46 protein-coding genes (2 of these 46 cut by a window edge) are annotated in these 57671 nt (G+C 56.8%); 13 read left to right on the forward strand and 33 right to left on the reverse strand.

The genetic code is table 11. The features are described 5' to 3' along the window. The 3 genes in view from rnc to HMPREF1323_RS02640 are tightly spaced (at most 45 nt apart) and all read right to left on the reverse strand, a layout consistent with a single transcriptional unit that may run on beyond the window. On the reverse strand, positions 1 to 229 hold the beginning of the coding sequence (gene rnc, locus HMPREF1323_RS02630) for a ribonuclease III (RefSeq protein ID WP_009432610.1). It extends 569 nt beyond the left edge of the window; only the first 229 of its 798 coding nucleotides appear in the window; its start codon is at positions 227 to 229; its stop codon lies beyond the left edge, outside the window. A 45-nt stretch (positions 230 to 274) separates the two neighbouring features. Next, a complete protein-coding gene (gene fabF, locus HMPREF1323_RS02635; RefSeq protein ID WP_009432663.1) occupies positions 275 to 1531 on the reverse strand; it encodes a beta-ketoacyl-ACP synthase II in 1257 nt (418 codons plus the stop codon). A 32-nt stretch (positions 1532 to 1563) separates the two neighbouring features. Then, positions 1564 to 1800: an acyl carrier protein gene (locus HMPREF1323_RS02640; protein ID WP_009432584.1), complete on the reverse strand. Its 237-nt coding sequence runs from the start codon at positions 1798 to 1800 to the stop codon at positions 1564 to 1566. A gap of 164 nt (positions 1801 to 1964) precedes the next feature. On the opposite strand from HMPREF1323_RS02640, the gene purN reads away from it, so the two are divergent. Further along, the gene (purN, locus tag HMPREF1323_RS02645; RefSeq protein WP_009432553.1) at positions 1965 to 2534 is read left to right on the forward strand and encodes a phosphoribosylglycinamide formyltransferase; all 570 of its coding nucleotides are present in this window, start codon (positions 1965 to 1967) and stop codon (positions 2532 to 2534) included. 130 nt (positions 2535 to 2664) lie between these two features. On the opposite strand, the gene HMPREF1323_RS02650 is transcribed toward purN, so the two are convergent. After that, positions 2665 to 3828, reverse strand: coding sequence for a DUF3800 domain-containing protein (locus HMPREF1323_RS02650; RefSeq protein ID WP_009432648.1), 1164 nt, complete (start codon positions 3826 to 3828; stop codon positions 2665 to 2667). 522 nt (positions 3829 to 4350) lie between these two features. Between HMPREF1323_RS02650 and polA the strand changes: the two genes are divergently transcribed. The 11 genes from polA (at position 4351) to recG (ending at position 18949) form a co-directional block, all read left to right on the forward strand. Further along, positions 4351 to 7110: a DNA polymerase I gene (gene polA, locus HMPREF1323_RS02655; RefSeq protein WP_009432625.1), complete on the forward strand. Its 2760-nt coding sequence runs from the start codon at positions 4351 to 4353 to the stop codon at positions 7108 to 7110. A 39-nt stretch (positions 7111 to 7149) separates the two neighbouring features. Further along, positions 7150 to 7956, forward strand: coding sequence for a Cof-type HAD-IIB family hydrolase (locus tag HMPREF1323_RS02660; RefSeq protein ID WP_009432572.1), 807 nt, complete (start codon positions 7150 to 7152; stop codon positions 7954 to 7956). A 581-nt stretch (positions 7957 to 8537) separates the two neighbouring features. After that, the gene (gene purH, locus HMPREF1323_RS02665; protein ID WP_009432563.1) at positions 8538 to 10055 is read left to right on the forward strand and encodes a bifunctional phosphoribosylaminoimidazolecarboxamide formyltransferase/IMP cyclohydrolase; all 1518 of its coding nucleotides are present in this window, start codon (positions 8538 to 8540) and stop codon (positions 10053 to 10055) included. Positions 10056 to 10081: 26 nt separating this feature from the next. After that, on the forward strand, positions 10082 to 11101 hold the full coding sequence (locus tag HMPREF1323_RS02670) for a rod shape-determining protein (protein WP_009432586.1): 1020 nt from the start codon (positions 10082 to 10084) through the stop codon (positions 11099 to 11101). A 21-nt stretch (positions 11102 to 11122) separates the two neighbouring features. Further along, positions 11123 to 11992, forward strand: a complete 870-nt coding sequence (mreC, locus tag HMPREF1323_RS02675) for a rod shape-determining protein MreC (RefSeq protein ID WP_009432620.1) — start codon at positions 11123 to 11125, stop codon at positions 11990 to 11992. Then, complete coding sequence (locus tag HMPREF1323_RS02680; RefSeq protein WP_009432527.1) at positions 11985 to 12509, forward strand: hypothetical protein; 525 nt, start codon at positions 11985 to 11987, stop codon at positions 12507 to 12509. Before mreC ends, HMPREF1323_RS02680 begins: the two co-directional genes overlap by 8 nt. 9 nt (positions 12510 to 12518) lie before the next feature. Beyond that, complete coding sequence (mrdA, locus tag HMPREF1323_RS02685; RefSeq protein ID WP_009432611.1) at positions 12519 to 14378, forward strand: penicillin-binding protein 2; 1860 nt, start codon at positions 12519 to 12521, stop codon at positions 14376 to 14378. Between the two features lie 8 nt (positions 14379 to 14386). Next, positions 14387 to 15859 carry a rod shape-determining protein RodA gene (gene rodA / locus HMPREF1323_RS02690; protein ID WP_009432533.1) on the forward strand — a complete coding sequence of 491 codons (1473 nt, stop codon included), beginning with the start codon at positions 14387 to 14389 and terminating at the stop codon, positions 15857 to 15859. Between the two features lie 82 nt (positions 15860 to 15941). Next, complete coding sequence (gene xseB / locus HMPREF1323_RS02695; protein ID WP_009432559.1) at positions 15942 to 16157, forward strand: exodeoxyribonuclease VII small subunit; 216 nt, start codon at positions 15942 to 15944, stop codon at positions 16155 to 16157. Continuing rightward, positions 16157 to 16822 (forward strand): 2-C-methyl-D-erythritol 4-phosphate cytidylyltransferase, encoded by a 666-nt coding sequence (locus HMPREF1323_RS02700; RefSeq protein WP_009432577.1) that lies wholly within the window; start codon positions 16157 to 16159, stop codon positions 16820 to 16822. Before xseB ends, HMPREF1323_RS02700 begins: the two co-directional genes overlap by 1 nt. A gap of 27 nt (positions 16823 to 16849) precedes the next feature. Then, positions 16850 to 18949, forward strand: a complete 2100-nt coding sequence (recG, locus tag HMPREF1323_RS02705; RefSeq protein WP_009432538.1) for an ATP-dependent DNA helicase RecG — start codon at positions 16850 to 16852, stop codon at positions 18947 to 18949. Positions 18950 to 19191: 242 nt separating this feature from the next. Here the strand turns inward: recG and HMPREF1323_RS02710 are convergent, their stop codons facing one another. After that, positions 19192 to 20358, reverse strand: coding sequence for a PepSY-associated TM helix domain-containing protein (locus HMPREF1323_RS02710; RefSeq protein WP_044123955.1), 1167 nt, complete (start codon positions 20356 to 20358; stop codon positions 19192 to 19194). Between the two features lie 489 nt (positions 20359 to 20847). On the opposite strand from HMPREF1323_RS02710, the gene HMPREF1323_RS02715 reads away from it, so the two are divergent. Continuing rightward, positions 20848 to 22068, forward strand: coding sequence for an S-adenosylmethionine:tRNA ribosyltransferase-isomerase (locus HMPREF1323_RS02715; protein ID WP_009432569.1), 1221 nt, complete (start codon positions 20848 to 20850; stop codon positions 22066 to 22068). Positions 22069 to 22169: 101 nt separating this feature from the next. On the opposite strand, the gene HMPREF1323_RS02720 is transcribed toward HMPREF1323_RS02715, so the two are convergent. The 28 genes from HMPREF1323_RS02720 to HMPREF1323_RS02855 form a co-directional block, all read right to left on the reverse strand. Further along, positions 22170 to 24092 carry a SusD/RagB family nutrient-binding outer membrane lipoprotein gene (locus HMPREF1323_RS02720; RefSeq protein ID WP_009432655.1) on the reverse strand — a complete coding sequence of 641 codons (1923 nt, stop codon included), beginning with the start codon at positions 24090 to 24092 and terminating at the stop codon, positions 22170 to 22172. Between the two features lie 19 nt (positions 24093 to 24111). Continuing rightward, positions 24112 to 27312, reverse strand: coding sequence for a SusC/RagA family TonB-linked outer membrane protein (locus tag HMPREF1323_RS02725; protein ID WP_009432628.1), 3201 nt, complete (start codon positions 27310 to 27312; stop codon positions 24112 to 24114). Positions 27313 to 27790: 478 nt separating this feature from the next. Continuing rightward, positions 27791 to 29527, reverse strand: a complete 1737-nt coding sequence (locus HMPREF1323_RS02730) for a phosphoethanolamine transferase (RefSeq protein ID WP_009432591.1) — start codon at positions 29525 to 29527, stop codon at positions 27791 to 27793. Between the two features lie 55 nt (positions 29528 to 29582). After that, positions 29583 to 30056, reverse strand: coding sequence for a 23S rRNA (pseudouridine(1915)-N(3))-methyltransferase RlmH (gene rlmH / locus HMPREF1323_RS02735; RefSeq protein ID WP_009432629.1), 474 nt, complete (start codon positions 30054 to 30056; stop codon positions 29583 to 29585). A 140-nt stretch (positions 30057 to 30196) separates the two neighbouring features. After that, the gene (locus HMPREF1323_RS02740) at positions 30197 to 30607 is read right to left on the reverse strand and encodes a DUF3127 domain-containing protein (RefSeq protein ID WP_009432536.1); all 411 of its coding nucleotides are present in this window, start codon (positions 30605 to 30607) and stop codon (positions 30197 to 30199) included. A 33-nt stretch (positions 30608 to 30640) separates the two neighbouring features. Further along, complete coding sequence (gene trpS / locus HMPREF1323_RS02745) at positions 30641 to 31630, reverse strand: tryptophan--tRNA ligase (RefSeq protein WP_009432657.1); 990 nt, start codon at positions 31628 to 31630, stop codon at positions 30641 to 30643. Positions 31631 to 31755: 125 nt separating this feature from the next. Continuing rightward, positions 31756 to 32211 carry a hypothetical protein gene (locus HMPREF1323_RS02750; RefSeq protein WP_044123934.1) on the reverse strand — a complete coding sequence of 152 codons (456 nt, stop codon included), beginning with the start codon at positions 32209 to 32211 and terminating at the stop codon, positions 31756 to 31758. An 824-nt stretch (positions 32212 to 33035) separates the two neighbouring features. Then, on the reverse strand, positions 33036 to 34385 hold the full coding sequence (locus HMPREF1323_RS02755) for an alpha/beta hydrolase family protein (RefSeq protein WP_009432568.1): 1350 nt from the start codon (positions 34383 to 34385) through the stop codon (positions 33036 to 33038). A gap of 36 nt (positions 34386 to 34421) precedes the next feature. Further along, positions 34422 to 35273: a sodium Bile acid symporter family protein gene (locus HMPREF1323_RS02760; RefSeq protein ID WP_232203979.1), complete on the reverse strand. Its 852-nt coding sequence runs from the start codon at positions 35271 to 35273 to the stop codon at positions 34422 to 34424. 78 nt (positions 35274 to 35351) lie between these two features. After that, entirely contained in the window at positions 35352 to 35888 is a 537-nt protein-coding gene (locus HMPREF1323_RS02765) for an NUDIX domain-containing protein (protein ID WP_009432562.1), read from the reverse strand. A 95-nt stretch (positions 35889 to 35983) separates the two neighbouring features. Then, the gene (locus tag HMPREF1323_RS02770) at positions 35984 to 36946 is read right to left on the reverse strand and encodes an ROK family protein (protein WP_009432581.1); all 963 of its coding nucleotides are present in this window, start codon (positions 36944 to 36946) and stop codon (positions 35984 to 35986) included. Between the two features lie 627 nt (positions 36947 to 37573). Further along, complete coding sequence (gene lpxB, locus HMPREF1323_RS02775; RefSeq protein ID WP_009432571.1) at positions 37574 to 38704, reverse strand: lipid-A-disaccharide synthase; 1131 nt, start codon at positions 38702 to 38704, stop codon at positions 37574 to 37576. A 4-nt stretch (positions 38705 to 38708) separates the two neighbouring features. After that, complete coding sequence (surE, locus tag HMPREF1323_RS02780; RefSeq protein ID WP_009432661.1) at positions 38709 to 39467, reverse strand: 5'/3'-nucleotidase SurE; 759 nt, start codon at positions 39465 to 39467, stop codon at positions 38709 to 38711. Positions 39468 to 39485: 18 nt separating this feature from the next. Then, the gene (locus HMPREF1323_RS02785) at positions 39486 to 40016 is read right to left on the reverse strand and encodes a hypothetical protein (protein WP_044123936.1); all 531 of its coding nucleotides are present in this window, start codon (positions 40014 to 40016) and stop codon (positions 39486 to 39488) included. A 42-nt stretch (positions 40017 to 40058) separates the two neighbouring features. After that, positions 40059 to 41600 carry a glycine--tRNA ligase gene (locus HMPREF1323_RS02790; protein WP_009432649.1) on the reverse strand — a complete coding sequence of 514 codons (1542 nt, stop codon included), beginning with the start codon at positions 41598 to 41600 and terminating at the stop codon, positions 40059 to 40061. Between the two features lie 591 nt (positions 41601 to 42191). After that, positions 42192 to 42662, reverse strand: a complete 471-nt coding sequence (locus HMPREF1323_RS02795) for a hypothetical protein (RefSeq protein ID WP_009432622.1) — start codon at positions 42660 to 42662, stop codon at positions 42192 to 42194. An 82-nt stretch (positions 42663 to 42744) separates the two neighbouring features. Beyond that, positions 42745 to 43491 carry a DNA alkylation repair protein gene (locus HMPREF1323_RS02800; RefSeq protein WP_009432606.1) on the reverse strand — a complete coding sequence of 249 codons (747 nt, stop codon included), beginning with the start codon at positions 43489 to 43491 and terminating at the stop codon, positions 42745 to 42747. 32 nt (positions 43492 to 43523) lie between these two features. Then, positions 43524 to 43991: a MoaF-related domain-containing protein gene (locus HMPREF1323_RS02805; protein ID WP_009432670.1), complete on the reverse strand. Its 468-nt coding sequence runs from the start codon at positions 43989 to 43991 to the stop codon at positions 43524 to 43526. Between the two features lie 43 nt (positions 43992 to 44034). Continuing rightward, positions 44035 to 44466, reverse strand: a complete 432-nt coding sequence (locus tag HMPREF1323_RS02810) for a BT0820 family HAD-type phosphatase (protein WP_009432582.1) — start codon at positions 44464 to 44466, stop codon at positions 44035 to 44037. A 30-nt stretch (positions 44467 to 44496) separates the two neighbouring features. Next, on the reverse strand, positions 44497 to 45975 hold the full coding sequence (gene ftsZ / locus HMPREF1323_RS02815) for a cell division protein FtsZ (RefSeq protein ID WP_009432529.1): 1479 nt from the start codon (positions 45973 to 45975) through the stop codon (positions 44497 to 44499). Between the two features lie 27 nt (positions 45976 to 46002). Then, positions 46003 to 47493 carry a cell division protein FtsA gene (locus HMPREF1323_RS02820; RefSeq protein WP_009432596.1) on the reverse strand — a complete coding sequence of 497 codons (1491 nt, stop codon included), beginning with the start codon at positions 47491 to 47493 and terminating at the stop codon, positions 46003 to 46005. Beyond that, a complete protein-coding gene (locus HMPREF1323_RS02825; RefSeq protein ID WP_009432639.1) occupies positions 47490 to 48593 on the reverse strand; it encodes a hypothetical protein in 1104 nt (367 codons plus the stop codon). Before HMPREF1323_RS02825 ends, HMPREF1323_RS02820 begins: the two co-directional genes overlap by 4 nt. Beyond that, positions 48590 to 49972, reverse strand: coding sequence for a UDP-N-acetylmuramate--L-alanine ligase (gene murC, locus HMPREF1323_RS02830; RefSeq protein WP_009432539.1), 1383 nt, complete (start codon positions 49970 to 49972; stop codon positions 48590 to 48592). Before murC ends, HMPREF1323_RS02825 begins: the two co-directional genes overlap by 4 nt. A gap of 183 nt (positions 49973 to 50155) precedes the next feature. Continuing rightward, positions 50156 to 52639 carry a hypothetical protein gene (locus tag HMPREF1323_RS02835; RefSeq protein ID WP_009432672.1) on the reverse strand — a complete coding sequence of 828 codons (2484 nt, stop codon included), beginning with the start codon at positions 52637 to 52639 and terminating at the stop codon, positions 50156 to 50158. A 177-nt stretch (positions 52640 to 52816) separates the two neighbouring features. Further along, a complete protein-coding gene (locus HMPREF1323_RS02840) occupies positions 52817 to 53827 on the reverse strand; it encodes a DUF4852 domain-containing protein (RefSeq protein WP_009432588.1) in 1011 nt (336 codons plus the stop codon). A 63-nt stretch (positions 53828 to 53890) separates the two neighbouring features. Further along, positions 53891 to 54517 (reverse strand): HU family DNA-binding protein, encoded by a 627-nt coding sequence (locus HMPREF1323_RS02845; protein ID WP_044123938.1) that lies wholly within the window; start codon positions 54515 to 54517, stop codon positions 53891 to 53893. 408 nt (positions 54518 to 54925) lie between these two features. Further along, on the reverse strand, positions 54926 to 57502 hold the full coding sequence (gene glgP, locus HMPREF1323_RS02850) for an alpha-glucan family phosphorylase (RefSeq protein WP_009432676.1): 2577 nt from the start codon (positions 57500 to 57502) through the stop codon (positions 54926 to 54928). Between the two features lie 156 nt (positions 57503 to 57658). After that, on the reverse strand, positions 57659 to 57671 hold the end of the coding sequence (locus HMPREF1323_RS02855) for a CCA tRNA nucleotidyltransferase (RefSeq protein WP_009432544.1). It continues 1463 nt past the right edge of the window; the window shows 13 of its 1476 coding nt (coding positions 1464-1476); its start codon lies beyond the right edge, outside the window — the gene reads right to left on this strand; its stop codon occupies positions 57659 to 57661.

Here is a 57671-nt window from a genome sequence, read left to right on the forward strand (position 1 = left end):
GACTCATCGCCGTAGCCAGCACCGAGTCACCGAGGAACTCCAGACGCTCATTATTGAGCTTGAAGCCCTCCTTGTCGGTCTTACTTACCGAGCTATGCCGGAAAGCCAAGTCATAGAGCTCAGGGTCGCGTGGCTCGAAGCCGAGGAGCTCGACGAGTAGGAAGAGAGGCTCCTTGGGCTTGCGCCCAAAGAGCCTCATAAGTCCGTCTCGCACGATACGTATAATCATAGAGCTATAGAGGGAGTCTTGATAATACGTGGCTGTGGAGCCGTATTACTTCTCGTACTTCTTGAAGATGACACTCGCGTTGTGCCCACCGAAACCAAAGGTGTTCGACAGAGCAGCACGGACGGTACGACGCTGAGCCTGGTTGAAGGTGAAGTTCAGCTTGTAGTCGATCTCGGGATCTTCGTCGTCGGCAGCATGGTTGATCGTGGGGGGGACAATGTCCTCCTCTACGGCCTTGAGCGCGAAGACAGCCTCGATAGCACCAGCAGCACCGAGGAGGTGACCCGTCATAGACTTCGTAGAGCTGATATTCAGCTTATAGGCAGCGTCACCGAAGACTTCCTTAATAGCCTTGGACTCGGAGATATCCCCGACAGGCGTAGAAGTCCCGTGTACGTTGATGTAGTCAATATCTTCAGGGGAGAGCCCTGCATCCTCGAGTGCATTGGTCATCACCAGCTTAGCACCCAGCCCATCAGGGTGAGTAGCCGTGAGGTGGTAAGCATCAGCCGAGAGGCCGGTACCTACGAGCTCAGCGTAGATGTGTGCACCACGAGCGATGGCGTGCTCGAGCTCCTCGACGACGAGGCAAGCAGCACCTTCGGCCATGACGAAGCCATCACGCGAAGCGCTGAAGGGGCGCGAAGCACCCTGAGGATCGTCATTGCGAGTGGAGAGGGCATTCATCGCATTGAATCCACCGACACCAGCAGCGCAGATAGAGGCTTCGGCACCACCAGTGATGATGACATCGGCCTTACCAAGGCGAATGAGGTGGCAGGCATCGATCAGTGCGTTCGTAGACGAAGCACAAGCCGAGGCCGTGGAGTAGTTGGGCCCGTGGAAACCATACTTCATCGACACGTGACCTGCGGAGATATCCGAGATCATCTTGGGGATGAAGAAGGGGTTGAAGCGAGGGCCTGACTCTTCGTTGTAGCCGCGCACTTCTTCCTCGAAGGTCCCGAGACCACCGATACCGGAGGCGATGATGACCCCGACACGGTTCTTATTTACTGTCTCTACGTCAAGCTTGGAATCGGCGATACTCTCTTCGGCTGCCACCATGGCAAACTGAGCATAGCGATCTAAGCGGCGAGCCTCCTTCTTATCGATATACTTGCTGACGTCAAATTCCTTGACTTCGCAAGCAAACGTGGTCTTGAACTTTGAGGCATCGAAAAGGGTGATGGGGCCTGCCCCACTCTTCCCCGCTACGACAGCCTCCCACGTCTCGCGGGCCGTAGCCCCGAGAGGTGAGATAGCGCCTATTCCAGTGATGACGACTCTCTTGAGTTCCATCAGCAAATTCCTTTATCTCGACGAGAGGGCTATTAAGCCTTCTTGCTTTCGATGTAGTTGATAGCGTCGCCGACCGTCTTGATCGTCTGAGCGTCCTGATCGGGGATCTGGATGTCGAAAGCCTTTTCGAATTCCATGATGAGCTCTACGGTGTCGAGAGAGTCAGCACCGAGGTCGCTGGAGAAGTTTGCTTCAGGAGTTACTTCGCTAGCTTCGCAGTTGAGCTTTTCGACGATGATTTCGACTACCTTTTCGTTGATCTGTGACATGATTCTTTTCTTTACTTAGTTATGTATTCTTTCTTTACACTGCATTGATCTACCTTTGTACCGTATAATGAGCGGCACTCAGGGGAGTAGCTCGGAGTATTCCCGCGCGGCGCTTATCACACTGCACAGATACGCTCCATTTGTGCACAAAGATACAACTATTTATGAAACAAATAGCAATACTTGCTTCTGGCAATGGCTCAAACGCCGAAGCTATCGTCCATCATTTCCGCGCTACAGGCGAGGCGGAGGTGGCTATGATCATCACAAACAAGCCTCAGGCAGGGGTCATCCAGCGGGCTGAAAGACTGGGTGTACCTTGTCATTATTTTACAAACGCAGAGCTTCGTGAAGGCACGCGCCCGATAGCTCTGATGAAGGAGCACACCGTCGAGCTCATCATCTTGGCAGGCTATCTCTGCCTCATCACTCCTATATATATAATGGAGTACCCCGAGCGCATCATCAACATCCACCCTGCGCTCCTCCCCTCTTTCGGCGGTCAAGGCATGTACGGCGATCGTGTGCACGCTGCCGTCATCGCCTCGGGAGCGAAGGAGAGTGGTATCACCATCCACCTCGTCGACGAAGACTATGACCACGGGCGTCACCTCCTGCAAGCGACCTGTCCCGTACGCCCAGATGACACCATCGATACGCTCGCCGCACGCATCCACGAGCTGGAGCACCGCTTCTTCCCTACGACCATCGCCCAATACCTACGCTTCCTCTAAGGAAGCTCCCCCATACATCACTAAGCTGCCCCACAGCGAGTCACCGACGTGACCAGCTGTGGGGCAGCTCTTTTTCTACCTGTATCAGGGAGAGATACCTATCCACCCCAAGGTTGATTTGAAGAAGCAATCAGGCTGGACCTCCTATAATCTGGTTAATATCTTCAACAAAGTGAAACTCATCAAATAAATCCAACCCTCCATTAGTCCCGAGCTTTACGACCTCATGACATGTATGCAACCTTGAAAGCAGCGGGTTAACCATACTTTTACCTAGCGCAATAAAGTCACGTAGCTCCTGTTGAGTCGTTGGAAGTTTATAACCTCCCTTACTGCTAGAAATAATAACTTTCTCATCTCTCAACTTAGCTATCACCTTTCCTCTGAATACCTGGGTGGAAATTTTATCAAAGCCCCGAGAAGCCAATTGATTCTGCAGCTCTTTCGTTGGTATATAGTGCCTCGGTGACCGATTCATAAAACGGAATAGCAAGTAGTCTAATACAACCAACTGCCTTTGTACAAACTCATCATCCGATCTTTGATGTTTCTCCTTAAATGCGACTGCTTGACGATAGCTGATCGTTGCAATTGTCTGATTATAATCTATGTCTAGCGTTTCATCCGGGGGGGTGTATGTGCTAAAACTGCTCGGATATCTACTTAGCCTCAATATCTTGTTACCTAATATGGATTGATAGTTATATCCATCAGCTAGAGGAATCTTACTTGGTTCATAGCAGAAAGCCAGAGAGCCAGCAATAAAGTCAGCTAGTTGAATGAGCACATTACCCTTACTATCTTCTATACTAAAAGAACTCTCCCCAAAAAGGTCAGAAGGCATATTCTTCTCAGACATATACTTGCTGAAAGACTGGAGGAATTCATTCTCCCCAATGCTATCAGCAACAATGGTCAATCTGGGGAAAGCAAGTTTAAGCTCTTCGTATACTAGATTATTCAAAAACTTATAGAACGACTGCTTGTATCTCAACCCCGAGTTCTCGCCAATCTTCTGCTTATCACAGATAAACGCATAGATACTATAGGGTAGCTCTTGAAGAGCATCAAGTATTCTTTTTCTCCGATGATTCTTCTTACCAATCTTACTTGATTTCATTTCCCCTGTTTGAAAGTACATAGACCTAACACGTTCAACAGCAGACTCTAGAGAGGGTAAATCAGATTCCTTAACTATGATGGCACAGATTATAAAGTAGTGAGTACAGTCTGGGCTCTGAAAGTTAAATCCAAAAGCTCCCGTCTCATCAATAAATGCGTACATTCTTTCCATACATCTTGCTTTATGGGGGTGAGTAGTAAATCCTATTTCAGCCTATCTATATTAAGTAGTCAACAAGTTATTTGTGTGTTTACTCGGTTGGGTTATGCGAAGTTAATTATTTCTACCTGAATATTTACATGCCAAAGCTACCCCATATCCTTTATTGAAGTTGACTTACAAGGTCGCTGGCTACCTGTACCTTTAGCGCGATAGCTAGGTTATATTTAACAAGCTTCTCCCATACATCACTAAGCCGCCCCACAGCGAGTCACCGACGTGGCCTGCTGTGGGGCGGTTCTTTCTCTCTCGCGTGGCGCGCATACATATATAGTGTATATGCGGGGGCTAAGGGGGCGAGAAAGCACGCCTTCGGAAGGCGGGAAAAACGCCCGTTTTTCGCAGTACGGGCTAAGTAAGTACTTTTGTATACCTATATAATAGGTCCCTGTGAGCCGACTGCATCCCCCGCAGGCGCGCCCTCAGACAATCCATCATCTCTCCCACTCCACAAGCCCCTCACATCCCACCGATATGGCCCAGCGACTCTTCCTCCTCGATGCGTACGCCCTGATCTACCGCGCCTACTACGCCTTCATCAAAGCCCCACGCTTCGACAGCAAGGGGCGCAATACCAGTGCTGTCTTCGGCTTCGTCCTCATGTTGGAGGACCTCCTCTCGAAGGAGAATCCCGAGGAGATCGCCGTCGTCTTCGACCCCGCAGGTGGCACCTTCCGCCACCGCGAGTATCCCGCTTACAAGGCGCAGCGCGAAGAGACGCCCGAAGGGATCCGCATCGCCGTACCGCTCATCCGTGAGCTCCTCGCCGCCTACCGCATCCCCGCTGTCGAAGTCCCCGACTTCGAGGCGGACGACGTCATCGGTACGCTGAGCGATCTGGCGGCTCGTGCGGGTCACGAGGTACTGATGGTCACGCCCGACAAGGACTACGGGCAGCTCGTCACCGAGCACGTCCGCATGTACCGACCGATGCAGGGCGGGGGCTACGAGATCTGGGGCGAAGCCGAGATACGGGAGAAGTTCGGCCTCGACTCTCCCGCACAAGTCATCGACTACCTCGCACTCCTCGGGGACAAGGTAGACAACATCCCCGGCTGTAAGGGTATCGGTGAGAAGGGCGCACAGAAGCTCCTCAGCGAATATGGCACGGTGGAAAATCTCCTTGCCCACGCCTCTGAGATCAAGGGCGCTACGGGCAAGAAGCTCATCGAGGGTGCAGACGATATCCGCCTCTCCTACTATCTGGCGACCATCCGCCGTGACGTACCCATCAGCTATACCGCTGGCGACTACGTCCGCAGGGAGAAGGACGAAGAGGCGGTACGCCGACTCTTCGAGGAGCTGGAGTTCCGCACGCTCCTCTCTCGCGTCCTCGGCACGGCTCCCGCACCTACCCCAAAGAAGGTCGCTCTCCCACCCGATGACCTCTTCGCAGGACTCGAGGAGACAGAGGAAGCCGAGACGCCTGCCCCCACGGATGTACCACAGATGCGTATCGAGGTACTCACCCCGAGGACCCTCCCCGCCTTCGTCGAGCGCGCGGCAAAGGCTCAGGTCGTCACCTTCGACACCGAGACCACGGGCGCCGATGCGCTGACAGCAGAGCTGGTAGCCATCACCTTCGCCCTCGACAGAGAGACGACCTATTACCTCGACGTGCCCGCTGAGCGTGAGGCCGCTACGACACTCCTCGACCAGCTCCGCCCCATCTTCGATAGCACGACCTCGCTGAAGGTCGGGCAGAACCTCAAGTACGACCTCCACATCCTCCTCTCCTACGGCATCGAGACGGCTGGCGAGCACTTCGACACGATGATCGCGCACTACCTGCTCTACCCCGATATGCGCCACGGGCTGGACGAGCTGGCGGAGAAGTTCCTCAGCTATAAGATGATGCCCTTCGAGGAGATGATCGCCCCGCAGACGACGAAGCAGTTTGACCTGCGTCAGGTCGAGCCCGAGCGCCTGCAGTTCTACGCTGCGGAGGACACGCACATCACCCACCTCCTCTATGAGTACTTCGCAGAGCGCCTCGAGAAGGCAGGGCTTACCGAGCTCTTCCGCACCATCGAGATGCCACTGATGAAGGTACTCCTCGGCATGGAGCGCGAAGGAGTACGCCTTGATAAGGCCTGCCTCGCTCGCCAAGCGGGCGAGCTACAGGGTGAGCTGGAGCGCCTCGAGACGGAGATCAGCACGCTCATCGGCCACCCCATCAACGTCAATAGCAGCAAGCAGGTCGGCGAAGCCCTCTTCGACGAACTCCAGATCATGGAGAAGGCGAAGAAGACCAAGACGGGCGGCTACACCACCAGCGAAGAGGTTTTAGAAAAGCTCCGTGACAAGCACCCCGTTGTGGGCAAGATCCTCGACTACCGTGGTGTGAAGAAGCTCCTCAGCACCTACATCGAGGCGCTGCCCGACCTCGTCTACCCTGATGGGAAGATCCACACGTCCTTCAACCAGACCATCGCCGCCACCGGTCGCCTCTCCAGCAGCAACCCCAACATCCAGAATATCCCCATCCGTACGCCCGAGGGTCGTGCCATCCGCGAGGCCTTTGTCCCCGATGCGGGCTGCACCTTCCTCAGCGCCGACTACTCGCAGATCGAGCTGCGTCTGATGGCGCACTTCAGCGAAGATCCCGCCCTCATCGAGGCTTTCCGCTCAGGGCAAGATGTCCATCAGGCCACCGCAGCGAAGATCTACGGCCTCACGCCCGAGGAGGTCACACCCGATATGCGTCGCCGCGCGAAGACCGCGAACTTCGGTATCATCTACGGCATCTCCGCCTTCGGCCTTAGCGAGCGCCTCTCCATCCCCCGCAAGGAAGCCAAGGAGCTTATCGACGGCTACTTCGCCTCGTACCCCGGGGTGGCAAACTATATGTCACGCGTCGTCGAGGAAGCCAAGCATCGTGGCTATGTGACGACCCTCCTCGATCGTCGCCGTAGCCTCCCCGATATCAATAGCGCAAACGCTGTCGTACGTGGCTATGCCGAGCGCAATGCGATCAATGCGCCCCTCCAAGGCTCAGCTGCCGACCTCATCAAGATCGCGATGATCCGCCTCGATGCCGCTATCCGTGAGCGGGGTCTCAAGAGCCGTATGATCCTGCAGGTGCATGACGAACTGAACTTCAACGTCCCCACCGACGAGCTCGCCGAGATGACCGAGCTGGTCCGCAGCACGATGGAGTCCGTCTACCCCGACCTACGTGTACCCCTCGAGGTAAGCATCGGCCATGGCCCCACGTGGCTCGATGCGCACTAAGCCTCTCGCCCCCGATTTATATTCCACAAAGACTGAATAATGAAACTATTAGCACTTGATATTGACGGTACGCTGATCACCAAGGAGCACGTCCTCACCGAGGGCGTCCGCTCAGCTCTGCTCCGTGCCCAGAGAGACTACGACACCCGCATCATCCTCGCTTCGGGGCGCCCCACCCCAGCCCTCGGAGCCCTGGCCGAAGCTCTGCAGATAGCGGACTACGGCGGCTACCTCATGCCCTTCAACGGCGGGAAGATCCTCGAGGCGGGCTCCAAGCGCCTCCTGAGCGCCCAGCTCCTCGACACCGACCTCATCCCCCAGCTCTACCGCCTCGTGCAGGAGCATGGGGTGAACATCCTCACCTACACCGAGGAGCACATCCTCACCGAGCGCGAAGATGACCCCTACGCAGAGAAGGAAGTCGTCATCACGGGAATGCCTCTCAAGCGTGTACCCAGCTTCGTCGAGGCTGCTACGGAGAGCCTCCCGAAGTGCCTCGCCGTCGGTCCTCTGGAGAAGCTCATTCCACTCGAGGCCGCTGTCAAGGAGCAGCTCGGCACGCGTGTCGGCGCCTTCCGCTCAAGCGACTACTTCCTCGAGCTCGTCCCCCTTGGCGTGAATAAGGGCAGTGCACTCGCTCGCCTCCTCGACGTCCTCGGCATGACCCCACAGGACCTCATCGCGATCGGTGACAACTACAACGACCTCGAGATGATCGAGCTGGCCGGCACAGGCGTCGCCATGGGCAATGCGCCCGAGGATATCCAGCGCCGTGCGGACTTCGTCACCCGCTCCAATGCCGAGGACGGTGTGGCCTATGCCCTTGAGCAGCTCCTCTTCGTCTAAGCCCCCCATCCCCTTCAGCGCACGGGCTGCAGTACACCTTCGGTACTGCAGCCCGTGCGCTTCTATAGGACTTGCACCCACAAATCACTATAGGAAAAACCCTGATCCTCCGCGAGAAAAAGCTCCGAAGTCGTATTCCACTCCCTCGATCTACGTACGTAGACGATAGGACAAGGCACGTGGATTTTAGAGCGCTCGTACGTGGACAGATGATCCACGTACGTAGACCGAACTTTTCCCATAGATGAGCCAAAGAATCTCCCCTCAAGGGACGAAGTATAGGAGTAGTGCTCTGCGATAGTTCTCGCGCTGAACGAAGGCATCTATCCGTATAGATGTAAGCGACTTACCCGACGAGGAGAGCAGGAAAACAAGCGGGGGTAGTAGGGCCGAAGCAATAGTGCGATTCGGGGCATACTCACGGGCAAGATAGAAGCCCTCACAATACGCACGAGATAGGTACACTGCGGGAAAATCGTTATTTTTGTGTGGCTTAGTAGCTTAGCACGGATAGCCTCCGAGTGGAGGTGAGGTGCTGATCGCCGTATTTTACATCACACTTTGACTTAGCTTAGTAACTCATGGAGAAGGTCATACGTCGAGCACTTGTCTCGGTATACCACAAGGAAGGATTAGCAGAAATCTTAAAGCTCCTGCACGAGCAGGGCGTAGAGTTCGTCTCCACGGGGGGCACCAGCACCTTCATCGAAGGGCTCGGGTACCCTTGTGTTGCCGTCGAAGACCTGACTAAGTATCCCTCGATGCTCGGGGGGCGCGTCAAGACCCTTCACCCCGCTATCCAGGGCGGTATCCTCGCCCGCCGCGGACACGAGACCGACCAAAAGGAGGTCCTCGAATACGGCCTATCCCTCATCGACCTGGTGATCGTAGACCTCTATCCCTTCGAAGCTACGGTAGCCTCGGGCGCCAGCGAAGAAGATATCATCGAGAAGATCGATATCGGCGGTATCAGCCTCATCCGTGGGGCAGCGAAGAACTTCGAGGACGTCGTCATCATCCCTTCGCAGGCAGACTACGCTACGCTGCTTGAGATCCTCCGTGAGCGTGGTGCTCGCACGACCCTCGAGGAGCGTCGCCACTTTGCTCGCCGCGCCTTCGCTGTGAGCTCGCACTACGACTCAGCGATCTTCCGCTACTTCGACGGCGAGGAGCGCTCTGAGCTCCGCCTCACGGCAGACGAAGCTAAGCCCCTGCGCTACGGCGAGAATCCCCACCAGAAGGGCGTCTTCTACGGCGACCTCGACCGCTACTTCGAGCAGCTCCACGGCAAGGAGCTCTCCTACAACAACCTCCAGGATGTCGAGGCAGCTGTCTCACTCATCCAGGACTTCACTGAGCCCACCTTCGCCATCCTCAAGCACAACAACGCTTGTGGCTGCGCCTCTCGCCCCACCCTCCTCGAGGCTTGGACGGATGCGCTGGCAGGTGACCCCGTCTCCGCCTTCGGTGGCGTGCTCGTAGCCAACCGCCCCATCGACGTGGCGACGGCGCGTGAGATCGACAAGCTCTTCCTCGAAGTCCTTATCGCTCCCGACTTCGAAGCCGAGGCGCTCACCATCCTCGAAGGCAAGAAGAACCGCATCCTCCTGCGTCAGAAGGAAGCCATCGATGCCCGCTGGTCTTACCGCTCGATGCTCGGTGGTGTACTGGCTCAGGAGACCGACCGCGCAGTAGAGACTACGGCTGAGATGAAGTCCGTTACTAAGGTAGCACCCACGGCTGAGGAGCTTACAGATCTGGTCTTCGCGACCAAGCTCGTCAAGCACAGCAAGAGCAACGCTATCGTCCTCGGCAAGGGCGGTCAGCTCATCGCCTCGGGTGTCGGACAGACCTCACGTGTCGATGCGCTCAAGCAAGCCATCGAGAAGGCACGCCACTTCGGCTTCGACCTCAAGGGAGCTGTACTGGCGAGCGATGCCTTCTTCCCCTTCGACGACTGCGTCACCCTCGCTGCTGAAGCTGGTATCACCGCTATCGCTCAGCCTGGTGGCTCAGTACGTGACGCTGACAGCATCGCCGCTGCAGATCGCCTGGGCGTAGCCATGGTGATGACGGGGGTGCGTCACTTCAAGCACTAAGAATACGAATCGACTAATAGATAAGCATGGGACTATTTTCCTTTAGGCAGGAGCTGGCGATGGACCTGGGTACTGCCAATACCATTATCATCAAGGACGACAAGATCGTACTCGATGAGCCCTCAGTAGTAGCCTTCGACAACCGCACGGGTGAGATGATCGCCGTCGGGACCAAGGCCCGTGAGATGTACGAGAAGGGCAACGCCAACATCCGCACGATCCGCCCCCTGCGCGAAGGAGTCATCGCAGACTTCGACGCCGCTGAGCATATGATCCGCGGTATGATCCGCATGATCAGCCGCCGCCGTGGGTGGTTCACCCCCTCACTACGCATGGTCGTCTGTATCCCCTCAGGGAGCACGGAGGTAGAGATCCGTGCCGTACGCGACTCCAGCGAGCACGCTGGTGGCCGTGACGTCTACATGATCTACGAGCCTATGGCAGCAGCTATCGGCGTCGGCATCGACGTCCTCGCCCCCGAAGGCCATATGATCGTGGACATCGGTGGTGGTACGACGGAGATCGCTGTCATCTCGCTCGGTGGTATCGTCGAGGATCAGTCCATCGACACCGCTGGTGACGAGCTGACGCAGGACATCATGGATCACATGCGCGAGAAGCACCAGATCAAGGTCGGGGAGCGTACCGCTGAGCAGATCAAGATCCAGGTAGGTGCGGTCTATGCTGACCTCGATGAAGCTCCTGCAGACTTCACCGTCTGGGGTGCGAACATGATGGATACCATGCCCCGCAAGGTAGAGGTCAACTATCGCGAGATCGCCGAGTGCCTCGACAACTCGATCGGTAAGATCGAGAGCGCTATCCTCCGCACGCTCGAGGCTACGCCTCCCGAGCTCTACGCCGACATCGTCGCCAATGGTGTCGTCCTCACCGGTGGTGGTGCCCTCCTGCGTGGTCTCGACAAGCGCCTCTCCAAGCGCTTCGGTCTTGACTTCAAGATCGCTGAGAACCCTCTGCACTCTGTAGCTCTCGGTACGGGCATTGCGCTGAAGAACATCCACAACTTCAACTTCCTCTTCCGCTAAGCCCCGTAGCCTACTCCGCCCGTGGATAAGCTCTTAGAGTTCCTCCATAAGTATAGACACTGGTTCGTCTTCCTCATCTTGGAGACGATCGCTCTCGTCACGTACCTAAGTGGCTCCCTCTACTCGAGGAGCCTCGGCTGGTACGCGACGAGTGCCGTCTTTGGGCGGGTCAATGAGCTGATGACCGAGGGCTGGAGCTATGTAGGCCTGCGCCCTCGCAATGAGGAGCTGCTGAGGGAGAATGCGCGTCTACGTACGGCCTATACCCTCTTGGCTCGTCAGATGCAGGATGCCGAAGCCCACGGCCTGCTGCCTCGTCTGCACGCTACCGACAGCCTCCCCATCGATCCCTCGGCAGTCATCATCGCCCGAGTGGTCAATCGTGTGACGCACACCAGTGAGGTCTACTACACCATCAACAAGGGGCGCCGTGACGGCATCGAGACCGACATGGGCGTGATGAGTGCCTCGGGCGTCGTCGGCGCCGTGATGGCGGTCTCCGACCACTACGCGCTCGTCATCCCCGTCCTCAACCCGAAGATTCGCCTGGCATGTACCCTCCTCGGGCAGGAGGTCAGCGGCACCCTCGCAGCTCCCTCGAGCCCGAATGCCAATGAGGCGATCCTCAGCAACGTCCCCCCACACGCCCACCCCAAGGTCGGTGACACCATCACCACGAGCGGCTACTCCTACCTCTTCCCCGAGGGGATGATGGTCGGGACGATCGCCGACTCCGTCCCCGCTCGCCTCAAGGGCAGCGCTGGGACCTTCGCCAACTATCCTGTGCACCTCTCCACGGACTTCCAGGGTCTACGCTACGTCTACGTGATCCGTGAGAAGCCCACCCACGAGGTACGCGCCCTCGAAGACTCGATCAGACCCAATGAATAGCTCCACCTATCTGCGCTTCATCCTCTTCGCCCTCCTTCTGGTGGCCCTGCAGGTGTGGGTACTGAGTCCCATAGCCCTCTTCCGTGTGGCGACCCCTTACCTCTATCCCTTCGTGCTGCTACTCCTGCCGGTAGACACGAACCGCACCGTACTCGCGATCTCGGGCTTCGCCGTCGGGATGCTCATCGATATCTTCAGCCTCACGCCTGGCCTGCACGCCTCGGCCTTCACGCTGACAGCCTTCATGCGCCAGCCCATCCTCTCACTGCTCACGGACAAGAACACGATACCGCACGCCCTGCCCCTCTTCCCCACGCTGCGTGGAGGCTCGGTGATGCTCATCACGCTGCTCCTGCTCGTGCACCACGTCACGCTCTATATCCTCCAGGCCGCAGGGATGCGCATGGGGGCCCTACATATCATCATCAGCTTCGCCTCGGGCTATGCCTTCTCGTGGGTGCTGGCGGTGATGACCCTCTTCTTCTTCGGTACGGGAGAAGGGGCTCGCTCGAAGTGATGCTCTCCCATGGTCAACGACGAGCTCTTCCGTAGACGGTGGCTGATCATCGGCCTCACCTTCGCCATCGCCACCATCTTCATCATCCGCCTCTTCACCCTGCAGGTAGCCAGCAATGACTACAAGCGCCGGGCGGAGAATAATGCCTACTTCATCCTCTCGACCATCCCCTCGCGTGGCGTCATCTACGACCGCAAGGGGCAGCTCCTTGTGGCCAATCGTCCCATCTACGACCTGATGATCGTGAACCATGAGGCGAAGGGAAAGCTCGACACCACGCTACTTGCCAGTACGCTTGGCCTGCCTCGCGAAGAGATCGTCCAGAAGCTCACCGCCGTACGTGACCGCAGTATCAACCGCGGCTACAACCCCTACACCCCACAGGTCTTCCTCTCACAGCTCGAGCCCGAGGAAGTAGGACGCTTCGAGGAGCAGCTGTATAAGTTCCCAGGCTTCTCGGTGCGCTCCCGTACCGTCCGACAGTACAACTACCACAATGCCGCCCACCTCTTGGGCTACCTCTCCGAAGCCAGCCTTACCGACCTCGAGCGTGACAGCACGATCATGCGAGGGGACTTCGTCGGACGAAGCGGGGTAGAGCGCACCTACGAAGAGGTGCTGCGTGGTGTCAAGGGTGAGGAGATCTTCTACCGCGATGCCCGTGGCCGTATCCAAGGACGTCTGGATGGCGGTTCGCACGACCGCGCTCCCGTCCCAGGGCGTGACCTCACACTCTCCATCGATGCTGGCCTGCAAGAGCTGGGCGAGCGCATGATGCGCGGTAAGCGTGGCGCCATCGTCGCCATCGAGCCCGAGACGGGTGAGATCCTTGCCCTCGTCACGGCACCGAACTACGACCCCGAGCTCCTCGCAGGCAAGAGCAAGGGTGCCAACCACCGCATGCTTGAGGAGACCTTCGGTAAGCCCCTCCTCAACCGCGCGATCCAAGGGAACTACCCTCCAGGCTCGACCTTCAAGCCCTCACAGGGAGCTATCTTCCTCGAGGAAGGAGTCCTCACACCCTCCACAGCGCTTGCCTGTCATCACGGTTACCCACCACTGGGCAACCGGCCTAAGTGCCACAGCCACGGCTCGCCCACCTCACTCATCCCCGCACTCTCCACCTCATGTAATGCGTACTTCAGCTGGGGCCTGCACTTCATGCTCGACGACCGCCGCCATTACCCCTCGGCAGCCGTCGCTCTGGAGCACTGGAAGCAGCGTATGATCTCCCTCGGCTTCGGCTACCGCCTCGGTATCGACCTGCCGGGTGAGAAGCGCGGATATATCCCAAATAGCGGCGTCTACGATAAGTTCTACAAGGGCGCATGGAACGGCCACACCATCATCTCCATCGCCATCGGGCAGGGGGAAGTGCTCGCCACGCCCCTGCAGATAGCGAATCTCTCCGCCCTCATCGCTAACCGCGGCTACTACATCCGCCCGCACGTCGTGCACTCCATCGGCGGTATGCCTCTGGACTCAATGTACCGCAATCACCAGCCCACGGGTATCTCCCGTGAGACCTGGGAGTATATCGTCGCAGGGATGGCTGGTGCGGTCACGGGCGGTACGTGTCGTGCTGCGAACTTCGCTCCTGGTGAGATCGAGGTATGTGGTAAGACCGGTACGGCAGAGAATCCCCACGGTAAGGACCACTCGGCCTTCATCGGCTTCGCTCCTCGCTCCAAGCCACGCATCGCCGTCTCGGTCTATGTCGAGAACGGGGGCTTCGGGGCGCAGTTCGGTGTGCCTATCGGCCGTGTGATGATGGAGTACTACCTCCGCGACGGCAAGCTCTCGGGCAGTGGCGAGGCCATCGCCTCCTCGATGGAGCACCGCAGTATCTCCTACCTCAACGATATATAGCGCCCGCCATGCGACAGTCCTCCTCACAACCTTTCTATAAGTCCATCGACTGGGTGACGATCTTGATGTACCTCATCATGGTCTTCTTCGGCTGGCTCTCTATCTGTGGCGCCTCGTACAACTTCGAGACGGAGGCCCTGCTGAGCCCTGGTGGTCGCCCGATGATGCAGCTGCTGTGGATCGGCCTCGGGCTGGTCTTAGGCTTCGCTGTCATCTCGCTCGACACCGATATCTACGAGGTGGGAGCCCCGCTCTTCTATGGGGCGATGATGCTCCTCTTGATGGTGACGATCGTTATCGCACCAGATATCAAGGGCTCACGCTCGTGGCTCGTCTTAGGGCCCGTGCGCCTACAGCCGGCGGAGTTCGCGAAGGTCGCTACCGCCCTGACGCTGGCGTGGCTATGCAATCAGTATGACTTCAAGATCGAGTCGATACGCAGCTATCTGAAGATCTTCGCTATCATCTTCTTCCCCATTGGGCTCATCCTCCTGCAGCAGGAGACGGGCTCGGCGCTCGTCTTCCTCGCCCTCTTCCTTGCGCTCTTCCGCGAAGGCTTCTCAGGGCTCTTCATGGGGCTCAGTGCCTCGGCTGCGGTGTACTTCATCGGGGCGCTGGTCTTAGAGGACACGCTGTGGTGGAGTGCTACGGACGCAGACCTCTTCTTCGTCTCGAACGCTATCCTCGTCTTCACCGCCACCCTCTTCGCCGTCTATACCCAGGACTGGCGCAACCGCTGGCGCTACCTCCTCTACGCCGTAGGTGCCGTCCTCGGCGTGTATCTCATCGCAGGAGTGGTGAACTTCTTCGTCGCCTTCAACCTCGCCTATGTGGCTGTAGCCCTCGTCGTCATCGCCGTAGGCACACTCTTCTACCTCGCCCTGCGCGAATACCTCCTGCGCTACCTCTTGATGGCCATCTTCGCCATCGGCTCGCTCGGCTTCTTCTACTCGGTGAACTACGTCTTCAACGATATCCTCCAGCCCCACCAGCAGGTACGTATCAAGATCGCCCTCGGCATCGAGAGCGACCTCAAGGGGAAGGGCTACAATGTCGACCAGTCAAAGATCGCTATCGGCTCGGGTGGGCTCACCGGTAAGGGCTTCCTCAAGGGCACACAGACGAAGCTGAACTACGTACCCGAGCAGGAGACGGACTTCATCTTCTGCACCGTCGGAGAGGAGTCAGGCTTCGTGGGCTCGACGGCACTGCTCATCATGTACGCCGTCTTCATCCTGCGTATCGTGGCGCTTGCCGAGCGGCAGGTGACACGCTTCGGGCGGGTCTATGGCTACTGCGTGGCCTCGATCTTCCTCTTCCACCTCTTCATCAATGTGGGGATGGTGCTGGGCCTCGTCCCCGTCATCGGCATCCCCCTACCCTTCTTCAGCTACGGGGGCTCCTCGCTGTGGGGCTTCACGTTCCTGCTCTTCATCTTCCTCGGCATCGACTCCCGTCGCAAGCAGCACACCGCCCGCTAAGGCGAGCGTGTGCCCTACTCTGGATGCCGTAGACGCACGTATCCCCCGCCACCATCTCGTGGCACCAACACATAGACATACGATGAAAAAAGACTTGACCTATAAGGAAGCGGCAAGCCGTCTCGACGAGATCGTCCGCCGTATCGAGAGCGAGAGCCCCGATGTAGACGAGCTCACGGGCCTCGTGAAGGAGGCTGTCGAGCTCTCGAAGCACTGTCGCGAGAAGCTCACACAGGCCGACAAGCAGCTCACGAGCCTCATGGCACAGCTCAGCGAAGACCCTCAAGCCGAAGGCTAATGGCACATCGCTACGCTATCATCGTCGCTGGCGGGCGTGGCCTGCGTATGGGTGCTGATCTGCCGAAGCAGTTCCTCCCCCTGCGTGGTGAGCCCGTCCTGATGCACACACTACGGCAGTTCGCCCCCGAGGTTGAGGAACTCATCCTCGTGCTCCCCGACGAGCAGCAAGACCTCTGGCAAGAGCTTTGTGCCGAGCATCACTTCACCCTACCACACCGCATCACCACGGGTGGCGCCACGCGCTTCGACTCCGTACGCTCGGGGTTGAGCAAGCTCCCCGCTGAGGGCCTCGTCGCCGTCCACGATGGGGTGCGCCCGCTCGTGTCACGCACGCTGATTCGCCGCACCTTCGAGATAGCCGAAGAGACGGGTGCCGCTCTACCGGCCTGCCCCGTCACCGATAGCCTGCGCTTCCTCGGTGAGGACGACACGAACGAGGCGGTCGATAGAGCCCGCTACCGTGCGGTACAGACCCCGCAGACCTTCGACCTTGAGCGCCTACACCGCGCCTATGAGCAGCCTTTCAGCCCGCAGTTCACCGACGACGCTTCGGTCTACGAAGCTGCTGGCCTCGGTACTATCACCCTCGTCGAAGGCGAAGAGACGAATATCAAGCTCACCACACCGAGAGACCTCCTCTTGGCTGATCTCCTCCTGGACTAACCCCGCCCGAGAAGGGCAGGCGCTACGATGGCTAAGGACTTCCTCCTCACCCCACTGACCTACCTCCCAGGTGTCGGACCACGGAGAGCGAAAGCGCTCGCCGAGGAGCTGGACCTATATACCTACCTCGACCTCCTGCATTACTTCCCCACGAAGTACGTTGACCGCTCGCGCATCTACCAGATCCGTGAGCTCCGAGGCGAGATGCCCCACGTGGAGCTGAAGGGCTATATCCGTGACTTCAAGGAGGTGGGCGAGGGGCGTAAGAAGCGTCTCGTCGCGTACTTCACCGATGGCACAGGCACGATCGAGCTGGTATGGTTCCGCTCCATGCCCTACATCCGCCAGCGCTACATCCCGGGGCAGTGGTATCTCGTCTTCGGCAAGCCTGTCTTCTTCAACGGCGCCTATAGCATCAGCCACCCCGAGATCGATGAGGAGTCGAAGGCCGCACAGGTCAGCGGTGGCCTCATGCCCGTCTATCCCCTCACCGAGAAGCTCACCCGAGCTGGGCTGAATAGCCGCCAGATGCGCCAGCTCCTCTACGTGCTGAAGGAGGCCTGCGTCCCCCACATCACCGAGACGCTCACCCCCGAGATCATCGAGCGGGCACGCCTCATGTCCTACGCCGAGGCGATCGAGCAGATCCACTTCCCCGTGACAAAGGAGGGACTGGAGGCAGCACGCAGACGCTTGAAGTTCGACGAACTCTTCTTCATCCAGCTCCGTCTCCTCGGTATGAAGCGTGACCGCAAGGCCGCTTCTCCTGGGCTTCTCCTGCCACGTGTCGGCGATGCCATACGTGGGCTCTATGGGAGTCTGCCCTTTGACCTGACGGGTGCGCAGAAGCGTGTCATCCGTGAGATCCAAGCCGACGTCATCAGCGGCCGTCAGATGAATCGCCTCATCCAAGGGGATGTAGGGAGCGGGAAGACCCTCGTAGCGCTCTTCTCTATGCTGCTGAGCGTGGACAACGGCTATCAGGCGTGTATGATGGCACCCACCGAGATCCTCGCCCGTCAGCACTACGCTTCTCTCTGCGAATACCTCGCACCGCTGGGTATCGAGGTAGGCCTACTGATCGGGAGCACAAAGAAGAAGGAGCGCACACGCCTCCTCGCAGACCTCAGCACAGGCGCGCTGAAGATCATCGTCGGCACGCATGCCCTCTTAGAGCCCGTGGTACAGTTCGCCCATCTCGGGCTGGCAGTCATCGACGAGCAGCACCGCTTCGGTGTCGTGCAGCGCTCGGGGCTGTGGCAGAAGGGCGAGCAGATCCACCCGCACATCCTCATCATGAGCGCTACGCCTATCCCACGTACGCTCGCCATGACCCTCTATGGCGACCTGGATATCTCCGTAATCGACGAGCTCCCACCCGGGCGCAAGCCTATCGAGACCTACCACCAGAGTGAGAGCGAGATGTATCGGGTATATCAGTTCCTCGAGCGTCAGCTGGAGGAGGGCCGTCAGGCCTATGTCGTCTTCCCTATGATCGAGGAGAGCGAAGAGGAGTCGATGCGCACGCTCGACGAAGGCTTCCGCCGCTACAGCGAGCACTTCGCCCACCGCAAGATCGTGCGTGTACATGGTAAGATGAAGCCCGATGAGAAGGACGAAGCCATGCGTAGCTTCGTCTCGGGCGAAGCACAGATACTCCTGGCGACCACCGTCATCGAGGTCGGTGTGAACGTGCCCAACGCCTCGGTCATGGTCATCGAGGGTGCCAACCGCTTCGGGCTCTCCCAGCTCCATCAGCTCCGTGGGCGTGTCGGCCGTGGCGCCAGCCAGAGCTATTGCATCCTCGTCACGGGCAAGGACCTCGGCGAAGATGCCAAGCGCCGTATCGCTATCATGGTAGAGACGAACGATGGCTTCGTCATCGCTGAGGAGGATATGCGCCTGCGTGGCTTCGGGGAGATCGACGGCACACGCCAGAGCGGTCAGCAGCTGAGCCTACGTATCGCCAACCCTGCCCTCGATGGCGCCATGGTGCAGTACACCCGCACACTCGCCGAGGAGATCCTCAGCGAAGACCCCGACCTACAGCTCCCGAAGAACGAGATCCTGCGCCATCGCCTCCACGAGATCTACTACGAGCGCCCCTCCTGGAGCCAGATCTCCTAAGCCGCTCTTTCCCACAAGCTTTCTATCCTTCATACCTCCTCTATGAGTGATTCGTGCTCATAGGGGAAAAGTAAGCAGTACTGGTCAGTGATCCGACCAGTACTGGTCGACGCGCGAAGTAGTAGTGGTCACTATATGTTACCAGTACTGGTCCGATCGCTGACCAGTACTGGTTCGCATCAGCCCCTCCCGAGGTCCGCTAAGGATAGGCGCTACGAACGCCTCTCCTGGAGCCAGATCTCCTAAGCCTTACTACCGCTCTTCGCCTTACGCTTCTTCCCCCACTTACGCTGGTAGAAGATATAGTACCCCGTCAGCGGGAGCGATGCACCGAAGAGCGCGGCTAAGACGTAGCAGATACGTGTGAAGAGACCGCCCCAAGCTCCCGTGTGGACCGAGTAGATCCAGCCGCGGAGCTTCTTATCTCGCTTGGCCTCACGATAAGCCTTGTACTCGGTCACCTGCCCCGTCTTTTTGTCGAAGCGATAGCTATCCGCAGCACGGCTATTGCCCAGCCCTGCAAGGGGTACTTCGACCTCCCCATCCTTGACCGTGATCTCTGGATAGTCTGCTTCGGAGACCTCTCTGACATAGCTCACGACCTCTTCCCAATAGATATGGGAGGCTGGGAGCTTGGCCTGCTCGGCGCCCTCCTCACGGGGGACATCCTTACGCTTATCCTTCTTGGAGCCCTTATCACCCTTGCCCCCCTCGGCCATCTCGGCACCAAAGACCTTGTAGAAGCCCGTGCGATACCACTCGAAGGACCACGTAAGCCCCGTCATAGCCATCGCTAAGAGGAGTACGAAGACGTACACCCCACCGACCGAATGGAGATCATAGAAGAGGCGCTGACGCCCCTGACGTAGCGAGATCTTCAAGCGCTTCCCTATGCCCTTGAGCTTCTTCGGCCACCAGAGGAAGAGCCCCGTGAGGAGGATGAAGACGAAGAGGAGGGTACTTGTCCCGACGATGATGCGCCCCCAGAAGATACCCTCAGCCTCGGGCTTCATGCTATCGAGTAGCCAGCGATGCAGCTCACGCACCGTCGTGAAGAAGGCGAGGCGTCCACTCGGGCCGATGATCTTCCCCGTATAAGGATCGATGAGCACCCCTGCTCGGCGGGGCTTGGAGAGCCCTACGTTATAGGCACGATGAGGGGAGGTGGGTATGGTGATGCTCGTGATCTCTACACTATCAGGGGTCTTCTCTGCGACGCGCTCCAGAAGCAAGCTGAGCGGCAGAGGCTCTTGGTCGGGTACAGATGCCACGCTCTCGTGCTGGACGAGGGCGGTGATTTCCTTCTCGAAGACGAGTAGAGCCCCCGTGAGGCAGGTCGTCATAATGATAAGCCCGAAGGGTAGGGAGAGCCACAGATGGAGCTTCTTGAAGAGTTTGCGTACAGTCATAACTCGGTTATCTAAGTAAAAGGCTCCCTCCTCGGGGAGCTGGGGAACCTGATCGAATGCGCCTCGCTTATGCGCCTCACGTGCATATCGAGGAGAGAGAGCTATAGGCATAGCCTCTCCTTGAGGCCCAAAGATATACATTATACCTATTCCACCCCCTACTGATAGAGCCGAGCTGGAGGAAGCTGTACTGGAGGGTAAATCATCCTATATTGGTCGCTGAGTCAACCTATATAGGTCCGTGAAGCGATCTATATAGGTCGGCGTTATGACCTATATAGGTTGACTCAACGACCAATATAGGTTCGCATCACCCCCTCCCGATGTTCACTCAGGATAGGCACTATTTAGTACGGAGCAAGAAACCCTTTCTCCTACTCCTCATCACGGGATGGTGTGAGTATCTGACCCGCAGGCAGAGGCACTTGGGGCGCTTTTGCGTACTTTTGTGCCACCCACATCAGGGATACTTCCGCCTAAGAGAGTAAGATGAATATACGACCCCAAGAGATCCAGATAGCCGACTACGACTACCCCCTGCCCGACGAGCGCATCGCCAAGTACCCGCTTGCCGACCGCAGCAGCTCCAAGCTCCTCCGCTACCAAGCTGGCGAGATCGAGGAATTTACCTTCCGTGACCTACCCCGTCTCCTGCCCGAGGGTGCCGTACTCGTGCGCAACAACTCCAAGGTCATCCGTGCCCGCCTCCTCTTCCACAAGGACTCAGGAGCGCGCATCGAGATCTTCTGCCTCGACCCCGCCTCCCCCACCTCCTACGAGCTCTCCCTCGGGGAGCGCCACCGCTGCTCCTGGCACTGCCTCATCGGCAATGCAAAGCGCTTCAAGGAGGGCACGCAGCTCACCCGCCTCCTCCACCGCGAGGGACAGGGCGAAGTGACGCTGACGGCTGAGCGTGGCGAGGAGGGCGTCATCCACTTCTCTTGGGACAATGATGCCTATACCTTCGGCGAACTCTTAGAGCTGATGGGTATCCTCCCCATCCCGCCCTACCTCGGGCGCGAGACAGAGGAGCAGGATCTGACGACCTATCAGACGGTCTATGCCGAGACCGAAGGCTCGGTAGCAGCCCCCACAGCGGGCCTGCACTTCACCCCCGCAGTCTTCGAAGAGCTACGCGCTCAGGGGACAGAGGTGCTGGACGTCACGCTCCACGTAGGAGCTGGTACCTTCCGCCCCGTCAAGGCTGACCACATCGGCGATCACGAGATGCATGCGGAGCTGATCAGCGTCAGCCGCTCGACGCTCCTCGCCCTTCGTGAGCATATCGGGCAGATCATCGCCGTAGGTACGACGAGCGTCCGCACGCTGGAGAGCCTCTACCATCTGGCTATCGCCCTACGCCGTCAGCCCGACACGCCCCCGACTGCCCTGCACGTAGAGCAGTGGCTCCCCTATGAAGAAGGTGCAGACGAAGAGCTGACGACAGAGGAAGCCCTCGACACGCTCCTCAGCTATCTCGATGCGCAGGGAGAGGATAGCCTCGTCTTCCCCACGAGCATCATCATCGCCCCCAGCTACCGCTACCGCGTCATCCGCGGTATGGTGACGAACTTCCACCAGCCCCACAGCACGCTCCTGCTGCTCATCGCTGCCCTCATCGGTGACGACTGGCACCGCGTCTACGACTGGGCACTCACCCACGACTTCCGCTTCCTCAGCTACGGCGACAGCTCGCTGCTCCTGCCTTAGCGAAGCCAATACCTATATAAAGCAGAGCGCCTCCCGCCTGAGTCCTCGGACTCGTAGGCGGGAGGCGCTTGCCTTATAGATAAGGGGTGGAGGAAGCGAGCTTACTGCTTCTTCTTAGCCCAGTAGATGGGCGTGAAGACCTTATCCTCGCCACCGAGCGCCTTGATAGCAGACTCATAGCCGGGCTTATTGCCGTTGATGATGCTGCTGGGCAAGGGCAGACGCTGAGGATAGTAGTCGACAGACACCGTGGAGTAGGTAGAGGCGGTGAGCTGGGGCATGTTGTCCAGCGCCTTCTCTACCGCAGGCGTTTCGAAGAAGGGAAGACCCAGACGACGGTGGTCACTCCACGTCTCGAGAGGCAGCCAAGGCGTGTTGGCGATGAACTTCTGCGTGATGATCTTCGTCAGGTGGTCGTTCATAGCTGCCTTATAGAGGCGGCTCTTCATCTCAGGATAGCGGTAGGTGTAGTTCTCCGTCTGACCCGTGTAGCCATTCGTGCACTTCATCGTCACAGTAGCTGCGGGCTCCGTGGTGTGATCCCAAGCTACGGACGTCCCTACGCGGTTGTAGGTCTGCGAGGTGAGGTAGCTATCGACGGAGCCAGCACCCTGATAGGCGAAGCTCGCGCGGATACCCTTCTCATAGGCGTCCTTACCCGTCAGAGGCACCGTCCAGCCACGTACAGCAGCCTCAGCGATGAGGAAGTAAGTCTCCCATTCGCCGAAGAAGACACGCTTATTCGTGCTGTTGCGGTACTTCAGACCAAGGCGGGGCATCGTACCGACCTGCACGAGGTCGTTGATGGCATTGAGGTCACCCCAAGAGCCACCTACCCACGCATTCCACGTGTACTTAGCATTGATCGTCTTGAAGTCCTTCTCCTTGTCGGTAGCATCCTTCAGCTTGTACTCGGTCGTCGTAGCGGCCTTGCTCCACGAGGGATAGAAGCAGAAGTCGGGGTTCTCCGTATCACCAGCGATGATGAAGGTCTTATAGGCACGAGGGTCGATGATGCCTGGTAGGCCATCCATATAGAAGCCTGCCGAGGGGTCAGTCGTCGTCAGAGGGAAGTGCTTATCGTAGCGCACGCCGAGGTAGTCAGCAGGCTTGATATGGCTTGCATAGCGAGCGTCGGTGAGCTGCGTAGCAGAGCTGACACCACCCAGACCGAGGACGAGGTTGCTGTACGTAGGAGAGAGGATCTGGTGATTCCACTGACGGCTCATGACACCTGTCAGGTCGTCCCAGCCGTCCTTCTCCTGGACCTCGAAGCGATCGCTTGCCGAGGTGATACCTCCTGCAGCAGCAGCTTCCTCGAAGTGCGTCTTAGCCGTCGTAGCGTCGACCTCAGAGAGGCGCATCGCCAGACGCATACGCATCGAGTTGGCATACGCACGCCACTTAGCGGTGTTGTAGCCATAGGCACGGTCGAGCTTGTTCGTCTCGCCGTTGTCCGAGCCGGGAGCGGTAGCGAGGATATCAGCGGCCTCCTTCAGCTCGGTGAGCATATAGGCATAAGCCTCCTTAGCACCTACGTAGGTGGGGTTAGCACCCTGATAGCCGTCGATGGAGACGACACCGAAGTTGTCACAGAGCTCGGAGAGCATATAGACGCGCCAGATACGAGCTACCTGCTGGAGGCTCTTGTCATAGGTGCGTGCTGTGCCGTCCTTGATGCGCTTCTCGCACATAGCGATAGCATCGGTGAGGGGCTTGAGGCATTCCTCAGCCATACGGCTGTAGTAGTCGGAGCTCCAGCCGTCACTGAAGCCACCTACGGCAAGACCACCACCACGGTGCTGGTGGCCGCCCGTCTTCCAGTAGAGGACGAAGGCACGCTCCGCCACGTGGGGATTCTGCTGGGCAGCTATGATCGCGCGGTTGATGAGGTACTCGGGGAGCACCTGATCCTGCGAAGCGGCAGTGGGGTTGGTATTGACTTCGTCGAAGTCGCGGCACGAGGCGATACCCATCGTAGCGCACAGGCACAGACCCCAGAGGAGAATATTCTTCTTGTTCATGATATACATGGCTTAGCGACTAGAAGCCGAGGGTGATATTGAAGAGGAAGGAGCGGGTCGTGGGAGAAGAGGCGAACTCATACCCCGTAGCGTTGGAGCCCGTAGCGAAGACCGACTCAGGGTCGATGCCGTTCATATAGCTCTTGATCATCCATACATTGTTACAGGAGATACCGAGCTTAGCCTTCGTGATAGGCGTGTTCTTCAGCAGGCTCTTGGGGAGCGTATAGCTGAGGGCGATGTTACGCAGACGTACGCTCGTAGCGTCGTAGATATTCGCCTCGTTGATACCGAGGTTCCCGCTACGACCGACGATAGCACCCCAGTAGTCCTGAGGCGTGACTTCGGTGGTATTCTTCGTGTAGACCGTCTTACCAGCGACTTTGCTCTCGACGGCGCCGTCGACGACGAACTTATCACGAGCACCGTTGACGACGGTAGCAGCAGCGGCACCACCGGCCTGTAGGGCGTGGTTCGTACCAGAGAACATCTTACCGCCGAAGCGAGCATCAATGAGGAAGCTCAGGTCGAAGCCAGCGAAGGAGAAGCTGTTCGTCAGACCAGCCAAGAGGTCAGGCTGCTGGTCACCGAGCTTCTTCTCATCGCCAGCGATAGGCAGACCGTTCTCGTCGGTGATGATCTTACCATAGAGGTCGCTCGTCTTGTCCTCGACGCGCTTGTAGCTTGAGCCCCAGATCTCACCGTACTTACCGCCTTCGCGAGCGAGGATCTTTAGGTTGTCATACGTACCGAGGTTGTACTCCGTCACGGGGGACTCGATACCACCGCCATCGTAGAGCTTGATGATACGGTTCTCGTTGTGCGAGAGGTTCAGCTGGGCATTCCACTTCAGCCCTTCGCTGCGGATGATGTCAGCGGTGACCATGAACTCAATACCTTCGTTCTGGATGTTACCTGCGTTGATCATCTTAGCATCGTAGCCGCTGGCAGGGTCCATGCCGAGGCGGATGAGCTGGTTGGTAGCGTTGGTGCGATACCAAGCGAAGTCTACACCGAAGCGGCTATCGAAGAAGCGCATTTCCAGACCCAGCTCATAGGACTTGATGAGCTCACTGCGGACCTTGTCGTTGTAGAGGACGTTGTCGATGTTGGCCATCGTACCGCCGAGGGGGTCCTTCTCGATGCGGTAAGCGCTGTAGAGCTGGTAAGGCTCGAGGTCATTACCCACCTGAGCAGCCGAGGCACGCACCTTAGCGAAGGAGAGCCATGAGGGAGCATTCACATCCATCTTACGGAGCATGTCGGTGATGACCAGCGACGTGCTGATAGAGGGATAGAGGAAGGAGCGGTTAGCCTTCGCCAGCGAAGACGACCAGTCATTACGCAGCGTACCGTCGAGGAAGAAGTACCCGTCCCAGTTCAGCTGTGCCGTACCGTAGAGTGAGTTGATCTTCTTGTGGCTGTAGGACTCAGAGTTGTCGGGCTTGTCAGTACCGTTGGTCAGTGAGAAGAGGTTAGGCACGATGAGCTGGCTGACGCTGGCACGAAGGCCGTTGTGCTTGCGCTCCATGAGGTTACCCCCGACAGAGCCCGAGAGGCCGAGCTTACCGAAGACGTTGTCACGCTGTGCCGAGACGAGGAAGCTGTAGTTGTTCTCATAGAACTTGATCTGCTCCGTCTCATACTTACCCCCACCACCTGCTATAGGCGAGCCAGCGTAGGTCTTACGCTCGATGCGCGTAGAGTACTGGTCAGAGCCCACACGCAGCTCAGCATTGAGCCAGTCGGTGATCTTGTACTTCAGCGCTGCACTGATGAGGAAGCGGTCACGCGTATCGTTGTTGAGGTTGTACTTACTTGCCCAGTAGGGGTTCGTCTGATTACCTACACCATACCAGCGCATAGCACCCTGAGGCGTACGGGCTTCCTCGAAGTCGCGGATATCCATACTGCGGGGCAGTGAGTACATGGTATAGAAGGCATTGGAGGCATTAGCACCATTGAGCGGACGGTTCTGTACGAAGGAGCGGATGTACTGGACCTTCGTATCGGTGCTCCAGCGGTCGCTGGGGCCGAACTTCGTCGTGGCGCGCAGCGTCATATTCGTACGGCCGAGCGAAGCGCCAGGGATGTGGCTCTTATTGTCGGTACGTGTCAGAGAGGAGTAGATCGATGTGCGGTCGTACATCTGAGAGAAGGCGATGTTCTCCGTCAGGTCGATCCCAGGAGACTTGAAGTAGCTGGCGACGTTGTCATAGGCTCGCATGTTGGTCTTCGTGCCGTCCCACTTCGTGTACTCCTGCCCTTCGATACGAGGACCCCAGCTGGAGGAGACGTCGTTCTTATAGGCGCCGTTAGTACCTTGACCGAACTGACTCTGCAGTCTGGGCACCATGAAGAGGCGCTCTACACCTACTGAGGAAGAGATCGTGACACCGAGGCCATTGTTCTTACGACCACTCTTGGTGATGATCTGAATGACCCCGTTACCAGCACGCGAGCCGTAGAGAGCAGCTGCCGAAGCACCCTTCAGCACGGTCATGCTCTCGATATCTTCGGCATTGATATCGGAGAGACCGTTACCCATGTCGGCTGCGGGATTCCAGAAGTCATTGTTCGTAGCACCTGTCGTGTTGTCCATAGGCACACCGTCGACGACGATGAGGGGCTGATTGCTGCCCGAGAGTGAGCTATTACCACGCAGTACGATCTTCGAGGAGGAGCCGGGGCTGCTGGAGCCCTTGATGATCTGGATACCAGATACCTTACCTGAGAGTGCGTTGGTGATGTTGGGCTCGCGTACAGCCATGAGCTGGTCACCCTTGACCTCCTGCATGGCGTAGCCGAGGGCTTTCTTTTCACGGCGGATACCGAGTGCGGTGACGACGACACCACTGAGCTGGGTCATCTCATCCTCGAGCGTGATGGAGAGGGGCGTACCCGTCCAGCGGACGGTCTGGGTCTTATACCCCACACAGGAGATGACGAGCTCGGACCCTACCTTGAGTCCGCTTAGGACAAAGTGTCCCTTGGGGTCGGTTAGTGTCCCCTTGCCCTTAGCCTGGCCTTTGACCAGGATAGTAGCACCGACGATTGCCTCGCCCTTGGAGTCCTGTACGGTCCCTGTGAAGGCGACCTTACGATCCTGAGTCTGTGTCATGGCGGTCTCTACCGGCGTGGCATAGGCATTTTCTAAGGCGAGTCCTGGCAGCGAAAGACCCACGAGGAGCACGCTGCAGACTGTCTTCATTCGTTTCATAGGCTTATATCGTGTTAGTGATAAAAGGTCTATAAAGATAGATATTCTTTTAGCAAAGCAATGGTGTAATTGCCTATAAATAAAAACTTTACAAATGAATACAATTACCTAATCCCTAAGGAAAATATCCAACTCCTTATAGGTCGGTGGCTTACACCTTCGATAGATCGACCACTACCCTACCCAAAGCGCGCGACCGAGGCGCCATGCTCGCCCCACACTTCTCCCCCGAGAAGCCATGTCTTAGTACCAGCTACGCTACCCCACTCCACGGAGATGAAAAAGTAACCACTACTGGTCGCTGATGGAAGCAGTACTGGTCACCGCGCGAAGCAGTACTGGTTGGTAATAGTGACCAGTACTGGTCAGCCGACGAAGTAGTACTGGTCGCTTTAACCCATATATAAAAGGACTCCCCCTGAGGTGGTGCAGCGGAGTGCAACTACCTCAGGGGGAGTAGTATATGTAGCGTGTGGGTCTACTCGTTCGGCAGGGGACCTAAGTGCAGTCCCTTCTCACGGAAGAGGCGGATATCCTCCTCGGGAAGCTCCAGCGCCTCGATGGGCACGCATTCGTAGCGGTCATTGAGGTAGAAGCGCACACCGCCCTTGAAGCGCGAGCTGACGACCGAGAGGTCATCACGGCGATAGCGTGTGCGGATACCCGCCAGCTCGAGGAGCGTGTGGAAAACGGAGTTCGACGAGACGGCCTCACGACTATTGGAGCGCCCCTGAGCGAAGAGCTGCGGGTGGGCATCTCGCCAGCGCTTGTCGCCCCAGATGAGGAGCGGTACGTGGAGCTGGTAGTAGGAGACGTCGGGCGAGGAGTGGAGGAAGCGCTCGCGGTCGTCATCATAGACGTCCTCCCCGTGGTCAGAGATATAGACCATCGAAGCGGCACGATCGCCTCCCTCGAGGATGCGGACGACGGAGTCAACGAACTTATCCGTCTGGCGCACGGCATTGTCATAGGCATTGCGCAGGACGAGACTGTCGGCCTCCGAGCCCGAGTAGTGCCCCTTCACAGGGAAGAAGGTATCTTCCTTCGGATAGCGGTCACGGTAGCTGAAGTGACTACCATAGGTGTGCAGCACGACGAAGAGCTTCGGGTGCTCGCTCGCCATGAGACGCTGCAGATAGGGGATCATATCGCTATCGTAGAGACGGCGCTTCTCACGACGAAGCTCCTTACGGATGGGGTGATGCTCGTCCCCCTGCATAGCGAAGAAGTCCACATAGCTGTGGTTCCCTGGCTGATTGGAGATGAAGGCCGTATAGAAGCCCGCTTCACGGAAGGCCGAGAGGATCCCCTGCACACGGGGTAGGTTCTCCGCCGAAGACGCATCGGCAGGCGAGAGGATGATGGGGATACTCTTATATGTTGTATTCGACTGCGTCAGGACGTCAGCAAAGGCGATAAGCCCACCATCACGGTGGAGCGAATCGATATGCGGCGTCGTCTCACGGGGATAGCCGTAGAGGCTCCAGCTGTGTGCACGGGACGTCTCACCAAGGATGAGGACGTAGATCTCACGCTCGTCCTTGGCACGCTCGGAGGTAGCCTTGTAGCAGAAGTCCTGGCTGGTGCGATCGTAGTGCATCACCTCATAGAGCTTTGTCGTCGCCAGATACATATTGTAGAAGACGCTCATCGGATAGACCTCCGCACGCAGATGCACGTAGGGGAAGCGCTTCTTCGCCCCTATATATATAGGTAGGGCGACGAGAAGGATGAGCACAGAGACGAGGGCCATACGGCGACGGAAGCGTGGCGAGAGGCTCTCACGGCTACGAGCCGAGAGCGTCGCCACGACGAAGGTCAGGGCGTAGAATCCCCCGCTGGCGAGGATGGGCCAGAGGATGTTGGAGAGGAGTTCGCCCGCTTCATCAGGCTCCGAGGTGAAGATATTCAGGAGCATATCCACCGCGACGACGGAGCCACTGAATATCGTCAGGAGCACGAGCTGGAAGGCATGGAGCAAGACCAGCACGAAGAGCCCCCAGTAGACACGCCCAGGACGCTTCGCCGAGAGCAGGAGAAGCATATACACCGGTAGCATCAGCAGGATATTCAGCACACGCCCTACGGCAGGCTGCTGCATGACGACGGAGAGCACGACATTGGGCAGGAGAAGTGCCAGCGTCAGTATCCAGTAGTAGCATCGCTGGTCAGCACGGCTTACCCAAGCCTGAAGCCGATCCCATATACGCAGCATATAAAGAGAAATAAAATCTTAGTGATATGTGTAGAGATAAGACATAGGCACTACCCTACTCGTGATGATAAGGCTCACCTCTCAAGATCGTCTGCGCGCGATAGAGCTGCTCCACAGCAAAGAGGCGTACCATCTGATGAGAGAAGGTCATCTGACTCAGCGACACGCGGTCATCTGCCCGCTTATAGACCTCCTCCGAGAAGCCGTAGGGGCCTCCTATGACGAAGACCAGACGGCGCGCACCCGATACCATCACCCGCTCGATATACGAGGCGAAGGCGGTACTTGAGAACTCTCGTCCGCGCTCATCGAAGAGCACTACCCTATCCGACGTACTGGTCTGCCGCAGGATCTCCGCTCCCTCCATCTGCTTCTGCAGCTCGGGTGTGAGCTTGCTGGAGCGGCGGATATCAGGGATGATCTGTAGGGTGAAGGGCAGGTAATGGCCGAGGCGATCAGCGTAGAGCTTCGTCAGCTCTTCGATCGCACGGCTATCGGTCTTGCCCACAGCGAGGAGAAGAAGGTGCATCGGTTATGAAGTAGCGGGGTGAAGGCGAGGGGTAAGTGTCTATATCCACCAGACCCATTAGACTTCACTCTTGGGCACAGGGCTCGACGGGATCGTCTAATGGGTCTGGCGTCTACAGGCGGTAGTCTACCGCAAGTAGCTTAGAAGGGCAGATCATCTGCAGCACCAGCGGGAGCTACAGGCTGGGCAGCGGGCGCTGCGGCAGGTGCCGCTGCGGGAGCAGCGGGAGGCTGAGGTGCACTATAAGCAGCAGGAGCGGGAGCAGCTACACCGGGGAGCTGGATGCCCTGGACTACGTTCCAAGCGCGGACAGACGTGTACCAGCGGCCATTGAACTCACGGCTCTCTACGTCGATAGATACCGTCACTTCCTGACCCACCTGCATGGGGAACTTATTCACATTGTCACCGAAGACTTCGAAGCAGACCTTGCGGGGGTACTGCGTGCCGAGCGTCTCGAGGATGTATTCTTGTACTTGCCAGGGGTTGCCAGCCTTGCTGGTACCCGTGCGCAGGGGGAGTACCTGGACGATTTTACCGATTAATTCCATGGGGAGTATCTTATCTAAATTGAATGATTTTGCTTAGCGTGGGCGGAAGCCGATGATGTGACGGACCTCATCGATCGTCTTCGAGGCGGACTCACGAGCCTTCTCAGCACCGATGCGAGCCACACGGGAGAGGAGCTCCTTGTCGCCCTGGATGTCGAGGATGCGCTCACGGATAGGCGCGCAGAAGGCGTTGATATCGGCAGCGAGCTGCTTCTTCATATCGCCGTAGCGGATAGCACAGTCGTTGTAGAGACCGTCGAAGTGCTGGTAGACCTCAGGCGCAGAGACGATCTCCATCAGCGTGAAGAGGTTCTGGATAGGCTCGGGCTTCTCGCTGTTAGGCTCGGTAGGACCAGCGTCCGTGACGGCACGCATGACCTTCTTCGAGATCGTCTTCTCGTCGTCGATGAGGTAGATCGCATTGCCTTCGCTCTTGCCCATCTTCCCTGAGCCGTCGAGGCCGGGCACCTTCAGTGCACGCTCTCCGAGGGAGAAGGACTGAGGCTCGGTGAAGAAGTCCACGCCGTAGATGGTATTGAAGCGGCGGGCGAACTTACGCGCCATCTCCATATTCTGCTCCTGGTCCTTACCGACGGGTACCTTGACAGCCTTGTGCATGAGGATGTCGGCAGCCATGAGGGAGGGGTAAGTGAGCAGACCAGCGTTGACGTTGTCGGGCTGCTGGCGTGCCTTGTCCTTGAAAGAGGTCGTACGCTCCAGCTCACCGAGGTAAGCGTTCATATTGAGGTAGAGATAGAGCTCCAGCACCTCACGCACGTCGCTCTGCACGTAGATCGTAGCCTTCTCAGGGTCGATACCACACGCCAGGTATTCAGCGAGGATGGTATTCGTACTACGGATGATATCATCGGGATGCGGATGAGTCGTCAGCGAATGCCAGTCAGCGATGAAGAAATAGCAGTTATACTCATTCTGCATCTGCGTGAAGGCACGTACAGCACCGAAGTAGTTACCTAAGTGAAGATTACCTGTGGGACGGATCCCGCTGACTACTGTTTGCATCGTCTACTAACTATGATCTATAATGTGGTCCTATATAGGTTACGAAGATAGCTAATAATTCACAATCTTGCCCCTTTTATATAAAGCAACTGGCTCTCCATCGGGGTGGAAAGCCAGTCACTTTGCTAAGACTTCTTATAGAGCGTTATCGGTTCTTTTATCACTGCTCCACGCAAATAAATATAGTCCCTAAAATCAACCCCTTGAGGAGTAGGATCCCAGACCATAGTCTTCTCTGTCCTCTTCCTTATGATCCACGTAGACTTTACCTCCTCAGTTATGATGCCATCAGGGGATAGTACCCATACTGTATGCTTTAGAATATTCTTATTCAGTGAGTACTCCCCCCTCATATTATTACGAGTAAACCTAGGTCCAACTAAATAAACTCTCACCTCATCCTCAGAGTTAAAGTAGAAAGTCAACTTCGCTGGGACTTTCCCATCCTCCGTATCAACCTTGAATTCTGACTCCCAGATCGTACCAGACAGATCCTGAGTTGTGGGGATAGGAAGCTCCTTCTCGGTACATGACACGCATGCCAAGAGGAAGAGTATGATACCAGATAAGTAAGTACGCATAATAGTTACTATTTAGAGTTAAACAATGGTACACTTCGTTGGTAGCTCGAGACCAGCTGATCCACGGGCTCGTTTGGAGTTTCAGAGGACAGCGCATGTCCTTTTGCTTGAGAAAGGTATGAATTATTTTTCAGAGAGCAAGTGAAGCACAATATCTCCAATACAACCGTACCTAAGAGCAGCTAATTAGTGATACACACAGCTTACCAACCGAAGGGGTACGGATCACTCTTACCAAAGGAGGTGGCGTGAAGCAGTAAGGGGGGCTACGGATAAGCAATAGTAGTTTGCCCTCGGACCAATAGTCGTTCGGATGCAAACCTATATTGGTCGCTGAGTGAAGCTATATAGGTCACTGCGACGACCTATATTAGTTCATTGCTTCGCGTAAGGATAAAAGTTGCGAACGAGTGGCAGATAAGTTTGGACTACGTACGTGGCTCTAATATCTACGTACGTGGATATTTGGATTTACGTGCCTGGTCTTTAAATCTACGTGCATAGACAGAGGAAAAACACTACGTGAAGGCGCTTTTTTCTTCACGAGAATAGCACTTTTCCCTCCGCAGGATAAGAGGAATACTTGTGATAAAGCGAAGTGCTTACGTACCGCTTCGGAGAGGCATATCGGGGAGCCGCGTGCGATGCCTTAGCACTCTAAATAGAGGGCAGAACTCTCGGCAACAGTCTCCAAAGAAGGACTATACTCCCCCCACTCCATCTCGTAGAAAGGTACGTATACAAAGCGGGCTGAGCACCTCATACCTCCTGCAAGAGAGGTGAGGCGCTCAGCCCGTCTATGATTTGGCTTGTGTAGGAGGAGGCTACTTCAAAGTGGTCAGCGAACGCACTAAGAAGTCAAGCGCGTCGGCAGAGAAGTGCCCTCTCAGCATAGGATATTCCATAGGCGAGCCCGTAGACGAAGGTAGGAAGAGATGATTGAGTTTAGGGAAGACCTGCACCTGAGCCTTGGGCTGGAGACGCAGTAGCTCGGCCGCATTGGAGGGTAAGACCTGCTTATCCATCTCGCCGAAGAGCCCGATGACGGGGCACTTCACCGCACGCCACGTCCCTGCGATATCCAGCTGAAGAAGTTCCCGCAGATAGGGCGTGAACTGCCCCATGATCTGCGTGCGTATCGTAGCGTACATCGTTGTATCCGAAGTCATGACAGGCAGGAGCCGCTCAACGACCTTAGAGGCCTTTGCCTTCACTTCATCGAGCGAGAGGCGCTTGTCCTGCATCAGGCCGTAGACCTCAAGGTTCCCCTTGCGTAGGGTGGCACGCTCCTCGTCGCTCTTTCCTCCCAGTAGGCTGAGGGCATCCATCTGATCAGCGAGGATCCGATCCATACCAAACACTGGACCAGCGAGCGAAACAATACCAGCAAGCGAGCGATCTTGGCTTGCCACCTTCGAGGCAATATAGCTCCCTTCGCTGTGGCCTAGGAGGAAGATCCGCTGAGGATTCACTGCCTTGTGCTCCTTCATAGCCTTGACCACCGCCTCGGCATCCCGTACGAAGTCCTGCACATGCGAGGCCATGAAGATCCCCGTGCTCTTACCTACACCTCGGTCGTCGTAGCGGAAGACAGCGAAGCCCGCTTCGGTCAGTCGGCGGGTAATATCCAAGAAAGGCTTACAGCCGAAGATCGTCTCATCACGATCCTGCGGGCCACTGCCCGTGATCAGGACGAGCGTAGGATAAGGCGACTGCCCCGTCTTAGGCAGGGCAAGGCTGCCCGAGAGAATGACAGACGAGCCCGAGACGGGGATGCTTAGCTCCTCCTCCGTATAGGTGGCAGGTGCTTGGGGAGCGTCTTGCTTCTCGATTGAGCGCTCCATATCCAGCGGGAGACTCATACCGCCCTGCTGGAAGTTGCCCGAGAGCTTGTCATCTGCCGTGCGCACGGCGGTATAGGTCAGGCGTAGGCTACGAAGCTCCATACGCAGGCTATCGCCCGAGACGTGCACCTCATCGGCACGTAGCCCGTAGGCACCTTGGTCTGGGCTATCCAGGGTAGCCGACCAGCGCCCCGCCTCTTCGGTGAGGTGGATGACCATACGGAGCTTGCCCATAGGGAGCGAGAGCTTACCCGACCAATCCCCACGGAGGCTCTGTGCGCTCACGACGAAGGGGAGGAGAAGAAAGAGGGAGAGAAGGAAGCGTCTCATAGTGGTAGAGATAGTAGTGCGTAGTGGTGTGAGGCCTCAGCCTTTGAGACGGCGTCGGCGATTCATGTAGTAGGTGAGGAAGAAGTTCTGCCAAGCGATATAGCCCGCTATACCAGGAGCTACGAGCGGATGCATGAAGGTGATGCAGAGCCAGAGCGTTAGGGCGGTATTCTTCTGCCCCATAGACTGACGGCATGCTACCTCCTCGACGCCGATACGGTGCGCCAGATGACTGCCGAGTGTGAACTGAATAGCGCACGCCAAGAGCCCGACAGCGAAGGAAGCGATGAGTAGCCCGACCTGCTCCGACCCTTCCTTCAAGACGAAAGAGACACTCTTCCCCAAGATGAAGAGCAGCGAGGAGAGCCACAAGAGGTAGGTGAGTTTCTTCGGTGGGTGAGGGGTCTTCCCCATGCTCTTCATCACACCGCGCACGAGCCATGCCAGCACGATAGGTAGGATGACCATACGGACGACGAGGAGCGCTATCTGCCCTGAGAGCGTCCAGAAGGGCAGATGGCTGTGCGAATCAAGTAGGGGGAGTAGGAAGGGTGCTACCAGGCAGATCAGCCCGTGTGTGACGATGGTGTAGCCCGTAGCGAAGCCTGTATCACCATCCATGAGGTTCGTCATCGCCCCCGCTGCTGCCGCTGCTGGTGCGAGGAAGCACATGAAGAGACTCGTAGCGATGACGTGATCCCACGCCGAGAGAATGAAGTAGAGCGTCCCCCCGATAGCTATCTGGAGGACGAAAAGCAGGAGGTGCTTCGGTCGTGGAGCAGCAGCGCTGGGTGGCATATTGAGCACAGCGAAGAAGAGCATCGCCGAGATGATCCACGGCGCCAACCAACCATAGGGCGCTGTGATACGCCACGATAAGAGCCCCATCGCTATGAAGAAGAGCGGGGTAAAGCCCTTCAGCCGACTCCAAAGGCTACCGAGCATAGGAGGACAAAAATAGGTACGTTATCCGATGAGCTTAGGATCGGCTACGATGCGCTCTACACCGGCACGTATAGAGCGTAGACCAAAGGCCTCGGGACGGAGATCTGCTGGGTCGACGATGACCAGCTCACCAGCATCATCCATAGCCGTCGCCCCGTCGAAGCTCTTCACACGCGTCAGGTAGAAGAGATCCGCCGTATAGACATCGATCCCCGAATAGGGGTAGACATTGGGGATCGAGAAGAGTAGACGCACCTCCTTTGCCTCGAGACCCGTCTCTTCGCGCAGCTCACGACGCACGGCATCATCCACCGTCTCCTCGGGATCTACGAAGCCCCCTGGGAGGTCCAGCGTGCCCTTCTCCGGATCACGTGCACGGCGCACAGTGAGAAGACGCCCCGCCTCATCAAGGACGAAGCAAGCGACAGCCGAGGCTACATTGTGGAAGTAAGTGAGGTCACAGCTCGGGCAGTGGATAGCACGGCCGTGTACATGCTCTAGCCCCTTCTGCCCGCAGCGAGGGCAGTAGCTGAAGCTCGATAGTGGATGTGTGTGCATAGGAAATAAGGGGTAGGGAAGTCGTATGGGAGGAAAGACAACAGACGAGCGCGGCAGTGCACCGGCTCGTCTGTCATCATAGGGATCGAAGGAGATTAGATTTCCTTGGCTTCCCAGCCGAGAGCGCTGGCACCGAGGACGGCAGCGTCGCTCTCCTTGAGCTGAGAGACGAGGAGCTTGGTCTTGCCTTCGTAGATCTTGAGGATGTTCTTCTCCATGTGGTGGCGGATGGGGTTCATCAGGAGGTCACCAGCCTTGGTGAGACCCCCGAAGAAGATGATCGCTTCGGGAGAGGAGAAGGTGACGAAGTCCGCGCAGGCTTCGCCGAGGATAGCCCCCGTAGATTCGAAGATCTCGAGAGCGAGACGGTCGCCAGTCGAAGCCGCGTCGAAGACGTCCTTACTCGTGATCGTGTCGATATCCAGCTCACGGAGCTTGCTCTCGTCGGAGCGGATAGTGAGGTATTCGCGAGCCGTACGTGCTACACCCGTAGCCGACGTGTAGGTCTCGAGGCAGCCCTGACGTCCACAGCCGCACATACGCCCATTGCGGCGGACGATCATGTGACCGAGTTCGCCAGCGAAGCCATCGTGCCCGTAGACGAGCTGACCACCGACGACGATACCACTACCGACGCCAGTACCGAGGGTGATGACGATGAAGTCCTTCATACCACGTGCAGCACCATAGGTCATCTCACCGATAGCGGCAGCGTTAGCGTCGTTGGTGAGTGCTACGGGGATACCGATGCGGTCCTGGATCATCTGAGCCAAGGGGATCTTACCCTTCCAAGGGAGGTTGGGGGCGAACTCGATAGAGCCGTTGAAGTAGTTACCGTTAGGCGCACCTACACCGATACCACGGATCTTGTCCTTACCACCGACCTGCTCGATGAGCATGTTGAGGCCTGTGACGAGGTCATTCAGGTAGAGCTCAATATCGTTGTGCGTACCAGTCTTGATCGAGGCATTGACGACGACATTACCACGGGCGTCGACGACACCAAAGACGGTGTTCGTCCCACCGAGGTCTACACCTATTACATAGGGCTTTTCCATTAGCTGTGCTTGTGTACTATGATGTGAGATATTCTTGTTATTGAACAAAGATAGTTTTTTTCACCGATCAGTTAACTTCGCCCCCCACGCATTCCCCGCGTGGAGTCCCACAAGTCGGTACCATAAGACACCAGCATAGGGTAGTGGTGTGCCTTACATCCAGGCCTCCCGACCCCGAGGGCTCGACTTATCCCCAGTGCTTAATATAAGTGAAGTATATAGAGGAAGAATAAATTTTTTTCTCTCTATCTCCTATTGTTATTATAGTCGGTGGAATCGTGGGTAATCTGCTTACACCTTCACTTCCTCCACTTGGCTCCTCCACGGACTTATCCTAATGCTTTGCGCTTCCTGCCCACAGGGTATTCACAAGTGACTTCCCACTTATAGCTGGGCTTTGGGCGCAGTCGAGGGGAAGGCATCCACATCTCGGGGGATTGCTTTCCCTTTTCTCGCATCCTTCGGTATGTGTATTAGGGTGGGATAATCTCGTGAGTTATCTACACCCCGAGGGAAGGGGGAAGAGGGGAGTAAGGTCGTCGCTGGAGGGGTGGGGATGAGTCTCCTATTTATCCCACGCTTACCCACTTGTTTTCCCCAGCTCACAGAGGGGGTAGAGTAGGGTGCTTATCGCGCTTCGTGGAGGTAGCTCAGGATAGCTCTTGCGGCGCGTGGGGCGCTGGGTTCTGTGCCCATCAGCTCCTGCAGCTGGGCCAGTGCCTGCAGCTGGTCGGTGCGGCGGTGATCCTCCTCGGGGATGAGGCGGGAGAGAATCGAGAGGATCTGTACGGAGTGTGCGCGGTCGGCGAGGAGCTCGGGGACAGCAGGGCGATCCAAGATGAGGTTGACCAGCGAGAAGTAAGGCACACGGAAGAGGTGCTCGAAGACGAGGCGAGCGATGCGCCTACCGCCCATACGATAGCAGACGACCATAGGGATGCCCCATAAGCCTGCCTCCAGCGTCGCCGTCCCCGAGGTGACCAGGGCAGCATGGGCACGGCGCATGAGTCCGTAGGTATCTCCGAAGAGGATGGGGGTATCGCTGTACTTACCGAGGTGGGGGGCGTAGTCTGCAGCGGTAAGTCCTGGAGCACCAGCGATGACGACACGCCAGCCCAATTGAGAATAGGCAGCGGTGGCTGCGAGCATCTCGGGGAGGTTGTCCCGCAGCTCAGACTGACGGCTCCCTGGGACGAGGAGGAGCATCTGCTCTCGCTCTATGGGCTCGGGATGCTCAGCGAGGTAGGTGAGCTTAGCATCTACACAAGGGTTACCTATATACGCTGTGCGGAGGCCGCGGTCGCTGAAGTAGCTGGTCTCAAAGGGTAGGATACTCAGCCCGAGGTCTACATAGCGGCGGAGCTGGCGTATGCGCCCTGCTCTCCACGCCCAGAGCTTGGGGAGGATGTAGTAGATGACGGGGCAGCGTAGCTCCTTCTTGGCGTAAGGGAGGATGAAGCGGAAGTTGAAGTCTGCGTAGTCCACAGGGATGACCACATCGGGGGCGAAGTCCCGCATAGCAGCCTGTATCTGCCGGCCGATGCGGGTGAGCTTCCCGAGGTTCTTGACGACGCTGACGATGCCCATGAATGCGATCTCACGGTAGTGGACGATGGGGGCGACACCTGCTGCGGCCTCCATCTTATCTCCACCCATAAAAGCAAACGAAGCCTCTGGATCCTCAGCCTGCAGCGCCCGTATGAGCGCCGAGGCGTGGAGGTCGCCAGAGGCTTCGCCTGCGACTAAGAAGTAGCGCATGGTGCTATGCTGAGCGTTGGGCCAGGGCTTCGAGTTCCTCGAGCCACTGATAGTTCGTGCAGTCGAGCTGGAGGGGCGTGAGCGTCGCCCAGCTATCCTTGAGGTAGTGCCAGTCGGCTTGCTTGGTATCCTCGGCGGGATCTTGGCGACCCGTGAGCCAGTGGATACGCTTACCCTTGCCGTCCTCTGAGTGGACGAACTCCTCGACGAAGCGACCTACAGTCATGGGGCATACCTTCAGACCCTTGGGTTTCGTCTTGGGGACGTTCAGCGAGAGCATCGTCTGCCAGGGTAGGGGCTTCTCAAGCATCATCTTCACGACACGTATGGTGTAGTCGATGCTGTCGGAGAAGTCGGGGTGCCAAGCGGTGTCATCGAGCGACACGGCCAGCGATGGGATGCCGTAGATACAGCCTTCGCGGGCAGCACCGAGCGTGCCGGAGTAGCTCACGCAGATGCCCTCGTTGCTCCCGTGGTTGATGCCCGAGATGATGAGGTCGGGGCGCTGGTCTACGAAGAGGGTATTCAGTGCGAGCTTGACGCAGTCCACAGGCGTACCCTCGCAGCTATATACAGCGAGGTTGCCTTCGGTGGTGCGGTGCTTGAGGCGCAGAGGTTGGGTCGTGGTGATAGCGCCAGAGAAGCCCGAGCGGGGCCCGTCTGGAGCGACGATAGTCACCTGACCGAAGGCGAGCATCGCCTGAGCGAGCTCTTGGATACCTGCGGCGCGGAAGCCGTCGTCATTGCTGAGGAGTATATGCATCTATAGGGTATAGGATCCTTAGTTCGCGGAGGGCTTGATGACGCTCCCGAGGCGGACACGGTAATATAGTGAGGTATAGCTCTCGGTACGCTCCACCATATTGTTGGTATTGAGGTACCAGGGTACTACGATAGAGGCTTCTGCTCCCTGATGGAGGTTCTGCACAGCGATCTGTAGGCCTATGGGGAGTTTGGCGACGGTCTCCTGCTGGACGGAGTTGAGGTCAAGGGTCTGGCGCACACGCATGGCCTTGAGGTTATCCTTGATCCAGTCGCTCGTCGAGTAGGCGTCACGGAAGAGCGTGACGGCATCGGTATAGTCTACCCCGACAGACGCATCGCCTGCCTTGGTGACCTTCATATAGATGAAGCCACTACCCGTGATACCGGGTACGGTGACGCGCTGGAAGTCCGTGCTGTCGGCGAAGGCGCGGAAGGCCCGCTCATTCGTGGCACGGCGCTCCTGGGCGACGTCGATAGTGCTATTGCAGCTCGTGAGGCTGAGGAGCGTAAGCAGGGCGAGGCCTGTGGTGATCTTGCTTATCATCATTGTCTCTTAGATGAAGTGGTGGGTACCTCTCTTGGGTGGAGGTTAGATCTTGCGCAGCAGGCTCTTCAGCGAAGTAGCCTCGTAGAGTATGTGGGAGAGCTCGCTGATAGCGACGCGCTCCTGCTGCATCGTGTCGCGGTGACGCAGGGTGACGGTACCATCCTCCATCGTCTGGTGGTCGATGGTGACGCAGTAGGGCGTACCGATAGCGTCCTGACGGCGGTAGCGCTTACCGATAGAGTCCTTCTCATCGAGCTGGCAGTTGAAGTCGAACTTCAGCTCGTCGTAGATCTCCTGTGCCTTGGCATCGAGGCCGTCCTTACGTACCAGAGGCAGGATAGCGAGCTTGACAGGAGCGAGAGCTGCCGGCAGGCGAAGGACCGTACGCTTGTCACCACCCTCGAGGGCTTCCTCTTCGTAGGAGCCACAGATGAGGCTGAGGAACATACGGTCGACACCGATAGAGGTCTCGATGACGTAGGGCACATAGCTCTCACCCAGCTCTGGATCGAAGTACTGCATCTTCTTGCCACTGAACTCCTCGTGACGCTTCAGGTCGAAGTCCGTACGGCTGTGGATGCCTTCTACTTCCTTGAAGCCGAAGGGCATCTCAAACTCGATGTCCGTAGCAGCGTTGGCGTAGTGCGCCAGCTTCTCGTGGTCGTGGTAGCGGTACTTCTTGTCGCCGAGGCCGAGGGCCTTGTGCCAGCGAAGACGCAGGTCCTTCCAGAAGTCAAACCACTTGAGCTCCTCACCAGGGCGGACGAAGAACTGCATCTCCATCTGCTCGAACTCGCGCATACGGAAGATGAACTGACGGGCAACGATCTCATTGCGGAAGGCCTTACCGATCTGTGCGATACCGAAGGGTACCTTCATACGGCCTGTCTTCTGTACATTGAGGAAGTTCACGAAGATCCCCTGAGCCGTCTCGGGGCGCAGATAGACCTTCATCGCACCGTCGGCCGTGGAGCCCATCTCGGTGGCGAACATAAGGTTGAACTGACGGACCTCCGTCCAGTTGCGCGTGCCGCTGATCGGGCAGACGATCTCGTAGTCGAGGATGATCTGACGCAGCTCCTCGAGGTTGGTATCGTTCATAGCAGCAGCGAAGCGGTTGTGCAGCTCTTCCCACTTAGCCTGATACTCGAGTACACGGCCGTTGGTAGAGCGGAACTGTGCTTCGTCGAAGCTCTCGCCGAACTTCTTCGCAGCCTTGGCTACCTCCTTATTGATCTTCTCCTCGATCTTCGCCAGCTGATCCTCGATGAGGACGTCAGCGCGGTAGCGCTTCTTCGAGTCCTTGTTGTCGATGAGGGGGTCATTGAAGGCATCGACGTGACCAGAGGCCTTCCAGATCTTGGGGTGCATGAAGATCGCTGAGTCGATCCCTACGACGTTAGGAGCCAAGAGGGTCATCGCCTCCCACCAGTAGCGCTTGATGTTGTTCTTCAGTTCGCTACCGAGCTGTCCGTAGTCGTAGACAGCGCCGAGGCCGTCGTAGATTTCGGAGGAGGGGAAGACGAAGCCGTATTCCTTACAGTGGGCGATCACCTTCTTAAAGAGGTCTTCTTGCTGTGCCATGAGAGCAGTTGCTTATTCTATTATCTATTTGGATTGTATCGATGTGATAGCTGCGACGCACCGATGCGAGGTGCGCACAGTCCACAAAGTTACACATTCTCCTCTACTTACGTACGCTACGGATCGGCTCCGAAAGGCCCGCTCGCTGCCCGCACTTCGGACGGGTGACTCTCGTCCGTATAGAAGTGTCATTTCGGCGAGTAGGTATAAGTTCTCCATCCACCTCAGTGTCGGGCTCTATATCTCTACAGAATAAGTTCCGAAGGAGTGCAGGAAAACTCCCGCACGCGTGGTGGAAAAGTCTCTTAGGACTACGACTAAAGCTTTATCTCGGTACGTGGATCTTAGGACTACGTAGGTGGATGATAGGATCTACGTGCAGGGTCTATAAATCTACGTACCGAGATCAAGCTTTGGGCGTATAGGAGGCGACTTATAGCACTATGGCGACAGCATCATTTCTCGCACAGGGAGGGGAGAAGTCCCATATAGGTCACCACGTCATCGCCGTAGTGGATGGGTATAAATACCCGTGCGGGACGCCCTCGGCTTAGCCGAAAGCGTCCCGCACAAGGTAGGGGGAATGCGCTATCAGTACAGGATGCTGATCTCGCCTTCTCTGGTGAAGAGATCCCACATACCTTCCTGTCCACTCGGGGATGGATGGGCATTGCAGATGAGCATAAATTGCTCGTAGAAGGGAATCTCACGTGGGCGATAGATAGAGAGGGAGCTGACCCATGCGCGGCCTGTGGTGTTGTCTGAATCAATGACGCATTGGGCCGACTCGCTCAGCTTCGTATTGATCTTAGGGGAGACGAATAGCTTCACAGCTTTGTCCAGTGTACTGATGGCCTTCTCTTTGCTCTTAGGATCGGTGGGATCATACGTGGCGGTGAAAGCGCTGAGCTCGCTTTCGGAGAAGTTCTCCAAGCTGGATAGATGCCCTCTCTTTGCTTCTCCTTGGGAGGTAGGCAGGGCTTGCTTTGCGCTCTTCTCACAGCCCAAGTTGGGGAGAAGAAGGAAGAGAGCAAGTCCCCCTATAAGGAGCTTACTATTCATAGGTTCGTCGGAGTTAGGTAGTGAGTATTGCTACTCCAAAGATAGAGAATCGTAGGAATCTCTACGCCTTCGCTGAAGGGGGCTATTTCGAGGCCTTTACGTGTAGAGCCTTGAGTAGGGTCTTGGTGTCGGGATCGATGCGGCGCGACTCGCAGATCTTCTGGATGGCCTTGTTGTGCACCCACGGATCGAAGCGCTTCTCAGCGAGGTAGGGGTGGGTCTCGGTGGGGTAGAAGGTGTAACACTCAGCGATAGCCCACGCCAGCGCCATACGCACATAGTAGCCCTCATGGCTCACGGCGAGGTAATGGCGGAGTAGTTCGTCTATATGCTCGGCATCGATGAAGTACTGCATGAGGGCGACGATGCCGAAGCGCACCTCATACTCCCCGCGGTGCTGGAGGTAGGGGAGGAAGAACGCCCAGAGCTCGGGGCCATGCTCACGGAGGAGCTTCTTCGGCTGGGGGAGGCTGAAGGAGTCGCAGACCGACCAGGAGTGGATGACCCGCACCCAGCGTGAGAGGTGGAGGAGGTAGTCGGAGAAGTCACCCACAGGGAGCATACCGAGGACGAGACCCTGCAGGGTACGTGCCTCCATGAAGTCCTCCTCTTTGGGGCGCTCTCCGCGTTCAGCTTCCGCAAGGTAAGCAGGCCAGCTCCCACTACGCACGATACGCCGAGCGAGCGCACGTAGATCGGGCAGACGTACACCGAGTACGCCTGCTATATCGGGATGTAGTCGCTGGGTAAAGGGCTGATTGCCCTGCTGAGCAAGCTCCAGAAGGTGCTCTGTGATGCTTCGCTCGTCGATGCGGTAGAGGCTGGACATAGGCCTTGTATAGCAAAAGCCCCCGTGGGGAATTAGTCGAAGAGCAGGTGATTGGCATCCTCGATCTTCTCGATGGTGCCAGAGAGGACGGAGGTACTACGCGAGGCTTGGTTGCGCGAGTAGACATTTGAGGTGATGAATGCCTGACAGGTACGCTCACTGAGGTCAAGGACCTGGCTCACGGTCGTGCCATCGGCCTCGACCCAGTTGACGAAGAAGACACTCGCGCCGATACGTATGGCGCTGTAGTTGTCTTCGCCCTCCTTGCTACCGTGGACGGAGTCCTTACTCTTCCAGAAGAGGTGCTTATGCGATAGGTACTCGACGGTAGAGACGTTCTCAGGAAAGCGCAGGTGTAGGCGCTTCCCGACGAGTGTCGTATCCGTAGTCTGTACGGGAGGTGCGTCCTCTTGGCTCGTCTTAGTGCCAGAGGAGTCCCCACTGCACGCTGTGAGGAGTGAGAGCGCAGCGGCAAGGGTGAAAAGAGGGCGTAGATACATGATAGATCTATGGCTAATGTGTAGTATGTAGGTGCGATGCGGCTTAGTCACGCGAGAAGAGACGCGAGAAGAAGCCCCGCTTCTCCTCCTCCTCTTCGTAGAGACCCAGTCGGTGCCACTCGCCGTCGAGAGCCTTACCAGCCTGGATGCGGTGGTAGATCGTACCCCAGTCTGGCAGGCCACCAAAGCTGCGGTCATCGAGGAAGAGATCGGCCTTGAGCTTGCGCGAGAAGCCCGACCCCGTAGCGTCTTCCTCGGGGAAGTCTCTATTGATGGCGTAGAACTCTACGCCACGCTGACGGCACCACTCGACGGCTTCGTCCAGCAGAGCGCCCTCACGGACAGTCCAGAGGATGAGACGATGCCCATCACGGATCAGCATCGCGAGGGTCTGGGTGGCGAAGGGGATTTCCTCGCCGATCTTGGGATAACGGTGACGCACGATCGTGCCGTCGAAGTCAACAGCTATAATCATCAGTAGAGTGGGGGAGTATAGGATAGAGTTTTAGAATCCAGAGAAGCGGATAACGTTCTCAGGCGTCTCCTCGGTCTTCTCTTCTTCGGGCTGAGTGGCCTCCTCTACGGGCTCTGGACGTGATGGCGTAGAGGTGGTGAAGGTCGTCGAGCTCGTCGTGTACTGCGAAGGCTCGGGGCGGGGCGTATGCAGGTCGAAGGCCGACAGCGTGCTACGCTCACGAGCGCTCTGGCTGGCCGTACCATAGTTGTTGATACGGATCGCTCTGTTGTTGGTCTTGTCTACGCGCTTGCTCTCGAAGATGCGGTGATCTCGGCGGAAGGAAGGTGTCTCCTCGAGGATGATGATGAGCTCTTCGTCATCAAGCTCGTCGATGCTCAGGGCGACAGGCTCGGCCTTCGTACGCTTGGTAGCGGCACCACCGTAGACACGCTCGATGAGGCGCTGCTGCTCGTCGCGCTCCTTCTCTTCGCTGATCTTGGAGAGTGGATCCTTAGCCTTGGGCGTCGTGGGCAGGAAGATGTCTTCGTCGAAGCCGAAGCCCGAGGCGAGGATCGTCACACCGATCTTCTTGCCTATATCATTGACACGGGCCGTACCATAGATCGTCTTGACATCGTCGGAGAAGTCCTCGGTGAAGGCCTGTAGCTCGGTGAGCTCGGGGATCGTGAGAGGCTCTTCATCGCCCTCGTAGACGTTGATCAGGAGGTGGCGTGCCTTGCTGATATTGTTGTTGTTAAGGAGGGGCGAATTGAGTGCCTCCTGGATAGCCAGAGTCATACGCTCAGGCCCTTCTGCGTAGCCCGTGTTGATGACAGCGACACCGCCATTGCGCAGGGTCGTATCGACGTCAGCGAAGTCAAGGTTGATCGTACCAGCGATATTCACCAGATCGGAGATACCACGTGCGGCATTGCTCAGCGTATCGTCCGCCTTGGCGAAGGCTTCGGAGACGGTGAAGTTCTTGTACACCTCGATGAGGCGCTGGTTGTTGATGACGAGGAGGGCATCTACACTCTCGCGCATCTGCTTGACCCCTTCGAGTGCTTGAAGGATCTTAGCCGTCCCCTCAAAGAGGAAGGGGATCGTGACGATACCGATGGTCAGCAGACCTGCCTGCATAGCGATCTTGCCGATGATGGGAGCTGCACCCGTACCTGTACCACCACCCATACCAGCGGTGATGAAGACCATACGCGTATCGCCCTCGATGAGGGCATCACGGATCGCCTGCTCACTCTCAAGAGCAGCTTCCTTAGCACGCTCAGGCTTGGCGCCAGCACCGAGACCCTTGGTGACGGTGGGGCCGATCGTGATCTTGTCTACTACAGGACTGCGGTCGAGTGCCTGGGTATCGGTATTACATAGGAGGAAGGACACGCCAGGGACAGAGCCGCTGGTGTACATCTTCGTGACAGCATTACCGCCACCACCTCCTACGCCCACGACCTTGATGAGCTGCTTGATCTCACTCCCAGAGTATTCGAATTCAATGCTACCTCGTTCCATTATATCTATCTTATCTAAAGGTATGGGCTAAAAATCATCACCACCATCATTCGCGCCGAAGAGCCCGTTGATGCTGTTTATGAAGGAATTGAGGCTCCACGACTTCTTCTCCTTACGCTCACGCTTCGTCTCGCGCTTGGTGTCCTCCTCCTCTTCGTCCTCCTCCTCTTCGCTGTAGTCGAAGTAATCATCTTCATCATCGTCGAGAGGGACGCGCTGAGCTTCGCTGATGGTCGTGTAGGTGTAGGACTCTTCCTCGCTCTCCCTGGGCTCTTCTACGGGCTCAGTAGGCTCGCTGCTACGCACCTCGGGCTGCTCCTGCAGGAGGGACTCAAGGGGGCGGAGCTCGTAGCTTACGCCCGGCTCGCTGGCCTGAGCTGCGAGAGCGATCTCGGTGATATAGTCAGAGAGGAGCTCTTTCTGAACACCATCCTCATAGATATCTCGGCGTAGGGAGACTTCGCGGTACTCGGGAGAGAGCTTGCGCAGCGTCTCGAAGAAGTGGTCGGTCTTCGTCACGCCACCAGCGAAGACGAAGCCCTTGGGGATACTCTCACTGCAGCCTGCTTCGTGGATGATGCTCACCACGTTGCTCAGGATCTCGAGGATACGTGCGCTGATGTAGCGGTTCACCTCGAGCTGGCTGAAGTGCTTGGTGGTACTACCATCAGCCGACTTAGCCTCGATCTCTTGGGTGCGAGATACGGAGAGGTTCATCGATCCTCGCTCGATCTTCAGCTTCTCAGCGTCGGCCTCGAGGAGGGGTACGGAGAGCTGCGTGAGGTCGCGTGTCACATTGTTCCCACCCAGCGGCAGGACGTAGAGTGCGACGGGGAAGCGCTCCTGATAGATAGCGATGGAGGTGGTACCACCGCCGATGTTGACGTAGGCACAGCCGAGGGCCATCTCCTCGATCGTCATCGTGGCAGCAGCCTCAGCGATAGGCGTGGGGAGGATGCCCAAGAGGCGTAGACCCAAGCGATCTTCGATGGTCTCGCGGACGTTGATGATGATGTTCTGACGGGCTACGATGAGCAGGTACTGGGCCTCCAGACGACGGCAACGCACACCTCTGGGGTTGGACTCACGCTTGCCATCGCAGCGGTAGCGGGGCTCCGTGATGGAGAGGATCGTCATGCCGGGATAGCTGGCATCACTGACCTGGTCCTTGAGGGTGAGTAGGTGCTCGGGGGTGACGACGCTACCTTCTTCACCGAGGTCGATGAAGGAGTCATAGCGCTCGGAGCGCATGGAGCGGCACTCCAGCCCTACATACACGCCGGAGATCTGCGCCTCCTCGGGTAGGGCGGTGCTGAGCTTATCCAGAAGCGAAGAGATGCGCTTGGCAGTCTCCTCGATGTTGTGTATAGAGCCTTGGCGCACGCAGCCTGCCGTGGGGACACGGTGGGCGGCGATGGGCACGACGCGTCCCTGTGGGGACTTCGTGGCGAGCATCCCAGAGAGGGAGGTGCTGCCTATGTTGATGACGGCGTATATGCTATCCCTACGATCGTTCATTTCTTCTGTGGCTTGTTAGGTTTGCCCTTCTCGGCGGGCTTATTGGGTTTCTTTGGGGTGGGGGCTTGCTGAGGAGCGGGCTTCTTAGGATCCTTCTTGGGGTCCTTCTTCGGCTCTTTCTTATCGGTCTTCGCCTTGTCGCCCGGCTTGCTTGCGGGCTTATCCTTGGGCTTGTCCTTCGGGGTTTCCTTAGCCTTCTCGCGGGGCTTCTCCGTGGCTGCGGGCTTCTTCGGAGCGGGAGCCGCAGTGACTGCTGGTGCAGGCTTGGGGGCAGGATCGGGTGTAGGAGCTGGTGCAGTGACGACTTCGCCTTCTTCGTCGAAGGTCTCGCCCTCGGGGGCATAGCGGCTGCGGGTGATGATCTGCGTGCCGTAGTCGAGGTTGACGTAGCTGAAGGCATTCATCCCGCGCTTGGGGAGTACGCTCTCAGCGAAGATGCGCCACTTACGGAGCTTCTCACTCCAGTTAGACTCGCGGCCCATAATGACGCGCGTCGTGCCGATGCGCGGGATGAGCACGATACCATCGGTCTCGTCGACGTAGACCTGCCCGAAGTAGTCGGTGAAGTAAGGGTCTTCGCGCAGGGCGGCCATGAGGTCGTAGACGGGACCCGTAGCCATCTTGAGGTCTACAGCACCGCTGACGATGGGGAGGTAAGCCGCGAAGGTGGGGTTCACCGTGATGGTACCCTTACCCTGCGTGACGTAGTAACTCTTACCCGAGGCTTCCTGCACGATGTAGAGGGGGTGCTTCTCCGTCAGGCGGATCTGCACGGAGGAGGATGAGGGGGCAATGAAGGCCTCAGCACGCTTGTAGATAGGCATGCTGAGTAGCGTACGCTCGATCTTTCTGAGGTCGATGGAGTCAAGGCGCTTCCCTCGTAGCTGGATGCCACGGCGGGCGAGCTCATCGGTGATGCGGTCACCTGTGAGGAAGAGCGGTTCGCCACCTGCCTCGGTCTTCACCTCGACGGTGACAGCCTCGCAGCGGTCGGTGGAGGTGACGCGTGGGGAGCGAATGAGTAGGTACGCGATACCCCCTATCAGTGCGACTGACAGGAGGAGCAGGAGTAGGTTGCGTACGAAGGCTCTATTCTTCATAGCCTGCGGCGGATCTCATCTGCTACCTGGGGCACCAGGCGGTCAATATCTCCAGCGCCGACCATCAGGATGACTTCGGGGAGCTCCTGACGCTTCTTGAGCTCGGGGAGCAGGCCTTCCTTGGGCAGGACAAGCACATCCTTATGCTTCATCACGTCGGCGATCATCTGCGAAGTGACGCCTGGGATGGGGAGCTCGCGAGCGGGATAGATATCGAGAAGGATGACTTCGTCGAGCTGGTCAAGGCTCGCAGCGAACTCCCGATAGAAGTCCTGCGTACGGCTATAGAGGTGCGGCTGGAAGATGCCGAGGATCTTGCGGTCGGGATAGAGCTCACGCACCGAGCGGATGCTGGGATCAAGCTCATTGGGGTGGTGGGCGTAGTCGTCGATGAGCACGCAGCGGGGATCATCGATGAGGCGGTCGAAGCGGCGATAGACCCCACGGAAGGAGGCTACACCTGCGGCCAGCTCCTCGAGGGTAGCTCCACAGAGGTAGGCTACGGCCATAGCTGCTACGGCATTCTCCACATTGATGAGGAGAGGTACACCGAGCTCGACGTGGAGCGTACCAGCAGGGCGCCCTTCGATAGCGGGATAGTGCCAGTCGAAGAAGAGATGCCCATCACGGATCTCGATGCCGTCGGCACGGAAGTCCGCTTCGTCAGTTCCAGCGGTATAGGTGAAAAGGCGCGTACCTTCCTTGAGGCGGGGTGTCACGGGGATGCCCTTCTTCATCACCAGAGCACCCTCTGCGCTGATGAGCGAGGTGAAGTGCTCGAAGCTCTCCCGATAGGCCTCGGGCGTATGGTAGATGTCGAGGTGATCGGGATCCGCGGAGGTGATCACCGCGATGAATGGAGAGAGATGGTGGAAGGAGCGGTCGAACTCATCGGCCTCGATCACAGCATAGTCGCTGTGCTCGGAGATGAGGCAGTTGGTCTGGTAATTATTTGAGATACCGCCGAGGAAGGCGTGGCAGTCGATGTGGCTCGAGCGCAGGAGGTGCGCCAGTAGGGTAGAGGTCGTCGTCTTGCCGTGGGTACCAGCGACGCAGAGCCCGCGCTCACGGCGGGTCAGTTCGCCGAGGAGCTCAGCACGCTTCATCACACGGTTGCCCTGTGCGCGGAAGAAAGCCAGCTCACGGTGGTCGTGGGGAACGGCTGGAGTGAAGACGACGAGGGTATCCTTCGTGCGGAAGGGCTCGGGGATTAGCTCGGGATCGTCTTCGTAGTGGATGGTAGCACCCTCTTCGCTCAAGGCGTGTGTGAGGGGCGAAGGTGTCAAGTCATACCCTGCTACGCTATCTCCCTTGCTGAGGAAGTAGCGCACGAGAGCGCTCATACCTATGCCACCGATACCAATAAAATACAGCTTCATGCACTATCTCTATTTTACCATTTTACGCAAAGGTACAAAGAAAGTAACACCGAGCGCCAGAGTCCTTATATAAAGCGGGTAAGTCGGCTTCCCATGAGAGGTATAAAAGCTCAAAGGGGCACAGTACAACTATGCACTGCGCCCCTTGGACTTTTTGTAATGGGGTAGAAATAAGAAAGTGGTCTACTGCTGTGTGACTTCGCTACGGAGGAAGCCATGTTCATAGACCTTGGGCTCTATCTTTCTCGCTAAGCGCTTGAGTGCTTGACGAAGTGTCCCGATCAGCTCCATATACTTCGCGTCGGGGCTGTCGCTATTCATCTTACCCTTTGTATCCCGTCCTTGGAAGTAAAGACGAATGTCGTAGAGAGCTGCATCGGGATCTGCTTCACTACCTGCCTGTGCAAAGTAGTAGCGCCACAGGGCACGTCCAGCATCAAAGATGGCTGTAGCCTCGGTAGAGAATCGCATCTTCTCGCGAGGAATGAGCGTCTGTTTTGGGGCTTCATACTCAAAGAGCTCGTTGCTTAATGGCTCCTCTTCCTTATATAGCTTGCCTGCTATAAAGTCCGTCATGAAGTGGCTCTTGAAGAGGGTAGGTGCATGTACCTCCTGCTCCGTGAATGGGATCCAGTGGTTAGTTCCATCAAGAGAGCGTTCATACCTATCATCAAACAACATATAAGCAAGGCAGTCAGATTGAAACTCTTGGGAGTACCATCCATAATTGCCGATAACTTCAGGATCACTGAAGTTGTCCCTATCATTGCTCCATAAGGGAGGTATAGTAGCTCGGATACAAGCGTATATACAAGATGGAATGAGATTATTCTTTGTTATACGCTTTGTAAGGCTTTTCTTAATGTCATTATCGGTTGGACGTGATGTGATATAGACGTCTTTGCTATGTTGTATATCGGTTCCTAGCAGACGTATGTAACTAATGAGAGGTGAACTTGTATCATCAAATTTTCTGATCCAGTCAATTACAAGACTTTTGGGTGAAAGGTTATAGACCTCTTTCTTCCCGATGAATTTCCCCTTAGAGTTATACATATCAGTTATGATACACTTAAAGATTTCCTCTTTAGCAGTATCCCAGATTTTGAATCCTATTGGGAATTGTCCACGTACATTATCAAAGGTATCAGCTGGAACAATAAAAATTTTTTCGAGCTTCGCTCGATATGTTGACCTGAACTTCTGAGAGGATGAAGATTGCAGAATTTTCAAAGTTGAAAATTCTGCAATCTTCACTAGAGGAAGCTCCCGATAGATGCGCATTAAAAACTGGGCAAAAAGTTCCTTTTTAGAACTGCCCATTATAGTTCCATATTTTGTGTAAATCATGCTATGTGATACACCTGTTCGATTTGATCCAGTTTTCGTAATAGTACGAGAATTGCTGGCTTCAGCGTATGGAGGGTTGATATAGATAATTAGTTTCTTGCGCTTCTCTTCATCTTGGATGATGTTCTGGAGTGCTTTTGGGAGCTTGCCACAGTCAAACTCGTCATTGAGGAAGTCGAACTGGAAGATATGCTCAGGGAGGAGGTTGGCTCCATTTGTGGCACGCTCCTTCATGACACGTACATCGGCTTCATCCAGAGTCGAGGCGAAGATGCGGTACTTTTCGCTCAGTCCATAGAGTAGGTTACCTGTACCAGCGGCACAGTCCCACACATAGTATTCTTCCTGCCAGTTATCTCCAAAGTGCTCGGCTAAGTACTGCTGTGAGAGTTCGACCCAGAGGCGTGGAGTAAAGTAGCTCCCCTTACGTTCGCGGACATCTTGCGGTACAAGTAGATCACGGCGCTCAATGAGGAAGTCCCAGTACTCTTGCTTCGGAGGGCGCTGATACTTATTCCAAAACTCATTGTAAGCTCTCTGATCATCAGTGAAGTGCACCTCTTTGAATTCTATCATACCCAACGTATCTACCCCCTTGATTAAGCGATAGTGTTTGTTTTTGAGGATGACGTAGAGACGATCCTTTAGAGTGCTTCCCTCTTGGGAGAGTAGGTCGGCGAGGTAGAAGTCTGCACTGATGATGCCCTGCTTCTTGGCCGTGTCCCAATCAATGGCGATTGTAGGGCGAACAGCTTCCTCCCACTTGCTATAGATCGTGATGAAGTTGGTCTTCGTGATGGGTATTTTGGTAGTCTTCTCTTTCCCTACGACAAAGTTCTTCTTGATGAACTTGCGCAGTTCCTTCACATCCTTGACAAAGTCAAACGTCAGGTTCTCTTCCTCGATAATGCCTTGTACACGCTCGGCAACGAGAGAAAACTCTTTGGTTGAGTGGTCAGAGGGTGTGACGCTCCAATTGAAGTCATTCATCCAGAAAATATCGTGGAGCTTGTGGAAGGGTATAAAGTAGATGCGCGTAGCATCAAAGGCTCCGAGGTAGGGTGGAGGTGACTGCTTGGTGTGTAGCTGCCCCCTTCCGATGGTGAGGATGAGCTGCACCAGCGCGTGGTCAAGGTTGGATTTGCCTCGCTTAGCTTCTGCCCAGAGATATTCAATAGGCTCACCCATAAAGGTCTGCTTATCAGCGATGCAAAAGTCTACACGACCTTTAATAGTGCTGTGGTTAAAGTCAGCGAAGAAATCTTCTCCGACGCGGTTTTTCAGTTCTTCTTCAAGTAGTGTATGGGAATATCTCATAAGCCTATTCGCTTAGTATTTACGGGGATAATATGAACAAAGTTAATAAGTATTTGTATGCCTCTCGCTGTGTATAGAGGAGGAAGGACACAGCTTGCCTAAAGTACATTGCCCCGGGGCACTTTGTCTGAGTGCCTCGGGGCAATAGTTTTTGCGGGGCTATGGGTGGTAGGGTACTTACTCCGCCTTACCGGATCCGAGGTGATAGTAGGCGCAGTGGGGGTATTCATAGGCGTCAAGGCCGAGTAAGTTGATGTTCGTCCGATAGACATGGCTATCATTTTCCGTATAGCTCTCTGCAGGGAGTAGTCGGAAGTAAACTCGTGCATAGAGCGTATGAGCATTATTCCCCAGAGTCCCAGAGCGCTTCTCATAGATTTCAGCTCGCTCTGCAGGTACGCTGATGAAGGTTATTCTCTGTTGAGTGGTGAGGTAGAGCGAGACCTTATTGTTACCTGGAGTAGAGAGGTAGGGGAGTGTAGACCCATATAACTCTCCATAAGGGTATCCAAATCGTGTGAAGTCATATCCTTCGGTGGTGAACTGATGCCTTGCATAGTAAGTTCGATTCAGGTCGAACTTCTCCACGGCTTCCTTCAGCTTCTCTAAAAGATTAGCTCGTTGGCGTTGGTATTCGAAGGGATTAGAGGTCGGCGATGACTCGCTATCCCCCAAAGATTGAGCGTATGCCTTGAGCGCTACATCCGAGTATGTCATGTAGCCAGCTTTGATAAGTGCAGGGACATAATCCGCAGGTAGAAGCTCCACGGCCTCTGGGTGTAGAGGTGTATGCTCTATCGGGTCAGTTATGATTTCCCCCTTCTGTATGGCTCTTGCAAGCTCTACGACAAGGCTATCCTTAGGATACTTTGGGAGACTCAAGAAGTACACAGTGTCTTGCGCGATGAGATTTCCAAAGATGTTTCTCTTAGGGGTAGGAATACTCCACTTGAGTTTTCCTCTCGTGAAGGCTGGAATCTCCCTATCTTCCCATGATGGATGTCTAATGGTTTTGTACCTTTTGCTAGGCTCATTTTGATACTGCTCTTCTGGTTGATAAGGTAGGCCTATGGTGAGGCTATCGCCCACGTGGAAGGTGTGTCCATTGATGGTGGTGACGGGCTCTTGGGCAGCAATGGAGCTCGTTCCAAGCAGAAGGAATAGGATGATATAGAGGTAATTACGCATATCGGATAGCCTGTATTTGTGTGAGTTAATACGGAGGGATGATGTCCTTTCTCTGGGGTAAAGTTACTCGTTTTCTGAAGAATTGGGTAGGCGATAGGTGGAGTGCGAAGCGCTACCCTTCCGCATGATATGACCCGCTGTGACAAAGGCCTTTAGCTCTTCTGTGGCAGCCGTCGGGGAGAGCCCCGTGAGCTTCACATATTCGCTACGGGTGAGGATGTGGTGGGTGTGTAGATAGCTGAGGAGCTGGCTAAGGCGCCGCTCACGACCCTCTAGAGGGCGCGTGTAGCTGTGCTGCGGTGCGCGCTGGAGCCTGCAGGCCCTACGGGTGCGTTGCACGAGCCTACGGTCAGCGTGGAAGCGCACATCGGCGAGCTCCAGGCTGGTGGCATTGCGTGTCGCGGTCTCTTCGCCTTCGGGAGGAGCAACGTCCTTGCGGTAGCCGAGCTTGGGGCGGAAGCTCCCCACGCCATCGATATATACGATATAGCCCTCTGCAAGACTCTTAGCGAGCTCTTCGCCGAGGAGCTGGAGTACGCCTTCAATTTCGGCGCGTGAGAAGGTACAGCCCTCGGCCATACGCTCGGAGAGGTTCTCGGTGCTGAGTCGTCCTTCGCTGATCAGGCGAGGATGTTGGCTGGGATGCTTCCCAAGGCCTTGAGGTACTTGCCTCATCGTGTACTTTGCCATCGTCGTGTCGTGTATTGGGGTACTTATCTTACTGATAGGAGAAGCTCTCTGCTCTTCCTGAGGCAAAAGTACGGCGGGGCGGAAAGAAAGGGCTGCACCTTTAGTGCTATTTGGTCGGCTATGTGCGTAGTCCTATCATCTACGTGCCTAAATCCAAAGATCCGCGCACGTGGATGATAAGACTACTGACGTGGACGGAGCTTATCTCCCGCTGCTTTGTAAGAAGTGCACCGCTGGGGTGGGGGAGTACTTGTGTTGGGTGGAAATTTTCCCTCAAGAAGGGGCTACTTGCTCCCCTTAGATGTACGGGGTGCAGTGAGCTACAAGAGCCGCGTATATATAGCACGTCCCGACAGTCTGCAGAACTGCCGGGACGTGCTGTATAAAGTGATGGGGTAGGGGAGACCCTTACTGAAGGGCTACCCAGCGCACGAGCGCGAAGTCCATACGATGTGGGAGCTCGGGGTACGAAGGTAGGATACGCAGAGCGCGCTTGTAGTGCCCAGGACGAGCCTGCTTGAAGCGGAGCTCATAGACCTCACGTGAGCCATTGCGCTCGATGAGTGTCAGGGCAGTCTTCGCTACGAAGCGGAGTCGACCCTGAGCATCTTCGCGTGCGTCGACGAGCTCAACCTCGAGGTCCGAGGTGAGGGCACCCTTGTCGAGGACAAGGCGTACCGTCTCTTCGTCGCCTGTGTGGCGCTCGTTGGACATGTATGCTGCGCTCTCGGACCCGTCGACAGAGACGACCTGCATGCTATCCCAAGCCTCGGCGGTAGCACGCTTCCACTCGGTGAGTTCGCGGGCGATACGGTTCGAGTCAGCGTGCAGGTGAGCTGAGCGCTCGGCGAGCTTCGTGTAGAAGCGCTCGTAGTAATCGTCCATCATGCGGCGCATGGTGTAGTGAGGAGCGATGAAGTTCATCGAGTTCTTCATCGTCTGTACCCAACCATCGGAGTAGGGCTTGCCATCGCGCTGGAAGTAGAGAGGTACGATCTCCTTCTCGAGAAGGTCGTAGATCGTCGTGGCGTCGAGCTTGTCCTGCAGCGACTGATCAGCGAAGGTGCGCTTGTCGGTGAGCGCCCAACCAGCACCCTTGCGGTAGCCTTCGTACCACCATCCGTCGAGGACGGAGAGGTTGAGGACACCGTTCATCTCGGCCTTTTCGCCTGAGGTGCCCGAGGCTTCGAGAGGACGAGTAGGGGTGTTCATCCAGATATCTACGCCAGCGATGAGCTTGCTGGCAAGGCGCATATCGTAGTTCTCGAGGAAGATGATCTTCCCGAGGAACTGAGGTAGGCGGCTGATCTCGAGGATATGCTTGATGAGGCCCTGACCACCACCGTCGGCGGGGTGTGCCTTACCCGTGAAGAGGAACTGTACGGGGTACTTGGGGTTGTTGACGATACGCTCCAGACGCTCGAGGTCGGTGAAGAGGAGGTGCGCACGCTTGTAGGTAGCGAAGCGACGACCGAAGCCGATGATCAGAGCGTTGGGGTTGATGCCTTCGAGGACGGATACCGTCGTCTCGGGGTTGGCGCTGTTGCGGATCCACTTCTCGCCGTAGAAGGTGCGGATATGCTCGATGAGACGGAGCTTGATAGCCTGGTGCGTCTCCCAGATCGTCTCGTTGGGGAGCTGCTGGATCTTCGCCCAGGTAGCTTCCTCGGTCTGCTTCTTGATGAAGTCCTTGCCGAAGTGCTTCGTGTAGAGCTCCTGCCACTCAGCAGAGGCCCACGTAGGCAGGTGGACGCCGTTGGTGACGTAGCCGACGTGCAGCTCTTCGGGGAAGAAGCCCTTCCATACAGGGGCGAACATCTCCTGCGAGACGCGACCGTGCAGCAGGCTCACACCGTTGGCTTCCTGACAGGTATTCAGTGCGAAGACGCTCATGGAGAACTTCTCGTTGCTCTCGGGATTCTCACGGCCGAGGCTGATGAAGTCATGCCAAGAGATGCCGAGACGCCCAGGGATGTGACCGAGATACTTGCCGAGGAGCTCCTCGTCGAAGTAGTCGTGACCAGCGGGGACGGGCGTGTGGCAGGTGTAGATCGAGGAGGCGCGGACGAGCTCGAGAGCTTCGTCGAAGGGAAGACCTTCGCCCTCGACGTAGTCCAGGAGACGCTGTACGCTCATGAAGGCAGCGTGACCTTCGTTCATGTGGTAGACATCCTTCGAGATGCCAAGGCGGTTGAGGAGGAGCACACCACCGATACCGAGGAGGTACTCCTGCTTCATGCGGTTCTCCCAGTCGCCGCCATAGAGCTGGTGCGTGATGGGGCGATCCCATTCGCTATTCTGTGGGATGTCGGTGTCGAGGAGGTAGAGGCTGATACGGCCGACGTTGACCTTCCATACGTGGCTATATACGGTGTGGCCAGCATAGGGCACCTCGAGGATGAGGGGCGTCTGCCCGTCCTCTTCGAAGATCTGCTCGATGGGGAGCTGGGTGAAGTCCTGAGCTTCGTAGTTCGCCTGCTGTTGGCCTTCGGGGCTGAGGCTCTGGGTGAAGTAGCCGTAGCGATAGAGGAAGCCGACGGCGGTGAGGCGGACGTTGCTGTCGCTGGCCTCCTTGAGGTAGTCACCAGCGAGGACGCCAAGACCGCCGGAATAGATCTTGAGGATATTCGTCAGACCGTACTCCATGCTGAAGTAGGCGACGGAGGGGCGTACTGCGTCTGCAGGCTCGTTTATGTAGGCCTGGAAGTCGGCATAGACTTCGTCCAGCTGCGCCATGAAGTCCTTGTCTGCGACGAGGGCTGCCATCTCCTCAGCGGAGAGCAGGCGAGTGAGCGTGATAGGATTGCCTTCGGTCGACTCCCAGAGTTCGGGAGAGATACGGCGGAAGAGATTCTGTGCCTTGGGGGTCCATACCCACCAGAGGTTGTGGGCGATCTCGTCGAGTCTACGCAGCTCAGCGGGCAGCTGGGCATAAGCATAGATGTTCGTCCAGACGGGATCGTTGGCGCGCTTTGTTACGATCATAAATATATTCCTTCTTCTAAGCAATCGGAGACAGTCGGTCGACTATCCTTTTTTGATGGTGCAAAGGTACTGATAATAAACCACTGCCCGTTACTTTACGACAAGATCATAAAGTAACGGGTAGTGGTATCTCTGTGAAGTGGGGTAGGGGAGTGCCTATTTCTTCGCT

The sequence above is a fragment of the Porphyromonas sp. oral taxon 279 str. F0450 genome (genome assembly GCF_000292995.1).
GTDB lineage: Bacteria > Bacteroidota > Bacteroidia > Bacteroidales > Porphyromonadaceae > Porphyromonas > Porphyromonas pasteri.

Coding starts and splice junctions, on each gene's coding strand:
- HMPREF1323_RS02725 (WP_009432628.1), bottom strand. CDS start 27,312: ATGAAACGAATGAAGACAGTCTGCAGCGTGCTCCTCGTGGGTCTTTCG.
- mrdA (WP_009432611.1), top strand. CDS start 12,519: ATGGTCAACGACGAGCTCTTCCGTAGACGGTGGCTGATCATCGGCCTC.
- HMPREF1323_RS02710 (WP_044123955.1), bottom strand. CDS start 20,358: ATGACTGTACGCAAACTCTTCAAGAAGCTCCATCTGTGGCTCTCCCTA.
- glgP (WP_009432676.1), bottom strand. CDS start 57,502: ATGATCGTAACAAAGCGCGCCAACGATCCCGTCTGGACGAACATCTAT.
- HMPREF1323_RS02785 (WP_044123936.1), bottom strand. CDS start 40,016: ATGATGATAAGCAAGATCACCACAGGCCTCGCCCTGCTTACGCTCCTC.
- HMPREF1323_RS02720 (WP_009432655.1), bottom strand. CDS start 24,092: ATGAACAAGAAGAATATTCTCCTCTGGGGTCTGTGCCTGTGCGCTACG.
- HMPREF1323_RS02840 (WP_009432588.1), bottom strand. CDS start 53,827: ATGCGTAATTACCTCTATATCATCCTATTCCTTCTGCTTGGAACGAGC.
- HMPREF1323_RS02770 (WP_009432581.1), bottom strand. CDS start 36,946: ATGGAAAAGCCCTATGTAATAGGTGTAGACCTCGGTGGGACGAACACC.
- HMPREF1323_RS02760 (WP_232203979.1), bottom strand. CDS start 35,273: ATGGGGCTCTTATCGTGGCGTATCACAGCGCCCTATGGTTGGTTGGCG.
- lpxB (WP_009432571.1), bottom strand. CDS start 38,704: ATGCGCTACTTCTTAGTCGCAGGCGAAGCCTCTGGCGACCTCCACGCC.
- HMPREF1323_RS02715 (WP_009432569.1), top strand. CDS start 20,848: ATGAATATACGACCCCAAGAGATCCAGATAGCCGACTACGACTACCCC.
- xseB (WP_009432559.1), top strand. CDS start 15,942: ATGAAAAAAGACTTGACCTATAAGGAAGCGGCAAGCCGTCTCGACGAG.
- HMPREF1323_RS02810 (WP_009432582.1), bottom strand. CDS start 44,466: ATGATTATAGCTGTTGACTTCGACGGCACGATCGTGCGTCACCGTTAT.
- HMPREF1323_RS02820 (WP_009432596.1), bottom strand. CDS start 47,493: ATGAACGATCGTAGGGATAGCATATACGCCGTCATCAACATAGGCAGC.
- murC (WP_009432539.1), bottom strand. CDS start 49,972: ATGAAGCTGTATTTTATTGGTATCGGTGGCATAGGTATGAGCGCTCTC.
- surE (WP_009432661.1), bottom strand. CDS start 39,467: ATGCATATACTCCTCAGCAATGACGACGGCTTCCGCGCCGCAGGTATC.
- HMPREF1323_RS02700 (WP_009432577.1), top strand. CDS start 16,157: ATGGCACATCGCTACGCTATCATCGTCGCTGGCGGGCGTGGCCTGCGT.
- ftsZ (WP_009432529.1), bottom strand. CDS start 45,975: ATGGAACGAGGTAGCATTGAATTCGAATACTCTGGGAGTGAGATCAAG.
- HMPREF1323_RS02680 (WP_009432527.1), top strand. CDS start 11,985: ATGAATAGCTCCACCTATCTGCGCTTCATCCTCTTCGCCCTCCTTCTG.
- purH (WP_009432563.1), top strand. CDS start 8,538: ATGGAGAAGGTCATACGTCGAGCACTTGTCTCGGTATACCACAAGGAA.
- HMPREF1323_RS02805 (WP_009432670.1), bottom strand. CDS start 43,991: ATGTATCTACGCCCTCTTTTCACCCTTGCCGCTGCGCTCTCACTCCTC.
- polA (WP_009432625.1), top strand. CDS start 4,351: ATGGCCCAGCGACTCTTCCTCCTCGATGCGTACGCCCTGATCTACCGC.
- HMPREF1323_RS02740 (WP_009432536.1), bottom strand. CDS start 30,607: ATGGAATTAATCGGTAAAATCGTCCAGGTACTCCCCCTGCGCACGGGT.
- HMPREF1323_RS02800 (WP_009432606.1), bottom strand. CDS start 43,491: ATGTCCAGCCTCTACCGCATCGACGAGCGAAGCATCACAGAGCACCTT.
- purN (WP_009432553.1), top strand. CDS start 1,965: ATGAAACAAATAGCAATACTTGCTTCTGGCAATGGCTCAAACGCCGAA.
- HMPREF1323_RS02795 (WP_009432622.1), bottom strand. CDS start 42,662: ATGAATAGTAAGCTCCTTATAGGGGGACTTGCTCTCTTCCTTCTTCTC.
- rlmH (WP_009432629.1), bottom strand. CDS start 30,056: ATGCACCTTCTTCTCCTCGCTGTGGGCAAGACCGATAGCCGTGCGATC.
- HMPREF1323_RS02845 (WP_044123938.1), bottom strand. CDS start 54,517: ATGGCAAAGTACACGATGAGGCAAGTACCTCAAGGCCTTGGGAAGCAT.
- rodA (WP_009432533.1), top strand. CDS start 14,387: ATGCGACAGTCCTCCTCACAACCTTTCTATAAGTCCATCGACTGGGTG.
- trpS (WP_009432657.1), bottom strand. CDS start 31,630: ATGCAAACAGTAGTCAGCGGGATCCGTCCCACAGGTAATCTTCACTTA.
- HMPREF1323_RS02730 (WP_009432591.1), bottom strand. CDS start 29,527: ATGCTGCGTATATGGGATCGGCTTCAGGCTTGGGTAAGCCGTGCTGAC.
- HMPREF1323_RS02825 (WP_009432639.1), bottom strand. CDS start 48,593: ATGAAGAATAGAGCCTTCGTACGCAACCTACTCCTGCTCCTCCTGTCA.
- HMPREF1323_RS02790 (WP_009432649.1), bottom strand. CDS start 41,600: ATGGCACAGCAAGAAGACCTCTTTAAGAAGGTGATCGCCCACTGTAAG.
- recG (WP_009432538.1), top strand. CDS start 16,850: ATGGCTAAGGACTTCCTCCTCACCCCACTGACCTACCTCCCAGGTGTC.
- HMPREF1323_RS02750 (WP_044123934.1), bottom strand. CDS start 32,211: ATGCGTACTTACTTATCTGGTATCATACTCTTCCTCTTGGCATGCGTG.
- fabF (WP_009432663.1), bottom strand. CDS start 1,531: ATGGAACTCAAGAGAGTCGTCATCACTGGAATAGGCGCTATCTCACCT.
- HMPREF1323_RS02640 (WP_009432584.1), bottom strand. CDS start 1,800: ATGTCACAGATCAACGAAAAGGTAGTCGAAATCATCGTCGAAAAGCTC.
- HMPREF1323_RS02650 (WP_009432648.1), bottom strand. CDS start 3,828: ATGGAAAGAATGTACGCATTTATTGATGAGACGGGAGCTTTTGGATTT.
- HMPREF1323_RS02765 (WP_009432562.1), bottom strand. CDS start 35,888: ATGCACACACATCCACTATCGAGCTTCAGCTACTGCCCTCGCTGCGGG.
- HMPREF1323_RS02670 (WP_009432586.1), top strand. CDS start 10,082: ATGGGACTATTTTCCTTTAGGCAGGAGCTGGCGATGGACCTGGGTACT.
- HMPREF1323_RS02660 (WP_009432572.1), top strand. CDS start 7,150: ATGAAACTATTAGCACTTGATATTGACGGTACGCTGATCACCAAGGAG.
- HMPREF1323_RS02835 (WP_009432672.1), bottom strand. CDS start 52,639: ATGAGATATTCCCATACACTACTTGAAGAAGAACTGAAAAACCGCGTC.
- HMPREF1323_RS02755 (WP_009432568.1), bottom strand. CDS start 34,385: ATGAGACGCTTCCTTCTCTCCCTCTTTCTTCTCCTCCCCTTCGTCGTG.